Genomic DNA, 57,671 nt, shown 5'->3' on the forward strand with positions numbered 1-57,671 from the left:
AAAGCGCTGAAGCGGCGGACATTTAGCCGACGGATCCTTCCATGCCCATTTCAATGAGCTTGTTGAGTTCGAGGGCATACTCCATCGGGAGCTCCCGGGCGATCGGTTCGATGAATCCGCGAACGATCATGGCCATGGCTTCGTCTTCGGGCATGCCGCGACTCATCAGGTAGAACAACTGCTCTTCGCTGACTCGGGAGACGGTGGCCTCGTGGCCGAGCTGCACGTCATCCACACGAATGTCGATGGACGGGTAGGTGTCGGAGCGCGACTGGGTGTCGACCAGGAGAGCATCGCAACGAACGGTGTTGGCGGAATGGTGTGCGGAGGCATCCACGCGGACTTCGCCACGGTACCCGCTACGCCCGCCACCGCGAGCGATGGACTTGGACACGATCGACGACTGGGTGTACGGCGCCATGTGGATCATCTTGGCGCCGGCGTCCTGGTGTTGGCCGGGTCCAGCGAATGCCACCGAGAGGGTCTCGCCCTTGGCGTGCTCGCCCATCAGATAAATGGACGGGTACTTCATAGTGACCTTGGAACCGATGTTGCCGTCGATCCACTCCATCGTGGCACCTTCGCCGGCCGTGGCCCGCTTGGTGACGAGGTTGTAAACGTTGTTCGACCAGTTCTGGATGGTCGTGTAGCGAACGCGGGCGTTCTTCTTCACGACGATCTCAACCACAGCGGAGTGCAGCGAGTCGGACTTGTAGATCGGGGCGGTGCAGCCCTCGATGTAGTGCACGTAGCTGCCCTCGTCGGCGATGATGAGCGTTCGCTCGAACTGGCCCATGTTCTCCGTGTTGATGCGGAAGTAGGCCTGCAGGGGGATCTCCACGTGCACGCCGGGAGGCACGTAGACAAATGATCCTCCGGACCAGACGGCCGTGTTGAGCGCGGCGAACTTGTTGTCACCGGAGGGAATGATGGTGCCGAAGTACTCTTCGAAGAACTCCGGATGTTCTTTGAGCGCCGTGTCGGTGTCCATGAAGATGACGCCCTGGGCCTCAAGCTCTTCGTTGATCTGGTGGTAGACAACCTCGGACTCGTACTGCGCGGCGACACCGGAAACCAGGCGCTGACGTTCCGCTTCGGGGATGCCGAGCTTCTCGTAGGTGTTCTTGATGTCGTCGGGCAGGTCGTCCCAGGTCTGCGCCTGCTTCTCCGTGGAACGCACGAAGTACTTGATGTTGTCGAAGTCGATCTCGGAGAGGTCGGCGCCCCAGGTGGGCATGGGCTTGCGTTCGAACAACTGCAGGGCCTTGAGGCGTCGCTGCAGCATCCAATCCGGTTCGGACTTCAGGTTCGAGATGTCAGTGACGACCTCGGGAGAAATACCACGACGAGCGGATGCCCCGGCCTTGTCGGAGTCGGCCCACCCAAATTCGTAGGTGCCAATCCCCTCAAGGTCAGGACGGTCGAGCAGGACATCCGACATATTTACCTCTTCTCTACCCAGCACAACCCGGATATTAGTCCGGTCATTCCCGGGTGGCCCCGGTAGAGATGAACTCAATGGGGACCGCCGGGAACGGGTTGTGTGGACAGCTACGTTGCGTACTTAGAATATTCATGGAACCAAATAAATCAGAACCGATCAGTGCTTGGTGCGGCGCTGTTCGATTCGGATTGAAAACCGTGCAGTCACCATGACCACACGAAAGTTCTCCATGTAGACACCGATTCTACAGGTTGATCAGCGAGATACGCGTGCTTTGCTGGTCGATTCACATTTGCACAGGGCACGATCAGAAGACGCTCGACGAGAAGCTAGAAAATGGGAGCAGAACCGGTGAATCCGATATACCAATGGCTACCGAGCACTATCGATGCACGAATTCGGGTGGTCGCCTGGCTGTCGCTCGTGACGGAGATTGTGATTGTCGGAACTGGCGGCGCTGTTCGCCTCACGGGTTCCGGACTCGGCTGTCCGACCTGGCCGACCTGTGTCGCTGGCTCCCTGGTACCAACGCAGGAGATGGGGGTGCACGGAGTCATCGAATTCGGCAACCGGCTGATGACGGGGCTGATCGGCATCATTGCGATCGCGGCCGTCGTACTTCTCTGGCGTTTGCGTCGGGAGCGCAAGGACCTGTTTCTACTCGCCGTGATCCTCGGACTGGGCGTTCTCGCCCAGGCACTCGTCGGCGGCGTCACCGTGCTGACCGGCCTCAACCCGTTCATCGTCGGCTTTCACTTCACGGTGTCGCTCATAATGGTGTGCATCGCGACCGTGCTCGTGCACCGGGTCTACCTCGCGCCGGGGCCGCGCGCCCTGATTGTCCCGGTCGGTTTTGCCGGGCTGGCCCACGCCACGAGTTTCTTTGTGGCGCTGACCGTGCTGATGGGGGTACTGACCACTGCATCCGGTCCGCACTCGGGAGATGCTGCCGCCGGACGCACGGGTTTCAACGCCGAGTTGCTCGAGCACCTGCACGCCTGGCCGGGCTACGCGACGCTGATCTTGACGCTCGTGCTGCTCGTCGCATCCGTTCGCGGCAAGCTGCCCGTGCGCTCCTTCGTCGTGACGCTGCTGATGATCGAGCTCGTGCAGATTGTGGTCGGACTGCTGCAGGCAAACCTGGGGCTGCCGGCGGTGCTCGTCGGGCTGCACATGGTGCTCGCCTGCCTGCTCGCCGCAGCGATGACCGCCGTTGTGCTGAACCTCAAGGCACCGATCGGTGTCGTTGCCGGCGCCCCGGAATACGCCATCAGCAGGACCCACCGGAATTAGTCGGCGCGACTCTCCCCTGGCGGTGGCCGCCGGTGTACTCTCCAGACATGCATCGCGTTCGGGGAGCCACATCGAAGCCGCCAGACGATGCGGCGCGCCTGGCCCTGTTCGGTCCACCGGTGTTCGGCTTCGTGCCGCAACCGCGCATTCAGGAATTTGGTTGGAGCTGGTACGGCAGTCATGGCCGCACCCTGGAAGCGCAGGCACACTACTGGCTTTCCGACCCGTCGGGTAACTTCTGGTTCGAAGATTCACCGACCGGACCGGTCGGTATCGCCGAGCTGCGCGGATTCGTTTTCACCGACGTGCCGGGATCCACCAACCGCGGCGGCGATCCGATCCGGGACGCGCTCGACCAGCATCTGCAGTACATCGTGATGAACTACGCCAAGAACCCCTACGACTTCGGGTCGCAATTGTGGGCTGAGCGGCACACCCAGCAACAATCCGAGATCGAGCTGGCGCTGACCCACCGGTCGAACCTGATCGTCGACGACACGGCCATTCCAGCCATCACCGTCACGGCCTCAGACTTCACGGCGAACGCCATGGCCCTGGCCGGACGCGTAGTCACGGTCGTCATCCACTCGGCCGACGTCGGTAAGATCGACACCCGCCTCACCCGCCGCGTGTAGCTCCAACGCGGACTGGGCCGGCTGGCCTAGAACGGAAGCAGCGGGTCGACACCGACCGCCACGAACAGCAGCGTCAGGTAGGCGATCGATCCGTGGAAGACGCGCATGGGTGACACCCGCTCATGCCGAATGGCCAGGCTGTACAGGCGGTGCGTCTCATATATAAACCAACCGCCGGTAACGAGCGCGGTGAAGCTGTACAGGAGCCCCATGTCAGCGATCGGGATCAGCAGGAGCGAGCAGGCAACAGTGGCCCAGGCATAGAGAATGACCTGCAGTCCGACCTGGGCCCGACCACGCACAACGGCGAGCATCGGAACACCGGCGGCCTGATAGTCATTGCGGTACTTCATCGACAGCGGCCAGTAATGCGGTGGCGTCCACAGGAAGATGATCATGAAGAGAATGATCGGCGGCCAGGACAGGTCGCCGGTCACCGCCGCCCAGCCGATGAGCACGGGCATACACCCGGCGACGCCACCCCAGACGATGTTCTGCGGGGTGCGACGTTTGAGAATGATCGTATAAAACACGACGTAAAGAAGAATGGCGCCGAACGACAACGCCGCCGCAAGCCAGTTGGTCAGCAATCCCAGCCACACGATGGATGCTGCGCCCAACGCCCAGGCAAAGATTAGGGCTTCCCGGTCGCTGAGTTCCCCGGTGACCAGCGGGCGGTTCTTGGTGCGCTCCATGAGGCGGTCGATGTCGCGATCGAGGAAACAGTTGAACGCACCCGCGGATCCGGCACTGAGCGATCCGCCAACGAGCGTCGCCAGGATCAGCCACAAATTGGGGATGCCCCGCTCAGCCAGCAGCATCGTGGGCGCGGTCACCACGAGGAGCAACTCGACAACTCGCGGTTTCGTGAGGGAGATATACGCCTTGACGGTGCGCTTCAGCGTGCGCGGTCCGCTCCGGACCGGGGTCTTCAGGGCGACGTCCATTAATCCTCTAACACTAGGCAAGTCATCCCATTCTAGGACACGACCCGTCGCCCGCTCCACCCGAGCCGCATTGGGAATGCGTCTCCATGTAACGTCATTTCGAGCGTCCCGCCGCGTTCATTACGTATACTTAATAAGCTCCCCACAGTGAATCAGTAGTTCGGCGAGCCCCCGGGTGGGAGATGGCGGCGTGATGCAGGCCAACTCGCTGGGGGTGACACTTCGTGTGCAGTCCTGCGTGTGAAATGCGTGACAGGCCATGCGAACGGTTGCCGACAATTGCACAACTATCAAAGGATGGGTTGAGCTCAACCCGCCTTCGCTTCAATGAAGGGTTACGTGACGTGGCAGCTTTCCAATGGGACTCCATCGACAACCAAGCGGTCGACACCGCCCGCGTCCTGGCGGCTGACGCCGTTGAGAAGGTTGGGAATGGGCATCCGGGCACCGCGATGAGTCTCGCTCCCGCGGCGTACCTTCTGTTCCAGAAAATCATGCGCCGTGACCCGTCCGACAACGACTGGATCGGTCGCGACCGCTTCATTCTCTCGGTCGGCCACAGCTCGCTAACCCAGTACGTGCAGTTGTATCTCGGCGGCTACGGCCTCGAGCTCGAAGACCTCAAGGCCTTGCGTACCTGGGGATCCAGGACCCCCGGCCACCCGGAATACGGCCACACCGATGGCGTCGAGATCACCACCGGCCCGCTCGGCCAGGGGCTGGCATCCGCTGTCGGGTTCGCTTACGCGTCGCGCTTCGAGCGTGGCCTGTTCGACCCGGACGCCGTCACCGGCGCCAGCCCGTTCGACCACTTCGTCTACGTGATCGCCGGGGACGGCGACCTGCAGGAAGGGATCACGAGCGAGGCATCCTCTCTCGCTGGCCACCAGCAGCTTGGCAACCTGATCGCGATCTACGACAGCAACCAGATCTCGATCGAGGACGACACCAACATCGCCTTCACCGAGGACGTCGCGGCACGCTATGCCGCCTACGACTGGCACGTGCAGACGGTGGATTGGAAGAAGACCGGCTCGTACGTAGAAGACGTCGCCGAGCTGAATGCGGCCATCGAGGCTGCCCAAGAGGAAACCGGCAAGCCCAGCCTGATCATTCTTAAGACGATCATTGGCTGGCCGAGCCCGAAGAAGCAGAACACCGGCAAGATCCACGGTTCCGCCCTCGGTGCGGATGAACTCGCCGGAGTCAAGACCGTTCTCGGCTTCGACCCGGAGAAGACTTTCGATGTCGCTCCCGAGGTCATCGCTCACACGCGCCTTGCGCTGGAGCGCGGCGCGGCGCAGCACGCCGAGTGGGCAGTGCAGTTCGACGCCTGGGCGGCAGCCAACCCGGAACGCAAAATACTGCTGGACCGGGTGCTGTCCGGTGACCTGCCCGACGGCGTCGACGACGCCCTCCCGGTTTTTCCCGGCGGCACCGCAGTCTCGACCCGCGCAGCCTCCGGCAAGGTGCTCACCGCCCTCGGCGGCGTCATCCCCGAGCTCTGGGGCGGCTCGGCCGACCTCGCCGAATCGAACAACACCACCATCGGTGGTGCTGCCTCGTTCATTCCGAGCGAGCACTCCACCGGTGAATGGACCGGCAACCCGTACGGTCGCGTGCTGCACTTCGGCATTCGAGAGCACGCTATGGCCGCGATTCTCAACGGAATCGTGCTGCACGGCAATACCCGCCCGTTCGGCGGCACGTTCCTCATCTTCAGCGACTACATGCGCCCGGCCGTTCGCCTGGCGGCGCTCATGAAGGCGCCGTCGATCTTCGTCTGGACCCACGACTCCGTCGCGCTCGGCGAGGACGGCCCCACCCACCAGCCGGTTGAACAGCTCGCAACCCTGCGCGCCATTCCCGGTCTCGACGTGGTGCGCCCCAGCGACGCGAACGAAACCGCCTGGGCCTGGAAGACCATCCTGGAACGCCGGGGCGGCCCGGCCGGCATCGCCTTGACCCGCCAGAACATTCCCGTCTACGACCGTGGCGAGGGCGCGGCATCCGCTGAAATCTTCGCCTCGGCGAAGAACGTCGCTCGCGGCGCCTACGTACTGGTCGAAGCCGCCGGCGGAACCCCCGACGTCATCCTGATCGGTACCGGCTCCGAAGTGCAGCTGGCAGTGGATGCCCGCGCCCAGTTGGCCCGCGAAGGCATCAATGCTCGCGTGGTCAGCGCCCCGTGCCTGGAGTGGTTCGAAGAGCAGAGCAGCGAGTACCGCGAATCGGTACTGCCCGCCGCGATCACGGCACGAGTGTCGGTCGAGGCCGGCCTCGCGCTGACCTGGCGTCGCTACGTTGGCGATGCGGGACGTAGCATCTCGATCGAGCACTTCGGGGCATCCGCTGACTATCAGACGCTGTTCCGCGAATTTGGGATCACCACCGAAGCCGTTGCGGCCGCCGCCAGGGAATCAATCAACGCCTCCTGACGTTGCCCCGAGTACGGGGTCAGAGCCACTCCTCACAACATCACCCCACTTTTCCTCTCCACACATCGCATCAGCCAGCTGCCTGACAGCAGCACTACCAGGAGACTTTCACCATGACAAACCCCACGCCCCTCGCCGAGCTGTCCGCAGCCGGCGTCAGCATCTGGCTCGACGACCTCTCCCGTGAACGCATCAATTCCGGCGGACTGCAGGACCTGATCAAGAACAGCAACGTCGTCGGCGTAACGACCAACCCGACGATCTTCGCTGGCGCCCTCGCCAAGGGTGAGGCCTACACCGAGCAGGTCGCGACCCTGGCCGCCACCGGAACGAACGTGATCGATGCCGTCTTCGCCATCACGACCGACGACGTCGCCGCCGCCTGTGACATTTTTCGCCCGGTCTACGACTCGACCAACGGTCAGGACGGGCGCGTCTCGATCGAGGTCGAGCCGGGCTTGGCCCGCAATGCGGCCGGAACGGTTGCCGAAGCTCAGAAGCTTTGGACCAAGGTCAATCGTCCCAATGCCATGATCAAGATCCCCGCGACGGTCGAGGGCCTCGAAGCCATCACGGCGACCATCGCCCTCGGCATCAGCGTCAACGTCACTTTGATCTTTAGCCTGGAACGTCACCGTCAGGTCATCAACGCGTACCTTGCCGGACTCGAGAAGGCCAAGGCTGCCGGCATCGATCTCTCCACAATTCATTCGGTTGCCTCATTCTTCGTCTCGCGCGTCGACTCCGAGATCAACGCCCGCCTCGAAGCGATCGGCACCCCGGAAGCCCTCGCGCTCAAGAGCAAGGCCGGCGTCGCCAACGCGCAGCTCGCCTACCAGGTGTACGAGCAGGCGTTCAGCAGTGAGCGTGCGCTCGGCCTGATCAAAGCCGGCGCCACCAAGCAACGCCCGCTCTGGGCCTCGACCGGCGTCAAAGACGCCAGCCTGCCTGACACCCTCTACGTGACGGAACTGGTCGCTCCCGAGGTCGTCAACACGATGCCCGAGAAGACCATGCAGGCCGCCGCCGACCACGGCGTCATCCCGGCCGACTCGGTCACCGGATCCTACGCCGCGGCAAACGCGGTGCTCGACGCGTTGGCCGCCCAGGGTGTCTCGTATGACGACGTCACCCGTCTGCTCGAAGAAGAAGGCCTGTCGAAGTTTGCGGTGTCCTGGAACGAACTGCTCGACACCGTGCAGACGGCCCTCACGGCCGCGTCGACCACGTCGGCTGTCTGATGAGCTTCCGCATCTCGGTTAGCGGCGCCGCGGCCGACGCCGTTCGCGCTACCGTACCTACCCTGGTCGCGGACCTTGTCGCTTCCGGTATCACGGCCCAGAACCCCGCTCTGTGGGGGCCGGAGGTCGAAGCCGAAGCCGCGCTGCGCCTCGGCTGGACCGAATCCGTCTCCGTGTCTCGCCCGCTCGTGGCCGAAATCGTCGAGCTGCGAGCCACCCTGCAGGCCCGCGGTGTCACCCAGATCGCCCTAGCCGGAATGGGCGGATCGTCGCTGGCCCCCGAGGTCATCACCCGCACCGCCAACGTAAATCTCACGGTGCTTGACGCAACCGACCCCGGCCAGGTGCTCTCCGCCCTCAACGACAACCTGGCAGGTACGGCCCTCGTCGTCTCCTCCAAGAGCGGCTCCACCGTCGAGACCGACAGCCAGCGCCGTGTGTTCGAACGTGCGTTCCGAGCGATCGGTATTGATCCGGCCGAACGCATCATCGTCGTGACTGACCCGGGGTCACCGCTCGAGGCATCCGCACGAGAAGCCGGCTACCGCGTCTTCAACGCCGACCCCACCGTCGGCGGACGCTACTCAGCACTGACCGCGTTCGGGCTCGTTCCGTCGGGACTGGCCGGTGTGGATATCGGCGCACTGCTCGACGATGCCGACGCTCTCTCGCTGGCTCTAGCCGTGGACTCCCCCGAGAATCCTGGACTCGTACTGGGTGCGGCAATCGCCGCCACCAACCCCCGCCGCGACAAGCTCGCCATCGTCTCGGACGGCACCCATATTGTGGGCTTCGCGGACTGGGTCGAGCAACTCATCGCTGAATCTACCGGCAAGCTCGGCACCGGCATTCTGCCCGTGGTGCTGGAACTGGACGCGCCCGAACTGACGGAGGCGTTGCCGGACGTGCAGCTCGTGCGGGTTGTCGCCGACGCCGGGACGGACCTGTTCAGTGAAACGGGCGGCGAAATTCACGTGAGCGGAACCCTGGGCGCACAATTTTTGGTCTGGGAATACGCGACTGTCGTTGCCGGGCGTCTGCTCGGCATCAACCCGTTCGACCAGCCCGACGTGGAGTCCGCCAAGATCGCCACGCGCGGTCTGCTCGACGCCCGCCCGGCACCGGAGCCAGCCGCGTTCATCGCGGACGGCATCGAAGTGCGGGGCACCCCGCACGTCATCGGTGCAGCGAGCGACCTCGCCTCGGCAATCGATGCGTTGCTCGAGGAGCTCGGCGCCGATGGATACGTTGCCGTTCAGGCCTACGTGAACCGACTCGCGCTCCCGGAGCTGGCCGATATTCGCAATAAACTCGCCGCGCTGTCGAAGCGTCCCGTGACGTTCGGCTGGGGACCGCGCTTTCTGCACTCCACTGGGCAGTTCCACAAGGGCGGGCCGGCGAACGCTGTGTACCTACAGATTCTGGCTACCCCCGCGGAGGACCTTGAAATTCCCGAGCGCCCCTTTACCTTCGGCGAGCTCATTCAAGCGCAGGCCAGCGGCGATGCGAGCGTGCTCGCCGAGCACGGACGCCCCGTGCTGACGTTGACCCTGACACAGCCCAAGCAGAACATCACCGCCCTCTTCCAGGCCCTGGCTTAACCGCACGTAGTTCCTCGCGGGTGCTGCCCGCGAGGAACTGCTCAACTGGACGTACTTTTTCTCGCAGCATTCCCGTGTTGTGTCCCCCAATCTTTCTGTACAATCCCGTTGAAGGAGCTGCATGTCCCCGGTGGAAATTACTCCGGATTTTAATCCGCTCAGGTCGCCCTCCGACTACCGTCTGAATCGAATCGCCGGGCCCTCAAGTTTGGTCATCTTCGGCGTTACCGGTGACCTCGCGCGCAAGAAACTTATGCCCGCGGTCTATGACCTCGCCAACCGTGGGCTGTTGCCTCCGGGTTTCGCCCTCGTCGGCTTTGCCCGCCGAGACTGGGACGATGAAGACTTCATGCAGGTTGTGCATGACGCCGTGAAGGAACACGCCCGTACCGAGTTTCACGAAGACGTCTGGGCTCAGCTGGCCGAAGGAGTTCGTTTTGTTTCGGGCACCTTCGACGATGATGAGGCGTTTACGCGCCTCAGCGAGACCATCGACGAACTCGACCGTAAGCGGGGAACGATGGGCAACCATGCCTTCTACCTTGCCATTCCACCAAAAGCATTCCCTCAGGTCACCGAACAGCTGCGCCGTTCAGGCCTGGCCGAGCAGAAGAATGGTCAGTGGCGCCGCGTCGTCATTGAGAAGCCGTTCGGCAGCGACCTGAAAACGGCACGAGAGCTCAATAACGTCGTCGAGTCGGTCTTTCCACCGGACTCCGTCTTTCGGATCGACCACTATCTCGGTAAGGAGACGGTGCAGAATATTTTGGCGCTTCGTTTCGCCAACGAGATGTTCGAACCGCTGTGGAACGCCAATCACGTCGAACACGTACAGATAACCATGGCCGAAGACATCGGTGTGGGTGGCCGTGCCGGATACTACGACGGCATCGGCGCCGCGCGGGATGTGATTCAGAACCACCTACTGCAGCTGCTCGCTCTGACGGCGATGGAAGAACCTATCTCATTCGACGCCGCCGATCTGCGCGCTGAGAAAGAAAAGGTGCTCGCCTCGGTGCGGCTGCCGACCGATTTGGGCACCGGCACCGCGCGGGGCCAGTACGCCGGCGGGTGGCAGGGCGGCGAAAAAGTCGTTGGTTTTCTTGGCGAAGACGGCATGAACCCGGAATCGGTCACCGAGACTTACGCTGCCATGCGCTTGACAATCGACACGCGCCGCTGGGCGGGTGTGCCGTTCTACCTGCGCGCCGGTAAACGCCTCGGGCGTCGCGTCACCGAAATTGCCGTGGTCTTTAAACGCGCCCCACAGTACCTGTTCGCGCCCGGGCAGACAGCGGAACTCGGCCATAACGCACTGGTTATTCGAGTACAGCCCGACGAGGGCGTCACGATTCGGTTCGGATCGAAGGTGCCGGGAGTGGGTATGCAGGTTCGCGACGTCACCATGGACTTTGGTTACGGCCACGCCTTCACCGAGGCGAGTCCGGAAGCCTACGAAAGGCTCATCCTCGACGTGCTCCTGGGAGACCCTCCTCTTTTTCCCCGACACGAAGAGGTTGAACTGTCCTGGAAAATTCTTGACCCGATCGAAGAATACTGGGCCACGCAGGGGCAGCCAGAGCAGTACCGCCCCGGAACGTGGGGCCCCACATCCGCCGACGACCTACTGGCCCGCGACGGCCGCACCTGGAGGCGACCATGATCGTCGATCTGCCCAACACCACGACCGCGAAGATCTCGAAAGCACTTGTGCGCATTCGGGAGGAGGGCGGAGCTGTCGCTCTCGGTCGGGTTCTGACCCTGATCATCGCCTCAACCCTCGGACACGAGGAGGAGGCCATCGAGGCCGCTAACGATGCTTCGCGCGAGCATCCGATGCGCGTCATTGTCGTCTCAACCCAGGAAGGAACATCGTCTCAAGCGATTCCTGAAGCCCGCGTCGACGCAGAAATCAGGGTCGGTGGCGACGCCGGAGCAAGTGAGGTCATCGTTCTGCGTGTCTACGGCGACGCCGGGAACGATCCGGAAAGCCTGGTGACCGGGCTGCTGCTCTCAGATGCTCCCGTCGTAGCCTGGTGGCCAGGGACAGCCCCTGCCGTTCCGAGCGATTCTCCGCTCGGACGCATCGCCTATCGCCGGATCACTGATGCTTCCGCGCAGCCCGACCCGCAAGCGGCTCTGCACCACCTTTCCGGAAGCTATCAACCCGGTGACACCGACTTTGCATGGACCCGCTTGACCCTGTGGCGCGCTCAGCTTGCCGCAGTGCTAGACCAGCCGCCGTATGAGTCGATCACCGGGATCAAGGTCACCGGTGCTGCGGCATCTCCATCGACGACGCTGTTGGCTGCGTGGCTGCAAATGCAGCTCGGGGTGCCGGTGGAATGCGAGCTGACCGCTGGTCCGCAAACCAACGGTGTGCACGGTGTACACCTCACACGGACATCGGGTCTTATTTCCCTCGAACGCGAAGTACCCGACATCGCCACACTCAGCCAGCCGATGCAGCCAACACAGGATCTCACCCTGAAACGGCGCAGCCTGCGCGACTGCCTGGCCGACGAACTGCGTCATCTTGATCCCGATGAGCTGTATGGTGAAGTCATCACGCGCGGTCTGCCGCAACTTGTTGGCGTGGTGACCCAAGGGACCGGAGTATGACCGTGACGAATGAACGACGCGTGCTGGTGCATAAGAACAAGCAGGCACTGGCCGGGTCGGTCGCAGCACGCTTCCTGACCAATATGGTGGATGTTCTCCACGAGCAAGACGAAGCCCATGTCGTACTTACTGGTGGGTCGGTCGGAATCGCGGTGCTGAAGGCCATCAACGAGTCGGCTGCACGTGACACCATCGACTGGTCTCGGGTAAATTTCTGGTGGGGCGATGAGCGGTGGGTTCCGCGTGCTGACCGTGAACGCAATGAAGTGCAGGCACGTGAAGCGCTGCTCGACCACGTTGACGTTCCCCAGACGAACATTCACTCGTTCGGCGCGTCGGATGACCACGTCGATGCCGATATCGATACCGATGCGCTGGATGTTGCAGCCGCTCGTTACACTGCGGAGCTTCTCGCTCATGCCCCTCGAGGTGAGCAGTACCCGCGGTTTGACGTGACGTTTCTCGGGGTCGGACCGGACGGACATGTCGCGTCGCTCTTCCCGCACCGATCGGGTATTCGTGAGCGCGAGGCCAGCGTTGTCACCGTGCGCGATTCCCCCAAACCACCGGCCGATCGTTTGTCGCTGACTCGCCCCGTCCTCAACTCGTCTAACCGCGTGTGGCTGGTTCTTGCTGGATCGGATAAGGCGTCGGCACTCGGTCTTGCCCTCGCCGGCGCGAGCCGAGACGAGGTTCCTGCCGCGGGAATCAAAGGACGCTATCGCACGGTATTCTTCGTGGACAGCGACGCTGCCGCTCAGGTACCGGAAAGCCTTATCGCGCCGGCCTACTAGGCTCACCCCGCGCGGGCTGTAGCAACAAAAAAACACTGACTCTCGTATCGAGAGCCAGTGTTTTTGCTTTAACGCTTTAGTTCGTAGGAGACAGCTTGCCGCGACGAACGCGCAACTGATTGAGCGCTTCTTCAAGGAGCGACTCTGCTTCTTCTTCGGTACGACGCTCCTTGACGTACGCTAGGTGCGTCTTGTAGGGCTCAAGCTTCACCACGGACGGCGGATTCTCTTTATCGCGGCCGGCCGGAAGCCCGGACGACGGGCAATCGATGGTGATGGGGATCTCCTCGTCGGGGAGGCTCGCGGCGAAATACCGTACGGTCTCATTGCCGAGTGCGTCCCAGTAGGAGACCTTAATGCGGTCCGCGTGAAAACCGCGGTCCTGCTCGCCCATGGGACCCGCGCCTACACGCGAGCCACGAATTGCGCTGCCGCCTGATGCCATCTTGTTCCTCCGTTGACTCGTGCAGTTGTGTGCTGCAAGGTTCGAGCAATTGTTGGTGCTGCCGAATGCTGTGCGCTAAAAGTTCAGGGTAACTCTGAACCGGGCAGAAAGTTAAGCCCCCGTATCGAACTTGGTGATCAATCCGAGTACAACGATGCAGGAGATCCACAGCAGCCCCAGAATGACTGTGATGCGGTTGAGGTTGCGCTCGGCTACTCCCGACGCTCCGAGGTTGGACGTCACGCCGCCACCGAACATATCGGACAACCCTCCGCCCCGCCCCTTGTGCAACAGAATGAGCATGGTGAGCAGGAGACTCGTAATACCGACGAGCACCTGCATGACGACTTGGAGAATCTCCACACGAAACCTTTCAAAACACGGTGTGCGCAACTCTGGCGCCCAGACCATCGTAATTATACCCTCCACGCAGGGGTGAGATGGCTGCCCCAGGGGCGGCCACCTCACCACACAGTGTTAGGAGCGCGTCGCTTTAAAGGCCGACGTGCTTATGAAACCGAATAATGCTCGAGAACTCCGGAATATCCAGGCTGGCGCCGCCGACCAGGGCACCGTCAACGTTGGGCTCCCTCATGAAAGCGGCAATATTTCCGCTCTTGACCGAGCCACCGTAAAGGATACGAGTCTTGTCGGCAACGTCCTGCCCGAGGGTGTCGGCGAGCACTCCGCGTAACGCTGCGGCAACCTGCTCCGCCTGCTCCGGCGTGGCGGCCTGACCGGAACCAATCGCCCAGACCGGCTCATAGGCCACGACAATGTCGGCCGCGTTCGTGACACCGGCGAGGGCAGCACGGAGCTGGGCAACCGGAACCGCGCTCGGTCCATGTACGGCGAGGTCGTCGGCACTCTCCCCAACACAGATCAGAGGCACGAGGTTGTACTTCAATGCGGCGGTCACCTTGGCAGCGACCTGCTCATCGGTCTCAGCATGCAGGGTGCGACGTTCGGAGTGCCCGGTGATGACGTACTGACATTCCAGCTGGGCCAGGAAAGCACCCGAAATCTCGCCTGTGAAGGCACCCGAGTCTTGGGCCGACACGTCCTGCGCACCAAAAGCCAGCGGGAGTTTGTCGGCCGACACGAGCGTCTGCACGCTGCGCAGATCGGTGAAGGGCGGGAAAACCGCAACCTCTACCGCGGTGAAGTCGTGCCCGGCATCCTTGAGGTTCCATGCAAGCTTTTGGACGAAAGCGATGGCCTGGAGGTGGTCCAGATTCATCTTCCAGTTGCCCGCAATCAGCGGTGTGCGCCGAGGGTTAATGTTCACTGCCATCCGAGGACCTCCAGTCCTGGTAGACGCTTGCCCTCGAGGAATTCGAGGCTCGCGCCCCCACCGGTAGAAATATGACCGAATTGGTCGTCGTGGAAACCGAGGATGCGCACTGCCGCGGCGGAGTCGCCGCCACCGACCACGCTGAGGCCGGTGACCTCGGTGAGTGCGGCGGCGACTGTTCGTGTGCCTTCCGCAAACGGTGCCAGTTCAAAAACGCCCATCGGACCATTCCAGAACACGGTGTTCGACGCCCGGATTATGTCCGCGAACGCGGCCGCAGTATCGGGCCCGATGTCCAGGCCGAGTCCGGCAGCACCGAACGGGGTGTCCTCGATCCCATCCGCCGGGGTGGTCACGTGCTCAGCGTCGGCACCGAACTTCGACGCCACCACGACGTCGGTCGGAAGCACAATTTTCACGCCGAGACGTTGGGCTTCGGCCAGGTACCCGCGAACCGTTTCAATCTGGTCGCTCTCCAGCAGGCTGGCGCCCACCGTGTGCCCCTGGGCGGCTAGGAAGGTGAATAGCATGCCACCACCGATGAGCAGGGAATTCACCCGCGGCAGCAGGTGTCCGATGACACCGAGCTTATCGCTGACCTTGGAGCCGCCGAGGATGACCGTGTACGGAGCCTCAGGCTTCTCGGTCAGGCGATCGAGCACGTCGAGTTCCGCCGCGATGAGCAGCCCGGCCGCGCTCGGCAGGAGCGACGCGAGATCGTAGACGCTGGCCTGCTTGCGGTGCACGACCCCGAATCCGTCGGATACGAGCGCATCGCCGAGCCGGGCGAGCTGCTCGGCGAAGGCGAGGCGCTCGCCATCCGCTTTGCTGGTTTCACCGGCGTTGAAGCGCAGGTTCTCCAGGACGACGATGTCGCCGTCCTGCAGCTCCGCGACGGCCTGGACGGCAGAGTCGCCGACGGTATCGGTGGCAAAGGTCACCGGAAGATTGACCAGTTCGCTTAGGCGAGCAGCGACCGGCTTCAGGCTGTATTGGGGATCAACCGCCCCGTCGGGGCGCCCGAGGTGAGAGACGATCACCACGCGAGCCCCCTGTGCGACGAGGGCGTTGAGGGTGGGCAGTGACGCCCGCACTCGTCCGTCATCGGTGATCTGACCGTTCTTCAACGGTACATTCAGGTCGAAGCGGACAATAACCCGCTTGCCGCGCAGCGGTCCGAGCGAGTCAATCGTGCGTAACGTCACCGCGCGGCCGTCAGAGTCGTTCGGCGACGAACTCGGTGAGGTCGACGAGCCGATTGGAATAGCCCCACTCGTTGTCGTACCAGGACGCAACCTTGACCTGGTCACCGATCACCTTGGTGAGGCCGGCGTCGAAGATCGAGGAGTGCGGGTCGCCGACGATGTCGCTCGAGACGATCGGGTCTTCGGTGTAGCTGAGGATACCCTTGAGGGGTCCCTCTGCTGCGGCCTTGTAGGCGGCGTTCACTTCTTCGACCGTGACCGCACGGGAAGCCGTGAGGGTGAGGTCGGTGATCGAGCCGGTCGGGACCGGAACGCGCAGGGCGTAGCCATCGAGCTTGCCGATACTCTCGGGAATGACGAGGCCGAGGGCCTTGGCTGCGCCGGTCGAGGTGGGGATTATGTTGAGGGCGGCAGCGCGGGCACGACGCAGGTCGCCATGTGGTCCGTCCTGCAGGTTCTGGTCTGCGGTGTAAGCGTGGATAGTCGTCATGAGGCCACGTTCGATGCCGAAGTTGTCGAGGAAAACCTTGACGAGCGGCGCGAGGCAATTCGTGGTGCAGGACGCGTTCGAGATGATGTCGTGGATGGCGGCGTCGTAGGTGTTCTCGTTCACACCGAGCACGAGCGTCGCGACATCGGCACCCGTTGCGGGGGCAGAGACGATGACCTTCTTGGCACCGGCCTCGATGTGCTTCCGGGCATCGACGGCCTTGGTGAAGCGACCGGTGGACTCGATGACGATTTCCACGCCAAGCGCACCCCAGGGCAGGTTGGCCGGGTCGCGCTCGGCCAACACCTTGATGGGTTTGCCGTTGACGACGATGTTGTCCCCGTCGACCTCGACCGTGGCGTTCAGGCGGCCGCCGACGGAGTCGTACTTGAGCAGGTGGGCGAGCGAAGCGGGGTCGCTGAGGTCGTTGACGGCGACAATTTCAATGTCACTGCCCTTGGCGAGGGCTGCGCGGAAGTAGTTACGACCAATACGGCCGAATCCGTTGATGCCGATCTTTACGGACACAAATAACTCCTGTTGTTGTTTAGGGGGCGCCCGGAGGCGCGATGACAAAGGTACGGGGACGATACGGCGGCGCCCCGTATCGTCCGGGGCACCAGCAGGCTACGAGAGTAGCAGCAGGCCGTTCGTCTTTTCGCGCGCGACGGTGAAACGCTCCTGCACGTTAGCCCAATTCGCGATGTTCCAGAACGCCTTGACGTAGTCCGCGCGCACGTTGCGGTAGTCGAGGTAGTAGGCGTGCTCCCAGACATCGAGCATGAGAACCGGAACGGTTCCGGCCGCGAAGTTGGACTGCTGATCGAAGAACTGCTCAATGATGAGACGCTCACCGATGGAGTCCCACGCGAGGACGGCCCAGCCGGAACCCTGTACGCCAAGTGCGGCGGCGGTGAAATGAGCCTGGAACTTGTCGAAGGAGCCGAAATTGTCATCAATTGCCGCGGCGAGCTCGCCGACCGGCTTGTCGCCGCCGTTCGGGGACAGGTTCGTCCAGAAGATGGAGTGGTTGACGTGCCCGCCGAGGTTGAAAGCGAGGTCCTTCTGCAGCTTGTTCACGTTGGCGAGACTTCCGCTGTCGCGTGCCTCCGCGAGCTGGGCCAGTGCCGTGTTGGCGCCGGTGACATACGCCTGGTGGTGCTTGCCATGGTGGAGTTCCATGATGGTGCCGCTGATGCTGGGCTCGAGAGCCGCGTAGTCGTAGTCAAGGGTGGGCAGGGTGTATTCAGCCATTACTTATCTCCTTGTGAGTTGTGCCACCGCACCGGGTGCGGTGGCGTTGTAAGCGACGGTTTTAGTCTACCCGTGGGTGCTGCGCGCCACAGAATTAGTGACATCGCGCGTCTGAGCGGTGTGGGTCACTGGGATGCCATGTCATCGGGATGCACCGGATAACCGACGTCGGTTCCTTCAACGCCAAGTTCAACGGCTTTCTTGTCGGCCATGGCGAGCAGCCGTCGAATGCGGCCGGCGACAGCGTCTTTGGTCATCGGCGGGTCGGCATGGTGGCCAAGCTCGTCGAGGCTGGAGTCGCGAAAGTTGAGGCGCAGGTCGCCCGCGTAGCGAAGATGCTTGGGAATGTCCTCACCGAGGATGTCCATGGCCCGCTGCACCCGGGCGCACGCGGCGACAGCCGCCTCGGCCGAACGACGCAGGTTCGCGTCGTCAAAGTTGACCAGGCGATTCGCCGTGGCCCGCACTTCACGGCGTTGGCGCAGGCTTTCCCAGTTGAGAACGGTGTTCGTGGCGCCCATGTGCACGAGCATCGCTCCGATGGCGTCGCCGTCGCGAATGACGACGCGGTGCACCCCGCGAACTTCGCGCGCTTTTGCCGCCACGCCGAGGCGTCCGGCTGCTCCCACGAGCGCCATGGCGGCCTCGTTTCCGGGGCAGATGATCTCGAGGGCCGCCGAGCGGCCTGGATCGGTCAGGCTGCCGTGGGCGAGGAAGGCTCCGCGCCAGACGGCCGCGATTTCTTCCTTTGAGCCCGTGGTCAGTCGATTCGGCAGACCGCGAATCGGTCGTCGACGGGCATCCAGCAGACCGGTCTGGCGTGCCAGGGTTTCGCCGCCCTCGATCACCTGCACGAGATAGTGGCTGGACTGACGGATGCCGGTGGCGGCGATGACCTGCAGGGCGCTGCGCACCCCGTAGAGTTCGGCTAGGTCTTTGCGCACCCTGCGGGCGAGGATGGCCGTGTCGAGTTCGGATTCGATCGCGATGCGGCTGCTGATCATGTGCAATCCGCCGGAGAACCGGAGGATCGTTGCCAGTTCGGCCGCGCGCACCGTGGTCCTGGAGACCTCCACGCGCGAAAGTTCGTCTTTAACGTCGGCGGTGAGTGCCAATCGCTTTTCCATTCTGTTAATCAGTTGCGTTAGGTCTGAGGTGGTTGGCCCGGTGGAGCAGCGGGTGCTGCGCCAGGCCCCGCTTATTCGCGTCCGAGGTCGCGGTGTTTGATATTGACCGCGACACCGGGAAGTTTTTCCAGCCGCGATGCCAGTTCCCTGGCCATCGCGACGGAGCGGTGCTTGCCTCCGGTGCACCCGATGCCGATAGTGGCATGGCGTTTGTTTTCCCGCTGGTAGCCGGCCAGGACGGGTGCCATGGCGGCGGCGTAGTGGTCAATAAAATCGAGGGCACCTGTTTGGGCAAGTACAAAGTCTCTCACCTCCGGGTCGACGCCGGTGTGCGCGCGCAGCTCGGGGATCCAGAACGGGTTGGGCAAGAAGCGTGCATCGACGACCAGATCGACGTCGGTCGGCAAACCGTATTTGAAGCCGAAGCTCATGATGGTCAGCTGCACACCTGCGCGGCCCTCAGCGGCGAACCGCTCGGTGATCGTCGTCGCGAGCTGGTGCACGTTGAGGTCTGAGGTGTCAATGACGAGGTCACTGGATTCCCGCACGGCGAGCAGTCGCGATCGTTCTGCCGCAATACCGTCGAGCAGTGTGCCGTCTCCCTGCAGCGGATGTGGGCGGCGCACGGATTCAAAGCGACGCACGAGCGCGTCATCCCGGGCTTCAAGAAAAATGACCTGCACCTGGGTGCCGCTGCGCAGCTGCTGCACGGTCTCGAGGAAGTCACCGAACAAGTCGCGGCCCCGAATATCGACGACCGCCGCGATCCTGGGCAGGTTAGTCCCGGCCCGTTCGACCAGTTCGACCAGCGGCCGCAGCATTTGCGGCGGTAGATTATCGACGACGTACCAGTCGAGGTCCTCCAACGCGTTGGCGACGGTGGAGCGTCCCGCACCGGACATTCCCGTAACGATCAGCACTTCCTGCTTGTCGGGGTCCGTAGTCATCCTGGGAAATCGCCTTAATGAGAAGTGGGTGGGTTACCAAGCCTACCCAGCGCCGGACGCTTTCGGTTTCGTGCAGCCGACCAGGTGGATGCGGATCGAACGCGAGGGTCCACCCAGCACCGGACACGTCACCCGCGCAGGTGGGCGTAGATCGACTCGGCCAGCACAGGACCAATGCCGCGGACATCCGCTATTTCCGCCGCCGAGGCTACCTTGAGCCGCGCTACCGACCCGAAATGTTGCAACAGTACTTTCACCCGGGCCGGCCCCAACCCGGCGATCTCACCCAGGATTGAGGAGATGTCCTTCTTGCGTCGGATGCGCTGATGCGTGATCGCGAACCGGTGTGCTTCATCGCGGATGCGCTGGATCAGGAATAGTGCATCACTGTTGCGGGGCAGGATCACCGGATACTCGGAGTCGGGAAGCCAGATTTCCTCGAGCCGTTTGGCGATCCCGCACAGTTGGATGCCGGTCACGCCGGATTCGGCGAGGGCGCGTTTGGCGGCGGCCACCTGCGGTTGGCCGCCATCGACGATGAGCAGGTTCGGCTGGTACGTGAATTTGGCGCGCTTTTGTTCGAGCTCGGCCGCGTCGCTCGCCCCGCTATCGGCAGCAGGGCCGGCTGTCGGCTGCGCGGCATCCGCCGGACTGGAATCGGGTTTCAGATAGGCGAGCCGTCGCGTCAGAATCTGGTATATCGAATCGGTGTCATCCGTCGATTCGGGAATGTTGAAGCGTCGGTACTCGTCTTTGCGGGGCAGCCCGTCTTCGAAGACGACCATGGACGCGACGATATTGGTGCCGCTCAGATGCGACACGTCATAGCACTCCATGCGGAGGGGGGCGGCCGGCATCTCGAGGGCGTCTTGAATGTCTTCTAAGGCCTTGGACCGCGCCACGAAGTCCGAGCTGCGTCTCGTCTTGTAGAGCATGAGTGCCTGCTTGGCGTTGTTGCCCGCGGTGATGAGCAGGGCGGCCTTCTCGCCGCGCTGGGCGGCGACAAGACGCACCTTGCGTCCGGCCCGCTCGGCGAGCCAGGATTCGAGGGCCTCGGCATCGTCGGGCAGCTCGGGGAGCACGATTTCGCGTGGCGGCAACGCGTCGGCGTTATAGGCGGTGCGCATCATGGAGTCGATGAGTTCACTCGTGGTGACATCGAGTTCCTTGTCGACCATCCAGCCGCGCACACCGCGGATTCGCCCGCCACGCACGATGAACAGCTGCACGGCGGCCGCGAGTTCGTCCTGCTCGATGGCGAACAGGTCGATGTCGACGTTGTCCCGCAGCACGACCGCGCTCTTCTCGAGCACGGCGTTGAGCGCGCGCACCTGGTCGCGCCGTTTGCCAGCGATCTCGTACTGTTGGGCCGCTGCCGCGTCTTTCATCTCCTGGGTCAGTTCGTTGATGAGCTTCTTGTCGTGGCTGCGCATGAAACTGACAAAGTCATTGACGATCCTGCGGTGTTCCTCCATCGAAACAAGACCAGAGCATGGGCCGAAACAGCGCCCGATCTGCCCGGCGAAACACGGCTTGCCGCTTTGCATCGCTCGTTTGTAGTTGGCGTTGTTGCAAGTGCGGATGGGAAAAGCCTTGAGCATGAGCTCGATGGTTTCGTGCACCGCCCAGACCTTGGGGTAGGGACCGAAGTAGCGGGCACCCTTGATGCCCTCGGTGCGGGTAACGAGCGCGCGCGGCGCCTCGTCGGCGAGGGTGACAGCGAGGTAAGGGTAGGACTTGTCGTCTTTGAACTGCACATTGAACGGTGGATCGAACTCGTTGATCCACATCCACTCGAGCTGCAGGGCCTCGACCTCGGTGCCGACGACCGTCCACTCAACGCCCGTCGCTGTGGTGACCATACGCCGAGTGCGTTCGTGCAGGCTGTGCAGCGGGGCGAAGTAGTTGCTCAGCCGCGCCCGCAGGTTCTTCGCCTTGCCGACATAGAGGATGCGCCCCGTCGCGTCGCGAAAGCGGTAGACCCCGGGGGTCGTGGGAATCTCGCCCGTTTTCGGGCGATAGCTCAGGGCATCCGACATGACCGATTGCCGCCTAGCCGGCAGCCAGAACCTCCTTGAGGAAGGAACCGGTGAAGCTCTTCTTGACCGTAGCGAGGTGCTCGGGCGTGCCGGTGGCGAGCACCTTGCCGCCGCCGGAACCGCCCTCTGGACCGAGGTCGATCACCCAGTCGGCGGACTTGATGACGTCGAGGTTGTGCTCGATCACGATGACGGTGTTGCCCTTGTCGACGAGGCTGTTGAGCACGAGCAGCAGTTTGCGAACGTCTTCGAAGTGCAGGCCAGTGGTGGGCTCGTCGAGCACGTACACGCTGCGACCGTTGGAGCGGCGCTGCAGCTCGGTGGCGAGCTTCACCCGCTGGGCTTCGCCGCCGGATAGGGTCGTGGCGCTCTGACCGAGGCGGACGTAGCCGAGGCCGACCTCGACGAGCGTCTTCAAAAAGCGGTGGATTGATGAGATCGGTTCGAAAAAGTCGGCCGCTTCGCTGATCGGCATGTCGAGCACCTCGGCAATGTTCTTGCCCTTGTAGTGCACGGTCAGTGTGTCGCGGTTGTAGCGGTCTCCCCCGCATACCTCGCAGGCCACGTACACGTCGGGGAGAAAGTTCATCTCGATCTTGATGGTCCCGTCGCCCGAGCAGGCTTCGCAGCGGCCACCCTTGACGTTGAAACTGAAGCGGCCGGGCAGGTAACCGCGGGTCTTCGATTCGATGGTTTCGGAAAACAGTGTGCGGATCTTGTCGAACACCCCGGTGTAGGTGGCCGGGTTGGAGCGCGGGGTGCGCCCAATGGGTGCCTGGTCGACGTGGATGACCTTGTCCAGTTGTTCCAGACCGGTGACCCGGGTGTGTTTGCCGGGTAGTTTGCGGGCACCGTTGAGCCGGTTCGCAAGCACCCGATAGAGAATATCGTTGACCAACGACGATTTGCCGGAGCCGCTGACCCCGGTGACGGCGGTGAAGGTGCCAAGCGGAAAAGTCACCGACACCTTCTGCAGGTTGTTCGCCTCAGCACCGGTCACGCCGATTAGACGTTCTGGGTCGATCGGGCGCCGTGTCGTGGGAGTAGCAATGGACTTGCGCCCGGCCAGATAGTCACCGGTGAGGGACTTCGTATTGGCAAGCAGGTCTGCATAGGAGCCGGAGTGCACAACGTGCCCGCCGTTGATGCCGGCGCCCGGGCCGATGTCAACAATCCAATCGGCGGTCTTGATGGTGTCTTCGTCGTGTTCGACCACGATCAGGGTATTGCCGAGGTCGCGCAGGGTGACGAGCGTCTCGATCAGGCGCCGATTGTCGCGCTGGTGCAGGCCGATGCTTGGTTCGTCAAGCACGTAAAGCACCCCAGTGAGGCCGGAACCGATTTGGGTGGCCAAACGGATGCGCTGAGCCTCACCTCCCGAGAGCGTCGCCGCTGCGCGGGACAGGTTCAGGTAGTTCAGCCCAACCCGGATGAGAAAGTCGAGGCGTGCGCGAATCTCGCGCAGAACCTGGGCTGCGATAGCCGCCTCCCGGTCGGTCAGGGTGAGCTCGTCCATGAACTCGCGGGCGTCGCTCAAGCTGAGCGCGCAGACATCCGCAATGCTCACGTCGTGCACGAGCACGGCGAGTACCTCGGGCTTGAGCCGCGTGCCACCGCACACGTGACAGTCAACCTCGCGCAGGTATTCGGACCAGCGCTGACGCTGGGTGTCGCTCTCAGCCTGCAGGTACTGGCGTTCGATATAGGGCACAACCCCCTCGAAACCGGACGTGTAGCTCATCTCGCGGCCGTAGCGGTTCTTCCACTTGACGCGCACCTCGAAGTTGTCGCCGCGCATGACGGCGTTCTGCACCTCGCTGGTCAGGTTGCCCCACGGCGTGTCGAGCGAGAAGTCCAGGTCGCGGGCAAGGCCGTCGAGCAGTTTCTCGTAGTACTGGAACAGCCCCTTACCCTGCGTGGTCCAGGGCAGTACGACGCCCTCGGCGATGCTCAGGTCGGGGTCACCGAGCAGCAGGTCTTCGTCGACGGACATGCGGGTGCCGAGGCCGGAGCACTCCGGGCAGGCGCCGAACGGGGCGTTGAACGAGAAGGTGCGCGGTTCGATTTCGGTCAGCTGCACCGGGTGGTTGTTCGGGCAGGACAGCTTCTCGGAGTAGTTTTGCCAGGCCTTGTCGCCCTCTTCATCAAGAAAGTTGATCTGTACCAGGCCATCGGTGAGTTTGAGAGCCGTTTCGAGCGAGTCGGTGAGGCGACTGAGCAGCTCAGGGCCGGCGACCAGGCGGTCAACAATTACGGCGATGTCGTGCTTCTGCTGCTTCTTGAGCGTGGGTGGTTCGCTCAGCTGAATCTGCGTGCCGTCGACGATCGCGCGAGAATATCCCCCGCCGGCAAGTTCCTGGAACAGGTCGACGAACTCGCCCTTCTTCTGCGAGACGACCGGACTGACCACCTGGTAGCGGGTGCCCGCCTTCAGCTCCATCAGCTGGTCGGCGATTTGCTGCACGGTCTGGGACCGGATGACCTCACCACAGATAGCGCAGTGCGGCACCCCGATACGGGCCCAGAGCAGGCGCATGTAGTCATAAATCTCGGTGATGGTGCCGACCGTGGACCGCGGGTTGCGGTTGGTTGACTTCTGGTCGATTGAGACGGCCGGGCTCAGGCCCTCGATGAAGTCGACGTCGGGGCGATCGACCTGGCCGAGGAACTGCCGGGCGTAAGCCGAGAGCGACTCGACATAGCGGCGCTGCCCCTCGGCGAAGATCGTGTCGAAGGCCAGCGATGACTTGCCCGAACCCGAAAGTCCGGTGAAAACCACGAGCGAATCGCGGGGAATCTCCAGATCAACGTTGTGGAGGTTGTGTACGCGGGCTCCGCGCACACTGAGTTTCGGACCTGCTGCTACCTGCGTAATCGACACTTAATAAGTCTATGCAACGCCACCGACACCGCCGGACAACGACCGCCGCCGAGAGCGAACACGCGGCTGCCCACATGTTGTTACGGTGTATGTATATACACGGTAATTATTAGCCGTCTGAATTACCGGAGGTTGTATGTCTGTTCGCCAGAGCCTGCTCGCCATCCTGAACCAGGGGCCGTGCTACGGCTACCAGTTGCGGGCCGAGTTCGACCGTCGCACCGGGTCGACCTGGCCGCTCAACGTAGGCCAAATCTACAACACCCTCGACCGGCTCGAGCGGGACGGCCTGGTGCAAAAGGCTGATATCGACGCCGACGGACAGAACTACGTCGAGATCACGACGGCCGGGCGCGCGGAGGTCGCCGACTGGCTCAACTCCCCCGTGGTGCGCACCATGGCCACCCGGGACGAGCTGGCCATCAAACTCGCGATCGCCGTGACGCTGCCGGGCGTCGACATCGCCCAGGTGATTCAGGTACAGCGCACCGCAACAAGGCGCACCCTGCAGGAGTTAACTCGCACCAAAAACGCTACCGCCGACCCGGAATCCTCCGAACAGTTGGCCTGGCTGCTCGTGATCGACTCTCTCATCTTCGCCGCCGAGGCCGAGGCCCGCTGGCTCGACCACTCGGAGAACCAGCTCGCCCGAGCGCGAACCGCCGGCCTGGCCGCTCCCCTGCCGCTGAACACCGACGTGCCCAAGCGCGGTCGCCCGGCCAAGGTGCACGTCGGCGCATGACCGGCTCCGATCTTCTGCTCCAGCTCGACGACGTGTCGATGCGGTACGGTCGCGGCGAGACCCTGATCTCGGCGCTTGCGGGTGTTGACCTGTCGGTGAGTAACGGCTAGCTCGTGGCGGTGATGGGGCGTCCGGTTCGGCAAAAATCGACCCAGCGCACCATAGCCGGCGAGCTGACCCCGCCGACGGGCGGCGAGGTCATCGTTGAGGGACCCTGGCGTAGCCAGCTTTTGACCAGAAGACTCGCGACACCGCGACGACGCAGCCTCAGCTTCGTGTTTCAGGATTTCAACCTGTCGATGTGAGCACCACCCTCGACGCGGTACCATCCCAGACAGAGCCCGTCCACGCGCAGGGCGCACTCCCCGCCGTGTCGACGGATATAAACCTGCAGATCGGGTCGGGGCCGGAGCTTTATGGTGCGACGAGGAGCTGGCCACTGCTCGGACTCACGGCCGTCATTGACCTCGTGACCGTCTCGTTCACAATCGGACTCGCCCGCGCCGACGGGCCCCGTGACAATGCGGTGCTTACCTCGCTTGGGGCATCGCCGCGAGTACGTCAGACCTTCGGATTCTGTGGCAGGCCGTGGTGATGGTGGGCCTCGGCAGCGTCATCGTGGTGCTGCTCGGGCTGGTGCCGTCGCTCGCGCTCTCGCTGACCCGCGCGTTCGGGGCCAGCTCTGTTGCCATTCGCCCGGCCGTGGCTGCAGTTTTCCTTCATCGTGCTGGTGGCGCTGCCGGCGCTCGTTGCCGCCGGCGGCGCCCGCACGGCCGGCGGCAACCGCACCCGCTTCAACAATCGGGCGGTCTTTGGCTGAATCGGCTGGCACGACTGCTGGGCGGGCGGGGCTGGGCTGGGCGGGGCTGGGCCGGGCTGGGCTGGGCTGGGCTGGGCCGGCAGCATCCGCTCTCCCGACGAGTGCCGCAACGTGAGGGTTCGAACAGTACTCGACCGCGTGAGCCGACACCGGCTCGCGACGTTCTCCAGCGCGGCTACTGCAGGTGGCCGGCCTTCTCCATCTGTCTCAACTCGCGCTTGAGCTCGGAAAGCTCATCGCGCAGGCGGGCGGCAAGCTCGAACTTGAGTTCCCCGGCAGCCTCGAGCATCTGCGAGTTGAGATCGGCGATAATCGACTCGAGGTCGTTGGCGCCGTTCGCGGCCAGGCCGACCCGCCGGTTGGGCGTTGGACTCTTACGGCGGGCATCACGGCCGGCGAGCAATTCGGCAGTGTCGGCCTCCTCGCGGGCGAGGGCCTCGGTGATGTCGCCGATACGTTTGCGCAGCGGGGTCGGGTCGATCCCGTGCAGGGTGTTGTAGGCGACCTGCTTCTCACGGCGACGGTCGGTCTCATCGATCGCCTTCTCCATCGACGCGGTGAGACGGTCGGCGTACATGTGCACCTCGCCAGACACATTTCGGGCAGCACGCCCGATCGTCTGGATGAGCGAGGTCGCGGAGCGCAGAAAACCTTCCTTGTCGGCGTCGAGGATGGCGACGAGGGACACCTCGGGCAGGTCGAGCCCCTCGCGCAGCAGATTGATGCCAACCAGAACGTCGTAGATGCCAGCGCGCAGCTCGGTGAGCAGCTCGACCCGGCGCAGGGTGTCGACATCGGAGTGCAGGTAGCGCACCCGCACGCCGGCCTCGGTGAGAAAGTCGGTGAGGTTCTCGGCCATCTTCTTGGTGAGGGTCGTGACGAGCACGCGTTCGTTGCGTTCCGTGCGCTTCTTGATCTCTTCGAGCAGGTCGTCGATCTGCCCGGCGCTCGGCTTGACGATGATCTGCGGGTCGATCAGGCCGGTCGGGCGAATGATCTGTTCGACTATGCCATCCGCTATGCCCATCTCGTACTTGCCCGGCGTCGCCGACAGGTAGACGGTCTGGCCGACCCGATTCTTAAATTCGTTGAACTTGAGCGGTCGGTTGTCGAGCGCGCTCGGCAGCCGGAAGCCGTGGTCGACCAGGGTGCGCTTGCGCGAGGAGTCGCCCTCGTACATGGCGCCGATCTGCGGAACGGTCACGTGCGACTCGTCGATGACCATGAGAAAGTCGTCGGGAAAATAGTCGAGTAGGCAGTGCGGGGCCTCTCCCGGTTCGCGCGCGTCGATGTGCCGCGAGTAGTTCTCGATACCGGAGCAGAACCCGATCTGCTCCATCATTTCGAGGTCGAAGGTGGTGCGCATGCGCAGTCGCTGTGCTTCGAGCAGCTTTCCCTCGCGTTCCAGCACTTCGAGCCGATCGGCAAGTTCGATCTCGATGGTGCCGATCGCCCGGCGCATGACATCGTCACTCGCGACGTAGTGCGAGCCGGGGAAGACCGAGACCGCGTCGAGTTTCTTGACGATGTCGCCGGTAAGCGGATGCAGGCTGTACAGGCCTTCAATTTCGTCGCCAAACATCTCGATGCGAATAGCAAGCTCTTCGTACACGGGGATGATCTCGATCGTGTCGCCGCGAACCCGAAAATTGCCCCTCGAGAAGTCGACATCGTTGCGCTTGTATTGCATTGCGACGAATTTGCGAACCAGCCAGTCTCGGCTGACTTTCTGGCCGACCTGCAGCGCAATCATGGCGTCGAGGTACCCTTGCGGTGTACCGAGCCCATAGATGCAGGATACGGTCGAGACCACGATGACGTCGCGGCGACTCAGCAGCGAATTGGTGGTGGAGTGCCGCAGCCGTTCGACCTCCTCATTGATCGAGGAGTCCTTCTCAATGAAGGTGTCGGTCTGCGGAACGTAGGCCTCCGGCTGGTAGTAGTCGTAGTACGAGACGAAGTATTCGACCGCGTTGTTCGGCATGAGGTCGCGAAATTCGTTGACCAGCTGCGCGGCCAGAGTCTTGTTGTGGGCCAGAACCAGCGTTGGCCGCTGCACCTGCTCGATCAGCCAGGCCGTCGTCGCGGACTTACCGGTTCCGGTGGCGCCAAGCAGCACGATGTCGGTTTCGCCCGCATTGATACGGGCCGTCAGGTCGGCGATCGCCGTGGGCTGGTCGCCGCTCGGCGTGTACTCACTGACCACTTCGAACGGGTTCACAGAGCGCGTGGGTTCCATGTCTCCATTGTACAAAAAGGGTCTGACACTCAGCTTTGTCCGGCCGATCGCGATCAGCGGAGGGGTTTCTCACGGCAGTCGCGCGGCCTCGGCGGTTCGCACCCGCTCCCAGAGGGCGTCGACCTGGGCCTGGATCGCGTCGACGCTGTCCGAGTTGTCGATCACAACGTCGGCCAGGGCGAGGCGCTCTTCGTCGCTCGCCTGGGCGGCGATGCGGTGCATAGCTTCCTCTCGAGTCAGGCCGCGCAACTCTTCCATACGCCGAATGCGGGTCTCGGCGTCTGCGTGCACGACGACGATCAGATCGAATGCAAGCAGGCCCCCGGCAATGGCCTCGGCGAGGAGGGGTACGTCGTAGACGACGATGGCGTGCGGGTTGGCGGCGGTCGCTTGGGCGACCCGGTTGCGGGTGAGTTCACGCACCGCCGGATGGGTGATCGCATTGAGACGCTCGCGCCGAACCGGATCTCTGAAGATGATCGCGCCAAGCGCCGGTCGATTCAGGCTGCCATCCGGCAGGAGCACAGCGCTCCCGAACTCCGCACTGATCGCTGCCAGCACGGCCGTGCCGGGTTCGACGACGTCGCGGGCCAATTGATCGGCGTCGATGACCACGGCACCCCAGAAGGCCAGCCGCTTCGCCACGGTGCTCTTGCCCGATGCAATCCCGCCGGTCAGACCAATCAGATACATTCCGCCATGCTATCCGCTGGCCTGTGCCGCGCACACATGCGGCAAGCGGATGCGCCTCGCCGGCGAAGACACGGAGTCACGCCGGTGCCGGCTGGATCTAGTCCGCCGGACTACTCCAGGATCTTCCAGAAAAAATCCTCTCGACTGATCTTGCCGTCTTGGTCGAACTCGACCTCACCCATGCAAGCCACGGTATCCGCTTAGTCGAGAGCAGGTTCGATATCAGCGAGCAACACCTCACGGTTGAGGTCGCGCGTGTTCATGGCGACGACGGGTTGTTCTGGATCGCTGTCGATGGTGTCTTGTTCCTCATTTGTGAGCTGCTCCGACGACGTGACGAGAACCGGAATATGCTGCGTCGTCACATGCTCCTGAAGTGTTCCCACGATTTTGAAGCCACCCAGTTCTTCCATCGGGAGATCGATCAGGATCAGGTCAGGCATGAGTGGGAGGGCGTCGGTGATCGCCGCATCCACGATCTCTGCGGACTCGACGTGGTCAGCCGATTTCTCCAAATACGAGGTCACCTGCTCGATGGTTTCCTGGTCTTCGTCGTCGACGAGGATGTAGCGGGCGTGGGAACGGTCCGGAAGAAGCCCCAGCAGGGACAGGGAATCCTGCAATTTCGCTCGCTTGAGCGGTTTCTCCAACACGGCCGCTGCGCCACGACTCAACGCCACACTCATGTCCGTATCGCCGGCGATGACCACGACAGGGATCGCCGCCATTTCTGGCGAATCGTGCAGCCTAAGCAGAAACTTCCACCCGTTGATACCCGGTAATTTCACGTCGAGGGTGATGAGACTCAGCGGAACTCGGCGGGCAAGATCGAGTGCCTCCTCGCCTGTGGAAGCTACAACCACCTCGAAGCCCTCGGCCTCGAGGAGCAGACGAACGAGCTTCGCCGACTTGTGGTCGTCCTCTACGACGAGGGCAGTGGATCTTCCACCCGGCGCAGGCGGGACCGCAACGCCGTCGCCGAGACCTGACAAACCCAATTTGGACTCGTAGTCAGACTCCGCGATCAACTCTTGCAAAAAAGGTTCCTCGATTGCATCGCCAGTTTCGTCTTTGGGGTTCAAAGATCGCTGCGGTCCGGAGCCGGAGGATGCTTTCACCGATGCACCGGGGTTGGGCGGTGACGCCGTATCGGCAAATGCTGCGCCCTCGGTACCGGCGGTCGCCCAGAGAGCACGGCACGGCAGGCCTTTGACTGACCATGACAGAACTCCGTTGACTGGTGTGCCCTCGTTGCCCTTGATCCCCGCGATTGAGAATTGTCCTCGACCCGGGTGTTGGCGTAGTCAACGGGACAAAAACTATTCATGAAACTCTCCGATGGGGCGGTAAACCGTTGTGCACTGTGCCATTCCAGCCAGAAAGCGGTTGCAACTGGGGATAGCCGCATCCGCTCGGCAATTTCGTGAGTACCGGGACACAATCAAATAGAGGACATTTCCTCACTCGTATGTATACCACGATCAGCCACGTGCCTCATGACAGCTGCCTAGCGCAGGCAGATGCCCTCGTGCGGGCGTTCCGCCGACATCCGCTTCGGCTGCCCGGTTACGCAAAGCGGGCCGCACCCCGAAGGATGCGGCCCGCTGACGGGGTGAAGCTGCGGTGCTAGTTGCCGCCGGAGAGCTTCTCGCGGAGGGCCGCGAGTGCTTCGTCGTCGGCGAGCGTGCCGGCGCCAGCCGACTCGCTCGAGAAGGCCGATCCGGCCGGTGCGACGTCGCTGGGGGCAGCGATCTCGTCGTTCGCGGTCGAAACCTGCTTCTTGTGGGCTTCCCAACGCGCCTGGGCGGCAGCGTAGTCCTGCTCCCACTTTTCGCGCTGCTCGTCAAAGCCTTCGCGCCACTCGTTGGTCTCGGAGTCGAAGCCTTCGGGGTACTTGTACTGGCCCTTGTCGTCGTACTCGGTGAGCATTCCGTAGAGGGCCGGGTCGAACTCGGTGCCGTCGGGGTCGACGCCATCGTTGGCCTGCTTGAGGCTTAACGAGATGCGGCGACGCTCGAGGTCGATGTCAATGACCTTCACGAAGACCTCGTCGCCGACCGAGACAACCTGCTCGGCAAGCTCGACGTGCTTGCCGGAGAGCTCGCTGATGTGCACGAGGCCCTCGATGCCCTCGGCAACGCGAACGAACGCACCGAACGGAACAAGCTTGGTGACCTTACCCGGTGCAACCTGGCCGATGGCGTGGGTGCGGGCGAAGACCTGCCACGGGTCTTCCTGCGTGGCCTTGAGTGACAGGGAGACGCGCTCGCGGTCGAGGTCGACTTCGAGAATCTCGACGGTGACTTCCTGGCCAACTTCAACGACCTCGCTGGCGTGCTCGATGTGCTTCCAGCTGAGCTCAGAAACGTGCACCAGACCATCGACGCCGCCGAGGTCGACGAACGCACCAAAGTTGACGATCGAGGAGACGACACCCTTGCGGACCTGTCCCTTTTGGAGGTTGTTGAGGAACGTGGTGCGGCTTTCGCTCTGCGTCTGCTCGAGCAGGGCGCGACGCGAGAGCACAACGTTGTTGCGGTTCTTGTCGAGCTCGAGGATCTTCGCTTCGATCTCCTGGCCCAGGTACGGAGTCAGGTCGCGGACGCGGCGAAGCTCGATGAGCGATGCCGGCAGGAAGCCGCGCAGGCCGATGTCGACGATGAGTCCACCCTTGACGACCTCGATGACCGAACCGGTGACAACACCATCGGACTCCTTGATCTTTTCAACATCGCCCCATGCACGCTCGTACTGAGCGCGCTTCTTGGAGAGGATGAGGCGGCCTTCTTTGTCTTCCTTCTGAAGAACGAGGGCCTCGACCAGGTCTCCGACCTTGACAACCTCGGAGGGGTCAACGTCGTGCTTGATGGAAAGTTCGCGGGAGGGAATGACACCCTCGGTCTTGTAGCCGACGTCGAGGAGAACCTCGTCGCGGTCGATCTTCACAACGGTGCCCTCGATGAGGTCTCCGTCGTTGAAGAATTTCAGAGTCTTTTCGACCGCGGCAAGAAAGTCTTCAGCAGATCCAATGTCGTTGATGGCGACCTGCTTGGGTGCCCGTTCGGTCGTTGCGATTGTCATGTAGTAGTTGCTCCAGGATGGACATAATAGGGCCATACGCGAAAGTCGTTCAGGTTTACGTGGATGTTCCTCGGTGCAGAAAGACCGCGGAACGTTCGCGCATGGCAGCGGGTAGCGCCACAAATGTGACACTCTATCCTAGCTACCAGACTCCCTCGCAGGCAACTTGGCCGCGTTGCCGGAGCGACTGCCCAAACGGATGCGCTATTTCATCAGCGCAGACCGCAACGTGTCTAGCCCTACGCCACCCAGGTCGAGGGCCGAGCGGTGGAATTCCTTGATCGAGAAGGCGCCGCCCAGGCGTTTCTGCGCGGCGTCGCGCAGTTGTTCCCAGATACGCTGGCCAACCTTGTAGGACGGAGCCTGGCCCGGCCAGCCGAGGTAACGGTTGACCTCGAACTTCACGAAACTCTCGTTCATGTTCACATTCTGCCCAAGAAATTCAAAGGCGTAGTCCGAGGTCCACGGGCCGGTGCCGTCTGGCAGGGTCTTGCCGAGGTGCACGCCGATATCCAGGACGACGCGAGCGGCGCGCATCCGCTGCCCGTCGAGCATGCCGAGACGGTCAGCCGGGTCGTCGAGATAGCCGAGCTGTTCCATGAGGCGTTCCGCATAGAGCGCCCAACCCTCGGCGTGGCCGGAGGTGCCGGCGAGCTGACGGCGCCAGGTGTTGAGCCTGGCCCGGTTGAAGACGGCCTGGCCGATCTGCAGGTGGTGGCCGGGGACGCCCTCGTGATAGACGGTGGTGAGTTCGCGCCAGGTGTCGAATTCGGTCACCCCGACTGGCACGGACCACCACATGCGGCCCGGCCGGGAGAAGTCGTCGGTCGGTCCGGTGTAGTAGATGCCGCCCTCCTGGGTGGGGGCGATCATGCACTCGATGGTTTTGATCTCGTCGGGGATGTCGAACTGGGTGGCGGCCAAGTCCGCCACAGCCTTGTCGCTGGTCTTCTGCATCCACTCTTGCAATGCCCGGGTGCCGTGCAGTTTGCGGCTCGGGTCGGTATCAAGGAAGGCGATGGCCTCGAGCACACTCGCCCCGGGTTTGATCTGGTGCGCGACCCTTTCCTGCTCTTCGACCATGCGGGCGAGTTCTTCGATGCCCCATTCGTAGGTTTCGTCCAAGTCGATAGCGGCGCCGAGAAATCGGCGGGAGGCGAGGGTGTACAATTCGCGGCCAATCGCGTCGTCTGCGGTCGCTTTGCCTTCGAGCTCGGTGCTGAAGAAGGTCGCCAATTTGCTGTAGGCGGTGGCAGAGCGACGTGCGCCGAGGCCGACGTCCTTCGCGAGCGAGGCGGGCAGGGTGCCGTCGTCCAGGGCGGCGTTGGCAGCGAAGTCGGCGAAGAATCCGTCGTTGGCGGCGTGGCGCTGAGCCTGGACGAGCACCTCGCGCACCTGGCGCCGGGCCGGCGTCACGCCGCGTTCGATGCCGAGCCGGAGGGTCTCGATGTACCCATCGATAGCGGCGGGCAGATTGCCCAATCGCGAGGCGATGTTCGCCCAGTCGTCGACGGTCTTCGTGGGCATGAGGTCGAAGATCTCGCGGATCTCCTGCGCGGGTGAGGCGATGACGTTGAGGTCGCGCAGCTGCAGCTGGGCGTCGGAACTTTCCACGCTAAGCGACAGCTCGCTGCGCAGGTCGGTTTGCGTGACTTCGTCAACGCTGTCGACCGGCGAAGCGGCGTCCAGTTGGGCAATCGTCCTTTTCGCCTCAGCGACGAAGCGCTCATGGCCGGCCGGGGAGTAATCCCCGTAGCGGCCATCACCCTCGGTCCGGCCGATGTACGTGCCCACCGTCGGGTCGAGGTCGACCAGGGTGTCCACCCACTGTTCAGCGATCTGATCAATGGCCGTTGGAGTGCGCTGGCTGTCGTTTGTCATGCTCAGAGCCTAGAACACGACCGCGAGATCTGAACCCCCCAATTGGGGAAACTGGCCGGTCAACGGCCAAAGACTCAGCCCCGTGATCAGTGAGCGGCGGCGTCCCAGTTGGCACCGCGACCGACCTGAACCGTCAGCGGAACGAGCAGGTCGGCGGCGGATTCCATGTTGTGGGTGACGACCTGGCTTAGAGCGTCCCACTCCCCCGGTGCGACGTCGAAGATCAATTCGTCGTGCACCTGCAGCAGCATGCGAGACTCCATCGAGGCATCCGTCAGGTCGGCGGCGATACCGTTCATGGCGATCTTCATGATGTCAGCGGCGGAACCTTGGATCGGAGCGTTGAGGGCCGCACGTTCGGCGTTGTCCCGCAGCACTCGTTTGGGGCTGGCCAGGTCGGGGAACGGGCGGCGGCGACCGAAGATGGTCTCGGTGTAGCCGTCGACCTTGGCCTGCTCGACGACGTTCCGTAGGTAGTCGCGCACCGCACCGAACCGCTCGAAATAGTCCGTCATGAGCTGCTTGGCCTCTTTGGTGTCGATGCGTAGCTGCTTGGACAGCCCGAAGGCACTCAGGCCGTAGGCGAGCCCGTAGCTCATGGCCTTGACCTTGCTGCGCATCTCGGAGGAAACGTCGCCGGGGTCGACGCCGAAAATGCGTGAACCGACGAATCGGTGCAGGTCTTCGCCAGCGTTGAACGCTTCGATGAGCCCGGCGTCTTCGGAGAGATGCGCCATGATGCGCATCTCGATTTGCGAGTAGTCGGCGGTGAGCAGGCTCTCGCTGCCCGTGCCAGCCTGGAACGCGGCGCGGATGCGTCGGCCCTCCTCGGTGCGGACGGGGATATTCTGCAGGTTGGGGTCGTTGGAAGAAATGCGTCCGGTCGTGGTGCCGATCTGTACATAGGTTGTGTGGATGCGACCGGTCGTGTCAATGGCTTTGTCCAGCGTTTCCACGATCTGGCGCAGCTTGGTGGCGTCGCGGTGTTTGAGCAGCAGATCAAGGAACGGATGCGGGTTGCTGGCCTGCAGGTCGGCGAGAGCACCGGCATCCGTTGAGAAACCGGTCTTGTTGGCGCGGGTCTTTGGCATCTCGAGCTGCTCGAACAGCACGTCCTGCAACTGCTTCGGTGAGCCGAGGTTCACTTCGCGGCCGATCTCGGCGTAGGCGGCGGCGGCGAGGCTTGCTGTGCTGGCACCGAGCTCGGCTGACAGTTCCGCGAGCTGCGAGTGGGAGACGCTCACGCCGGCCAGTTCCATGTCGGCCAGTGCGAGCAGTGTCGGCAGCTCAATGTCGAGCAGCAGTTTGAGGGAGCCGGGGTCGAGCGCTATCTCGACAGCGGCGAATACCCGCAGGGTATACCAGGCCTGCGCGGGGGCGCCGGACTGCTGGGTCTCATCCGGCACGAGCTGATTGGGGTCGGCGACGGGCAGGCTTTCGTCAAGGTAGCGCGACACGAGGTCGGCCAGGGTCTTGTCGGGACCGCCGGGACGGACGAGCCAGGCACCAACCAGCGTGTCGAAGGCCAGGCCCGTAAACGGCAGGCCACTGCGACGCAGTGCCTTCACCTGGTGCTTAGCGTCGTTCATGATCTTCGGGGCGTCGCTCGCGAGCCAGGATTCCAGCGGGGCGTAGTCGTCGCGACCCTGCTGCCACGGCAGATTGATGGTCTCCGTCGGGCTTGCCAGGCCGAAACCGATGGCCCTGCCGTCCTGCACCTCCACGGTAAGGCCGATTCCGCCAGGGTGGGCGGCCGTGGCTCGGTCGAGCCAGGCCTGGAGTTCTTCGTCGAGCAAGTCCTGCGCGACGGGCGCCTGCAGGGCGGGAACTTCGTCGATGACGGCGATGAGAGCGGATACCTCGGACGCCGGATCTGCGCCGGCGAGCTTGAGCACCCGGTCGAGGAGGGTCTTGAACTCGAGGCGGGTGAAGATGTCGCGCACGGCATCGGTGTTCATGGCGCCGCGTTCGAGGGCGGCGACCGTCATGGGCAGCTCCAGGTCGGTGACCAGGCGGTTGAGTCGGCGGTTGCGGATCGCGTTCTCTTTCTGCTCGCGCAGGTTGTTGCCGACAACGCCCTTGATCTCGTCAGCGTGTTCGAGGATGCCGTCGAGGCTGCCGTAGAGACCGAGCCATTTCACGGCGGTCTTCTCACCGACCTTGCTGATGCCAATGAGGTTGTCGCTGGTCTCACCGACGAGAGCGGCCACGTCGGGGTACTGCTCCGGTTCGATGCCGTAGCGTTCGCGCACCCGGGCCGGGTCGTAGCGGGTCAGGGCAGACACGCCCTGGCTGGCTGGGTAGAGCAGGGTGACGGTCTCGTTGACCAGCTGGATGGCGTCGCGGTCGCCGGAGACCACGAGCACGTTGTAGCCGGCGGCGGTGCCCTCGACCGAGAGGGTCGCGAGGATGTCGTCGGCCTCGAAGTCTTCCTTGGTGATGGTCGTGATGTTCATCGCGGCGAGGGCTTCCTGCAGGAGCGGAATCTGCCCGAGGAACTCCGGCGGAGTCGCATTGCGGGTGCCCTTGTACTCGGGGTATTCCCGGGTACGGAAGGAGGCGCGCGAAATATCGAAGGCGACCGCGAGGTGCGTCGGTTTCTCGTTACGCAGCAGGCTGAGCAGCATCGATAGAAAGCCGTGGATGGCGTTCGTATGCTGCCCGGCGTGGGTCTGGAAGCTGTCCACCGGCAGGGCAAAAAATGCCCGGAATGCCAGGGAATGGCCGTCGATGATCATCAGGGTAGGCTTTTCGGAGTCCAACACTCCCCCAGCCTACAAGTGTCTTCGTGCGTGGGCTCTCCCGACCAAAGGTGATCATGTTCGATTCGACTGACGACGCACTTGCCTGGGTTCAGCAGCGCGGCGGCGACCTGGCCGACAAGATGGGGCTGGAGTTCACCGAATTCACGATTGACCGGGCCGTGGCACGGATGCCCGTTGCTGGCAACACGCAACCCGCCATGCTCATGCACGGCGGCGCCTACGTCGTGCTCGGCGAGTCGCTCGGCTCGATGGCCGCGAACCTGCACGCCGGACCTGGAAAACTCGCCGTCGGCATTGAGATCAACGCCTCGCACAACCGTTCAGCCACCGCGGGGTACGTCACCGGAGTCTGCACCCCGATTCACCTGGGGCGTACCCTCACCACCCACGAGATCGTGGTCACCGACGATGACGGCCGGCGTTGCTCGACGATTCGCATCACAAATATCATCAAGGACCTGCCGCCGCAGGGCTAGATGTCTGCGGGGTCCGGCTCGACCAGGCTGATGAGCGCGCTGAGTTCGGCGACGCCGGCCGGCGTCACCGGCAGATACTCGGTCAGCGCGGGCGAGTAGACGAGGTAGGCGGCCCATTTCGCCCGCGAGATGGCCACGTTCAGGCGATTTCTCATGATGAGGAACGCCATGCCGCGCGGCACGTCATCGGCCGAACTGGCCGCGAGGGTGACGATGGCGACGGCCGCCTCCTGGCCTTGGAATTTGTCGACGGTGCCCACGCGAACGTTCGGGTATCCGGCACCGGCCAGGGTCTCACGCACCAGTACCAGCTGCGCGTTGTAAGGGGTCACGACAATGACATCGGCTTCGGTCAGGGGGTCGTCGACCCGATCGCTGGTCGGGTCGGTCCAGCGGCGGCCGATGATGGCCTGCAGGATGGACACGACGGCATTCGCTTCTTCGGGTGAGGAGATGGCGTTGCCGGTGTGCACGATCGGTACCGAGTGCAGCCCGGGCGCGATGCCGACCAGCGAGCGGGTCGCGGTGCTGGGGTCTGCGTGCAGCAGACCGCCATAGGACAGGCGGGAGACGGGGGCGGTGACAGCCGGATGCATGCGACGACTCTGGGGGAGAAAGTAGCCTCGGTCTACGGGCAGCACGTCGTGTCCCGCGGCGACCCAGCCGAGCGCTGACTGATCGATCGGCTCGGGGTGGGTACCCTGGCTCACCTGCGGCAGCTGTTGCGGGTCGCCGAGCAACAGCAGGTTGCTGGCAGCGGCGCTCGCCGCGATGGTCGACGCGAGCGAGAACTGCCCGGCTTCGTCGATGACGAGCAGGTCGAGGCTGTGGCGCGGCACGCGAGCCGGATTGCTGAAGTCCCAGGCGGTCCCACCGATGACGAAACCGGTGGCCGCATGGTCGAGGCCGAAGAGCAGCTGGCCGTCTTTCAGCAGTAGCGTAAAAGCGGATTCCTCCGGTGCGGCACCGGTCTTGGGCGCCTTTCCGACGAGGTCGGCGTCGAGCCCTGCCGCGACGACGGCACGCAGCAGGTTCTCGACGACCGCGTGCGACTGGGCCACGACACCGATCTTCCAGCCGTACTGCTGCACGAGCGCCGCGATGACGTGGGCGCCGAGGTAGGTCTTGCCGGTGCCGGGAGGGCCCTGGATCGCCAGATAGGAATGGTCGAGGTCGCGCAGGGTCGCGATGACGGCATCGATCGTTGTGCCAGCAGCCGCGACGGCCGTCAGGCGCCCCGTACGGGTGCGCGGCGGAGTATGGCGCAGAATATCGACCATCGGGTCGAGCGGCCAGCCCGGCTGGGCGTCAACTATTGCGGCGGCCCACTCATCGATCGCGGGTTTCTGCTGCATCGGCCGGGGCGGCGCAGCCGGTGCAAGGGCGCTCGGCCGGTGGTCGTACCGGGGCACGTCTTTCTGCAGCGTCTCCTCGATCAGGATGCCACCGTCGTCGGTCACCGCGAGCACCTTCACGGTGCGGTGGGTACGGGCACCCTCCGAGGTATCGGTGTTGGTGAACGGCCCGGGGTATTCGTAGAGCAGGTACGGTCCGGCCTGGTCGCCCGGTTTGATGCTGCTACCCGGGGCGAGCCGTCCGCGCAGCCACAGCTGGCGGCGGTCGACCCGCTGCTGCCCCTCACGGAACCAGTCGCGTTCCACGTCGACACTCTCCACGACGAGCACGTCCCTGGTGTCCTGCCACTCGTCGAGCGGATACTCGAGCCGATAGTAGTGCCCCCACCAGAAACTCTTCTGCTCCCGGCGGTGGTAGTCGATCGCCGCGGCGGCGAAGGCGGCCGCGGTCTGGTCGGCGGTGCGCGGGGTGTGGCTGGCCGGGACCGCGACGGCCAGCAGGGCGTCGCGCACCGGCGACGGCTCGGGCGGGTCGGCATCCGCTTTGAGGTGCGTGCCGGCCGAGCGGATGCCGGCCCCGCGGGCGAGCGCGAGCAGCCAGTCGCGCAGACGCAGGGTTGACACGCAGTCGTAGCGGTTATAGTCCGCGATGGAGTTGAGCATGCGCTGGGATTTTGCTGCATCGCCGTGCTCGTGCAGGTGGCGGGCGGCGGCGTATTCGTTGATGGAATCCGCTGCGTTGGTAACCTCGCCGCCGCGCAACTCGGTGCCCATGTAGAGCGGTTCGAGCTTCTTGATCGAGTAGGAGCGCGAACCGACCCGCATGCTTTTGCGCACCAGCGGATAGAGGTCGACCAGCAGGTTTTCGCGCAATAGCTGGTCGATCTGGTCTTCTCCGATGCCGTGCCGGGCCGCGAGGCTGAGCAGGTGGGTGCGCTCGTAGGCGGCGTAGTGGTAGACGTGCATGCCCGGGTACCTGACGCGGCGCTCGGCGAGATAGGCGAGAAACTCGGTGAGCGCCTGCTTTTCGTCGGCCCAGGTGTGTGCCCAGAAGGCACGAAAGGTTTCGTCGACCTCGACGAGGCCGAAGAGATAGTCGAGGCCCCAGTGCGTGGGAGCGCCGGGGGTCGCGTCTGATTCGGTCGAGCCTCCTTCCGAATAGAGCGGGTCGCCCTCGAAGTCGAAGAAGATATCGCCGGGACTTGGCTCCGGCAGCACGACGAGCGCGCCGGGGTTGTGCAGGTCGACCGGCGGGGCCGTGCCCGCCACGGCCTGCAGTTGCAGCCGGGATTGCGTGCGCAGCGCGGCGAGCGTCGAGTCGGCTATGCCCTCGATTCCCCCCGTGGAAGCCGCCAGCGCCTCGATGGTGCGGATGCCGCCGGCTGCCAGCCGCGCTCGCTGCGAGAGCCGGAGCCCGGCAACCAGCAGCGGGTCGCGGTGCTCCTGCACCTCGCTCTCACAGGCGGCACAGCGACCGCAGACGGTATAGCGCGAATCTCCCCAGGCGACGGCTGCGCTGTCGACGAGGCGCTCCGTGATGATCTGCACCAGGCGCTGCTTGCGTTTGCGGTAGACCGGGCGGATATCGGCAAGCCGATGCACGCTCACGGAGCCGTCGCCGAGCAGGAGTTCGACGGTCTCGGCCGTTGCCACCCCGATGCGTTCGAGTTGCTCGGCGTAGGCGGCGAGCTGCAGCAGCGCGGTGACCCTGGCGTGCCGGGCCAGTTTGGTGTCTTGCAGCAGCCAGGCACCGTCGTGCTGCCGAACGATGAAGTCGGCAAAACCGAGGAAGGCGATGTCGGCGGTGGGCTGACCGAAGTGTGATTCGCCAAATTCCGGGTCAAGGAACGTGGCCTGGAAAACAACTTCGACACCCGCGGTGAAGGCAAGCCGGGTCTCGGCGGCTGCTGCCTCGAGACCGGCTCTGGACATCCCGTCCGGGCGGGCGATCAGGGCCACGGAATGACCGTGCCGGTAGCGTTCGAGCACCCGGTGCTCGTGCTCGTCGCCGAGCCGTGACGTGCGTTCGAGCATGCCGTCGATCGGGTCTTGCACGCTGTCGATGCGGCCAAGCTTCGCATCGATGCGGCGCAGAAACGCGAATTCGCAAACGGATGCCGCACTCAGGTCACTCGCGCTCGTCACCACGCCGCCGTCCAGTAGGAACATTCGCCCGCCCTTCGTCCTTTCGAGCGTAGCGGGCACCCCCCGACACACCGTCCGAATAATGCCACGCCGGCACCGCGGCTGTAACGCAGAACGGCCCGGCAGAAGCTGCCGGGCCGTTCTGTAAGAAAAGGTGAAGCTACTTTTTTGCGCTGAGCTGTTCGATGATCGCCTGCGACACGTCGTGCATGGTGAGGCGACGGTCCATCGAGGCTTTCTGAATCCAGCGGAAGGCCTCCGGCTCGGTCAAGCCCATTTTCTCGTTGAGCAGGCCCTTGGCCCGATCGACGAGCTTGCGGGTCTCGAACCGTTCCACCAGGTCGGCGACCTCGGCCTCGAGGGTGATGATCTGGCTGTAACGCGAGAGGGCGATCTCGATCGCGGGCAGCAGGTCGTTCGGGGTGAACGGCTTGACGACGTAGGCGAGGGCGCCGGCTTCGGTGGCGCGCTCGACCAGCTCTTTCTGGCTGAATGCCGTCAGCAGCACGACCGGAGCAATGTGCTCCTTGGACAGGCGTTCGGCCGCACTGATGCCGTCAAGCTGGGGCATCTTGACGTCCATGATGACCAGGTCGGGGCGAAGCTCCCGTGCCAGGGCGACCGCAGTTTCTCCGTCACCGGCTTCACCGACGACTTCAAAGCCGTTGTCGCGCAGAATCTCGACAATGTCGAGGCGGATGAGGGATTCATCCTCAGCGACGACAACGCGGCGCGGAGGGGTGGGGGTGCTGTCTTGGTCGGTCACGAGGAAAGCCTACGGTATTCTGAATCGAGTGGTTGCAAGCCGGTGTGGCGGAATGGCAGACGCGGAGCACTCAAAATGCTTTGTTCGCAAGGACGTGTGGGTTCGAGTCCCACCACCGGTACCAAGTATCAAGACCAGTCCACCTGAGGCCTGCACGTGTGTGCAGGCCTCAGTTCTCTCATGAATGACCAAAAGCCCCGCCCGAAACGATCGGGCGGGGCTTTTGGTTTGAGCGCTAATTCTTGACGTACGCCGGTGCGACCTCGTTGTGGGCGTCGCCCACGCGGTGCACGCGAATGTCGTTTGTCGAGCCCACGATTCCGGGAGGGGAACCGGAGATGACGACGACCTTGTCACCGATCTCGGCGAGGCCCTGACCGATGAGGATGTCGTCGACCTGGCCGAACATGGAATCGGTGTGGGTCACCGGCTCCACCAGGAAGGTCTGCACGCCCCACGTGAGGGCGAGACGACGACGGATACCCGGCTCCGGTGTGAAGGCCAGCATCGGAATCTTCGACCGCAGGCGCGACATGCGCCTCGCCGAGTCGCCGGACTCAGTGAAGATGCAGAGGAACTTGGCATCGACGAACTCGGCGACCTCGATAGCGGCGAGGGTAATCGCGCCGCCCTGGGTGCGCGGGCGGTTGGTCAGCTTGCCGATGCGCTCGAGCCCGTGCACCTCGGTGGATTCGACGATGCGGGCCATGGTCTGCACCGTGACGACGGGGTATTCGCCGACGCTGGTCTCACCGCTGAGCATTACGGCATCCGCACCGTCGAGGACGGCGTTGGCGACGTCGCTGGTCTCGGCGCGGGTGGGCACCGGGCTCAGAATCATGGATTCGAGCATCTGCGTGGCGACGATGACCGGCTTGGCCATGCGGCGGGCGATCTCCACGGCCTGCTTCTGCACGATCGGCACGGCCTCGAGCGGAAGCTCAACGCCGAGGTCACCGCGAGCGACCATGATGGCGTCGAAGGCGTCGACGATCTCTTCGAGGTTGTCGACGGCCTGCGGCTTCTCGATCTTGGCGATCACCGGAACGCGCCGGCCTTCCTCGGCCATGATCTCGTGCACACGAGTGATGTCTTCGGCGCTGCGCACGAAAGAGAGGGCGATGAGGTCGGCTCCGAGGCGAAGGCCCCAGCGCAAGTCGGCTTCATCTTTCTCGGACAGGGCCGGCACGTTGACGGCCACGCCGGGCAGGTTGATTCCCTTGTTGTTGGACACGGGGCCGGCGACGATAACACGGGTGGTGACGACGACGCCATCCGTTTCGACGACCTGCACCTTCACCTTGCCATCGTCGATGAGCAGGAAGTCACCGGGGTGCACGTCGTGCGGCAGCCCCTTGAAGGTTGTTCCGGAGAGTTCTTTCGTACCGAGCACATCTTCGGTGGTGATCTTGAAAATGTCACCGACGGCCAGCTCGTACGGGCCGCCTTCGAACTTGCCAAGGCGAATCTTGGGACCCTGCAGGTCGACCATGACGGCAACGGCACGCCCGGAGTCGTTCGCGGCCTTACGCACGTTGGCGTAGACGCTTTCGTGCACCTGGTAGTTGCCGTGGCTGAGGTTCATGCGGCAGACGTCAACGCCCGCGTCGATGAGCGCTCTGATCTGTGCGTAACTGGCAGCTGCCGGCCCAAGGGTTGCGACGATTTTTGCGCGTCTCATTCTGGTGAATCTCCGATTTCCGCGCTTTTCGGGCGCATTACGACGTGGTGCGGGAAGGCTAATGGATTAGAGGGCAAAGGAGCGGTCCGTTGGCTTAACGGGAGATGGCAGCTGCGTCTGGCCTTCCAGAAACTGATCGACGGCAGCCGCGGCGGCGCGGCCTTCGGCGATGGCCCAGACGATGAGCGACTGGCCGCGACCGGCGTCGCCGGCGACGAAGACACCCTCATGGCTGGTCTGGTAGCTGCCGTCGCGTTCCACGTTGCCGCGGCCATCGAACGGCAACTTCAGCTGGTGGCTGAGGTCGTCTGGTTCCGGGCCGGTGAAGCCCATCGCGAGCAGCACGAGGTCGGCCGGAATTTCACGTTCGGTGCCGGCCTTGGGGACGCGTCGTCCGTCGAGGTATTCTGTCTCAGCAATGCGGATCGCCCGCACCTCACCGAAATCGTTCGCCAGAAACTCAACCGTCGACGCGAGATACTGACGGGTGCCGCCCTCTTCGTGGGCGCTCGAGACCTCGAACAGGGTCGGCGCCAACGGCCAGGGCTGGCTCTCCGGGCGGGTGGTGCCCGGCTGCTTGCCGATCGCAAGGTTGGTGACGGATGCTGCCAGCTGGCGGTGTGCGGTGCCGATGCAGTCGGCTCCGGTGTCCCCACCGCCGAGCACCACGACGTGCTTGCCCTCGGCGGTGATCTGCGCTTCAATGCTTCCGCCGGCGCCGATCTTGTTCTGCTGCACCAGATATTCCATGGCGAAGTGCACGCCGGGCAGATCGCGGCCGGGAATGGGAAGGTCGCGGGGCACCATCGCGCCGGTAGCCACCACGACGGCATCGTAGCGGGCGCGCAGGTCGTCCCAGGTGATGTCCGCACCGATGTTGACGTTGGCGCGGAACCGCGTACCCTCAGCCGTCATCTGTGCGAGCCGCAGTTCGAGATGCTTCTTCTCCATTTTGAAGTCGGGAATGCCGTAGCGCAGCAGTCCGCCGATGCGGTCGTCACGTTCAAAAACGGCGACGGTGTGCCCGGCGCGGGTGAGCTGCTGGGCGGCGGCCAGTCCGGCGGGGCCGGACCCGACGACCGCGACGGTCTTGCCGGTCAGACGCCCGGGCGGCTGCGGTTGAACCCAGCCTTTGGCGAAGGCTTGGTCGATGATTGACACCTCGACCTGCTTGATGGTGACGGCCGGCTGGTTGATACCGAGCACGCAAGACGATTCACACGGGGCTGGGCAGAGCCGACCGGTGAACTCGGGAAAGTTGTTCGTCGCGTGCAGGCGTTCGATGGCCGCTCGACCTTCGTCGCGCCAGACCAGGTCGTTCCACTCTGGAATCAGGTTGCCGAGCGGGCAACCCTGGTGACAAAACGGCACACCGCAGTCCATGCAGCGGCCCGCCTGCCGTTTAAGCATGGCGGCGTCACCCTGCTCGTAGACCTCCTTCCAGTCCATCAAGCGGATGGCCACCGGCCGGCGAGCGGGAAGCTCACGGTCCGTGGTTTTCAGGAATCCCTTCGGATCAGCCATTGGTTACCTCCAGGATTCGATTCCAAACAACGAGGCCGTCGGGATCGAGCCCCTCATCGACGGCCGTCTGCCGGGTCTCCAGTACGGCCGCGTAGTCGCGCGGCAGCACCTTGACAAATGCGTTCATGGTTTCTTCCAGGTGCTCCAGCATGCGCGCGGCCAGTGCGGAGTCAGTCTGGTATCGGTGTTGTTCGAGCAGGTCGCGCACAATCTCACGGTCGACACTGTCGAGGGCGAGAAGTCGCAACTCCCCCGAGGTCAGAGCGTCACGGTTGACCCGTTCGGCAGTGAGTCCGCACACATAGGCGGTGCCGCCACTCATGCCGGCGCCGAGGTTGCGTCCGGTCTCGCCGAGGATGACGGCGAGTCCGCCGGTCATGTACTCCAGGGCGTGGTCGCCCACACCCTCCACGACAGCGATCGCACCGGAGTTGCGCACCAGGAATCGTTCGCCGACGATACCGCGAATGAACATGCTGCCCTGGGTGGCACCGTAGCCGATGACGTTACCGGCGATGACGTTGTCTTCGGCCGGAAATTGGCTAGCCCGATCGGGGCGCACGATGATCTGCCCGCCCGAGAGACCCTTGCCGACGTAGTCGTTGGAATCGCCTTCGAGCCGCAGGGTGATGCCGCTTGGCAGGAACGCCCCGAAGGACTGCCCCGCCGACCCGGTGAGGGTGACCTCGATCGACCCGGCCGGCAGGCCGTTTTCGCCGTGCCGCAGGGTGACCTGGTTGCCGAGCATCGTGCCGACGGCGCGTTCCGTGTTGCGGATCGGCAGGTCGATACTGACCTTGCCGCCGTGTTCGAGCACGCTCTGGCTGCGACGAATCAGTTCGTTGTCGAAGTGTTTGTCGAGTTCGTGTTCCTGGGCGCGCGCCCACTTGCGCGGTTCGGACTCGGAGAAGTCCGGGCCGCTCAGAATTGGCGAGAGGTCGAGCCCCTGTGCCTTCCAATGGGTGAGGGCACGGTTCACGTTGAGCACCTCTCGGTGGCCGATAGCTTCATCGAGGCTTGAGAATCCGAGCTCGGCGAGGTACTCCCGCACCTCCTGCGCGATGAATTCAAAGAAGTTCACCACGTGATCGGCCTGACCGGCATAGCGCTTGCGCAACTCCGGGTTCTGGGTGGCGACACCGACCGGGCAGGTATCAAGGTGGCAGACGCGCATCATGATGCAGCCCGAGACGACGAGCGGCGCGGTGGCGAAACCGAATTCTTCGGCGCCGAGCAGGGCACCGACGATCACGTCACGTCCAGTCTTCAGCTGGCCGTCGACCTGCACGACCACACGGTCGCGCATGCCGTTGAGCATGAGCGTCTGCTGGGTCTCGGCGAGGCCGAGTTCCCACGGGGTGCCGGCGTGCTTGAGGGAGTTGACCGGGCTGGCGCCCGTTCCACCGTCATGACCGCTGATCAGGATCACGTCGGAGAGTGCCTTGGCGACACCGGCCGCGACGGCACCGATACCGGACTGGCTGACCAGCTTGGTGTGTATGCGCGCCTTCGGGTTGGCCCGTTTCAGGTCGAAGATGAGCTGCTTGAGGTCTTCGATCGAGTAGATGTCGTGGTGCGGCGGCGGCGAGATGAGACCAACGCCGGCCGTGGCGTGCCGGGTGCGGGCAATCCACGGGTAAACCTTGGTGGGCGGCAGCTGACCACCCTCGCCGGGCTTGGCGCCCTGGGCCAGTTTGATCTGGATGTCGTCGGCGTGGGTGAGGTACATGCTCGTCACGCCGAATCGGCCGGATGCAACCTGCTTGACCGCGCTGCGTCTGGTCGGGTCGAGCAGGCGGTCGACGTCTTCGCCGCCCTCACCGGTGTTCGACTTGCCACCGAGACGGTTCATGGCGATCGCGAGGGTTTCGTGCGCTTCCTGGGAGATCGAGCCGTAGCTCATCGCGCCGGTCGAGAAACGTTTGACGATCTGCGACACCGACTCGACCTCGTCCAGCGGCACGGGCGGCCGCTGACCGGGGCTGAGCGTGAACATGCCCCGGAGGGTCATCAACGATTCGGCCTGGTCGTCGACCATTTTCGTGTATTCGCGAAAAATGTCGTAGCGGCGGGTGCGGGTCGCGTGCTGCAGCCGGAAGATGGTCTCCGGGTTGAACAGGTGCGGGGCGCCGTCCCGACGCCACTGGTATTCGCCGCCGGTCGCGAGGCGTTCGTGGGCCGTCACGGCGGCATCCATCGGATAGGCGGATGCGTGCCGCGCCAGGTTTTCGACACCGATCACGTCGATGCCGACACCGCCAAGCTTGCTCGTGGTGCCGGTGAAGTACTGGTCCACGAACGACTGGGCGAGGCCGACCGCTTCGAAGGCCTGGGCACCGGCGTAGGACGACACGGTGGAGATACCCATCTTGGACATGATTTTGAGTACCCCCTTGCCGAGCGCCTTGATCACGTTGCGCACCGCTTTCTCGGGCGTGACGTTGGTGATGATGCCGCTGCGCACGAGGTCTTCGCAGGTCTCCATGGCCAGATACGGGTTCACGGCCGACGCACCGTATCCGATCAGCAGGGCCACGTGGTGCACCTCGCGCACGTCGCCGGCCTCGACGACGATGCCGACCTTCATGCGGTTTTGGGTGCGAATCAAGTGGTGGTGCACTGCGGCGATCATGAGCAGAGACGGGATCGGTGCGAGGTCCCGAGTGGAATCGCGGTCGCTCAGCACGATGAACAGCGCGCCGGACACGATTGCCTCGTCCACCTCCACGCAGATCGCCGCGAGCCGCTTCGCCAGGGCGTCCGGCCCCTCCTCGAAGCGGTACAGACCACGAATGGTCGTTGTGGTGCGGCTGCCAATGACGGGGTCGATGTGCTGGATCTTCGCCAGTTCGTCGTTATCGATGACCGGGAAATCCAAAATGACCTGGCGGGCGTGCTCCGGACCGGCGGACAGCAGGTTGCGTTCCGGCCCGAGAGCGAGCTTGAGGCTCGTGACGACTTCTTCGCGAATCGAGTCGAGCGGGGGGTTGGTGACCTGCGCGAACTGCTGGGTGAAGTAGTCGAACATGAGGCGGGGGCGGTCGCTCAATACGGCGATGGGGGTGTCGCTACCCATGGCGCCAAGCGGTTCGGCGCCGGTGCGGGCCATCGGGGCGAGCAGAATGCGCACCTCTTCTTCGGTGTATCCGAAGGTGCGTTGACGACGCACTACGGATGCCGGCGGGTGCACGATGTGTTCCCTCTCCGGGAGGTCCTTGAGATTGATGCGCCCGTTCTCGAGCCAGTCACCCCACGGTTCGCTCGCGGAAAGTTCTGCTTTGATCTCCCGGTCGTCGATGATGCGGCCGGCCTTGGTGTCGACCAGGAACATCTGGCCGGGGCGCAAGCGGCCCTTGCGCACGACGCGGGCCGGGTCGATGCCGAGCACGCCGATCTCGCTAGCGAGCACGACGAGGCCGTCGTCGGTGACGAGGTAGCGTCCGGGGCGCAAGCCGTTGCGGTCGAGCGTTGCCCCCACCAGGGAACCGTCGGTGAAAACGATCGCGGCTGGGCCGTCCCACGGCTCCATGAGCATGGAATGGTATTCGTAGAAGTCGCGGCGTTCGTCGTCGAGGTCGGTCTGGTTCTCCCACGCCTCCGGCACCATCATCATGATGGCGTGCGGCAGCGACCGACCGGACAGGCTGAGCAGTTCGACAACCTCATCGAAGGACGCCGAGTCGCTCGCGCCCGGGGTGACGATCGGCAGCAGCGGTGCGACGTCGCCGAGCAGCTCGGACTCGAGCTGGGACTGGCGCGCGCGCATCCAATTGCGGTTGCCCTGCACGGTGTTGATCTCGCCATTGTGAGCGATCATGCGGAACGGCTGGGCGAGCGGCCAGGACGGAAAAGTGTTGGTGGAGTAGCGGGAGTGCACGAGGGCGAGCGTCGAGACGAAGCGTTCGTCGGACAGGTCGGGGTAGAACGGTTCGAGCTGCAGGGTCGTGACCATGCCCTTGTAGACCAGGGTGCGGCAGGACAGCGAGACAAAGTAGACCTCCAGCTCGCGTTCAGCCCGCTTGCGCAGCCGAAAGGTCTGACGATCCAGGGCGATGTCCGACAGCGGATCACCCGATTCGGTGGTGCGGGTGCTCTGCACGAACAACTGCTGAATGGCGGGCATGTTCGCGCGGGCCTGGCTGCCGAGGTCTTCCGGGTGCAGTGGGACCTCTCGCCAGCCGAGGATGGTGAGGCTTTCCTCGACGGCGATGAGGCTGATGGCCCGTTTGATCCCCGTGCGAGCGGTGGGGTCGGTCGGCAGGAAGACGTTGCCGACGGCGTACTGGCCCATTGGGGGAAGCGCGAAATCGGTCACGGCGCGCAGGAAGGCATCCGGTATCTGGGTGATGATGCCGGCGCCGTCACCGGTGCCGGCATCGGAGCCGACCGCCCCGCGGTGTTCTAGGTTGCGCAGCGCGTCGAGGGCCTGGATGATGATGTCGTGCCCGGCGGTACCACGCAGGGTCGCCACCATGGCCAGGCCGCACGCGTCGCGTTCGGCCGACGGGTCGTACAAACCCGATGCCTCTGGCATGCTGCTGAAGCGGGAATAGAGAGGTTTCTGCGCCATTGAGACCGTCCTCACGAGATGACTGGAAGTAGGGGACGACGCTGGCCCGAAGGAGAAGTGTGCAGGGAACTGTAGCGGGAGCCCTGTTCGGGTTCAGCCCTGTTCGAGTTGGCCCTGGCCGGATAGCGCTACGGGTGTGTCAGCTGGGATTCAGCGAACGACGTCTAGAGACGCGAAGGACTTGTGCTTGTGGCTGGAGCCTCGGGTGATTCGGTGTGGTCATCGGCACCATCGCCCTGAACCGCGATGTTGTGATCTTCAGGCTCCGAATCGCTGTCCTCGAATTCTACCCCAGCGTCTGGCGCGATCCATTCCCGACCGGGCACATAGGGGCTGGGCTCAATGCCGGGGTGGCGGTGGCGCTGCACCAGGATGATGATCAGGCCGAGCGCAATGGCTGCGAGGGCCGCCCACACATTTGTGCGGATTCCGAAGTAAATTTCGCTCGGATCGATGCGAATCGACTCAAAGACGCTGCGACCCAGTCCATACCAGATGAGGTAGGCGCCCAGGGTCTGGCCGAAGCGCAGGCGGAATTCGCGTTCAAGATAGAGGATGACAGCAACGCCGAGCAGGTTCCAGATGATTTCGTAGAGAAAAGTCGGGTGGAACAGTGTGTCGGTCGGCAGCCCGACCGGAAAGGCGAGATTGCTCGGCTCGATTTCGAGGCCCCAGGGCAGGGTCGTCGGCACACCAAACAGTTCCTGGTTGAACCAGTTGCCGAGGCGCCCCGTGGCCTGCGCAACGAGCAGGGCGGGTGCGACAGCGTCGGCGAAGGTCCAAAAGCGGATGCCGGCCAGACGGCAGCCGATGTAGGCGCCCGCGGCGCCACCGATCAGCGATCCGAAGATGGCGTTGCCGCCCTCCCAGATGTAGAGGGTGCGGAGCAGGTCAGCTCCCTCAAAGAAGTAGTCACCCGGGTGGGTGAGCACGTGGTAGACGCGCGCCCCGACGATGCCGAGCGGCACGGCCCAGAGGATAATGTCGAGCACGACTCCCGGCTCAGCACCACGCCTGGTCAGTCGACGGGAAGTAATGATGGTCGCGAGGATGATTCCGGCGAGGATGCACAGCGCGTAGGCGTGGATGCGGAACGGGCCGAGGTCGAAGAAACTCCAGTCGGGACTCGGGATACTCGTGCTCAGAAGACTCAAAGACACCTGGGTGCTACCTTTCATCGTGACTCACGTCACTTGGGGCGAATCGATCGACCGCCTCGAACTGTTAGTGTACGGGCGCCCGGATTTTTTAGTGCTGAATTTGCTCGGGGGACGATGCCGGGCGAATATCGTTCGCGCCAGCGGCGAGTTCGAGGGCCAGGCGGGCGACAGCTGGTACTCCCCCGTCGGTGAGAGCTTTGACGAGCGCGGAACCGACGATGGCGCCGTCGGCGTAGCCGAGAATTTCGCGCACCTGCTCGGGCGTGGAAATGCCCAGGCCGACGCACGCGCTCGTGCAGCCGACCGCGCGCAAGCGCTCCACCAGGATGCGGGCGGCCGCGTCCACGCCGGCGCGGGCGCCGGTCGTACCCATCGTCGAGACGGTGTACACGAATCCGCGGCTCGCCTCGATCGCCTGCACCAGGCGGGCGTCTGACGAAGACGGAGCGGCCAGGAAGACGCGGTCGAGGTCGGCGCGAACGCTCGCCGCCATCCAGTCGGCGGCTTCGTCGGGAATGAGGTCGGGCGTGATCAGTCCGGCACCGCCAGCGGCGCGCAGGTCGTCGGCGAATCGTTCAACGCCGTACTGCACGACCGGGTTCCAGTAGGTCATGATCAGAACGGGTGCATCGACCTGTGCGGTGATGGCCCTGATCGCCTCGAACCCGTGGCGCAGCTTGAACCCGTTGGCCAGTGCCTGCTGGGTGGCCGCCTGAATGACGGGACCGTCCATCACCGGATCGGAATACGGCAGGCCGAGTTCGATAATGTCGACGCCGTTGGCGACGAGCGCCACCGCAGCGTCGATGCTGTCGTTCAGCGTGGGGAAACCAACCGGAAGGTAACCGATGAGGGCTCCCCCACCCTCGGAGCGTCGGCGGGCGATGGTTTGTTCAACCGTGCTCACAGCGCCGCTCGTGATCGGGGTCGTCATGACTGTTCCGCGCCTTCGTCGAGCAGGTCGAAGTACCGACCGGCTGTTTCCATGTCTTTGTCACCGCGACCGCTGAGGTTGACCAGAATGGTCGCCTCCGGGCCGAGTGCGCGACCAAGCTCAAGGGTGCCGGCAAGGGCATGGGATGACTCGATCGCCGGGATGATGCCCTCGGTGCGGCTCAGGAGTCGGAGGGCGCTCATCGCCTCGTCGTCGGTGATCGGCAGATAGGTAGCGCGGCCGATGCTGGCAAGCCAGGCGTGCTCCGGCCCGACCCCCGGGTAGTCGAGGCCCGCCGAAATGGAGTGCGAATCAACGGTTTGACCGTCTTCGTCCTGCAGCAGCATGCTGCGGGCGCCGTGCAGCACTCCGGGCCGGCCCTTCGTGATGGTCGCCGCGTGTCTGGCCGTTTCGACGCCGTCGCCAGCTGCTTCATAGCCGAACAGGGCAACATCGGGGTCGTCGAGGAAGGCGTCGAAGATCCCCATGGCGTTCGAGCCGCCGCCGACACAGGCGGTGACGGCGTCCGGCAGGCTGCCGGTCAAATCAAGGACCTGCTTGCGGGCCTCTTCCCCGATGATTTTTTGAAAGTCGCGCACCATGGCCGGGAACGGATGCGGTCCGGCCACGGTCCCGAAGATGTAGTTGGTGGTTTCAACGTTGCTGACCCAATCGCGCATGGCGTCGTTGATGGCGTCCTTCAGGGTGCGCGAGCCGGTTTTCACCGGAACGACCTCGGCGCCGAGCAGGCGCATTCGGGCGACGTTGAGGGCTTGACGTTCAGTGTCGACCTCGCCCATATAAACGACGCACTCCAGCCCGAACAGGGCCGCGACGGTGGCCGTGGCCACGCCGTGCTGGCCGGCCCCGGTTTCAGCGATCACGCGGGTCTTGCCAATGCGCTGGGTGAGCAGGGCCTGGCCGAGGGCATTGTTGATCTTGTGCGAACCGGTGTGGTTGAGGTCTTCACGTTTGAGGATGATGCGGGCACCACCGGCATACTCGGCAAAGCGCGGCACCTCGGTAATGATGGAGGGACGACCGGTGTAGTTGACGTGCAACTTCATCAGCGCCGCAGCGAAAGCCGGATCGTTCCTGGCGAGTTTGTATTCCGCCGTGAGTTCATCGAGAGCCGCCACGAGGGATTCGGGCACGAACCTGCCGCCGAAGTCACCGAAATAGGGGCCGGGCTGTGTACGTAGGGACATTTAGACCGCCAAAAACTCAGAGAGGGTTCGGATGGGATCGCTCGTGACGAGCGCTTCGCCGACCAGGACGACATCGGCGCCGGCGCCACGATAGTGCGCGACGTCGGCGGCAGTCTTGACGGCGGATTCGGCGACACGGATGACGCCGGACGGAATCTTGTCGGCAAGAGTGCCGAAGAGGTTTGGATCGAGTTCAAAGGTGGACAGGTCGCGCGCGTTGACCCCGACCAGGCTCGCTCCGATGTCGAGCGCGCGACTGACTTCGTCGCCGCTGTGCGTTTCGACCAGGGCGGTCATGCCGAGCTCGTGGATGAGTTCGTGCAGCGAGAGCAGTGTGGCTTGATCGAGGGCGGCGACGATGAGCAACACCAGATCGGCGCCCGCCGCACGGGCTTCGAACACTTGGTAAGGCGTGCCGATGAAGTCCTTGCGCAGAACGGGGATGTTCACCGCGGCTCGCACCTGCTCAAGGTCGGTCATCGAGCCGTGAAAACGGCGACCCTCGGTGAGCACGCTGATCGCGCTCGCCCCGCCGGTCTCATATGAGACCGCCAGTGCCGCCGGGTCGGTGATGGCCGCCAAGGCACCGCGGCTCGGGCTGGCCCGCTTGATTTCCGCAAGAATTTTTACCCGATCGGCCGGGGCCAGGGCCGCCAGCGCGTCGAGTGCCGGCGCGTGAGCGCGCGCCGCAGCCTCCACGCTCGCAAAGGGGCGAGCGAGGAGGCGTTGTTCAGCGTCTAAAACCGCGCCGGCGAGAAGTTCTTGGAGCACCAGGTCTCAACGCCGCCGATTAGTGGCCGTGCGGGGCGGGCAAGGCGCCGACTCCGTAGCCGACCTTGCTCAGCACGTAGCCCACGATGACACCGGCGACAAGTAGCCCGAAAGAGGCCCAGACGAGCCAGACCAGCTCGAAGAAGAAGGCCGTGGTGCCGATGGCGAACGCGGCCAGCATGATGGTGACAGCGGTCCAGGCCGCCGCGGAGTGGCCGTGTCCGGGATCAGACGGATCGATGCTCATTGTTCTCCTCTAAATACGTTGACTAGCGAGTCAAGTCTAGCGGAGCAGCGGCCCGCAGTTCAGCGAGCGGTGGGGTCATCGCCGCGACTGAGGTCGTCCCAGTCCCCGACGGGGTCGCGCGGTGCCGGCTCGGTCGAACCGGCCGGCGCGCCGCCACTCTGGGTTGAAGTCTTCAGGGAACCGTCCGGCGCGGCTACCGGTTCAAACCGCACAGCCTGATACTTGCGGGTCTGTCCTGGCCAGCGGGCACTCGTCAGGACGACGGCCACGCCCGTGGCGGCCATGATCACGGCAGCACCCATCGCGACAAAGGGCCACGGAGTGACAATCGTGCCAAGCACGCTCAGCGCAATGGACTCGTGTCCGGCGATTCCGGTCGCCGCGGTCACCGCAGCGGCACTGGCCTGAGACGGGTCTCTGACCGCGAGGAACGCTGCGAGAAAGACCGAAAACCCGAGGAGCACTTCGAGCGCTCCGAGTACGATTCGAATGAGCCGGCCCGCGATGGTCAGGGCGCCGGCCAGCGCAAAGCCGGAGAGGGCGAGTGCCGTGAGCGCCGGCGCGGCGATCGCTCCATCGATCTGCAACACCTGGGTGCCAGCATCGGGGAGCCCGACTTCAGCGTGCACCCAGACCTGCGTCCAGGCCAGCATTGCCAGGGCGCTCGCGCCCAAAATGGTGAGAATGAGCACGAGTTTGAGACGACGCGGAGACAACCGCTTGGCTGATTCTGTGGCCACTAGAACACCCGCCTCATCGCGTTGGCCACGGCCACCGCACGCAGGGGTGCTGCCGCCTTGTTCTGCGACTCCTGGTACTCGGAAGCCGGGTCGGAGTCAGTGACGACGCCGCCGCCGGCCTGCACCCGGGCGATGCCGTCCTTGATGGTGGCGGTACGGATGGCGATGGCCAGGTCGGCGTCGCCAGCGAAGCCGAAGTAGCCGACCACTCCCCCGTACACGCCACGTTGGGCGGGTTCGAGGGCATCGATGATCTCCAGTGCCCGCGGTTTCGGAGCGCCCGAAAGGGTTCCGGCCGGAAAGGTGGCGCGGAAGACATCGATGGCGGTCTTGCCGGGCACGAGGTTGCCCTCGACCGACGAGACCAGATGCATGATGTGACTGAACCGTTCGATGCGCATGAACTCGGTCACCTCGACGGATCCGGCCATGCAGACCTTGAGCAGGTCGTTGCGGGCAAGGTCGACGAGCATGAGGTGTTCTGCGCGTTCCTTGGGGTCGTCGGCGAGCTCGAGGGCGTAGTCGGCATCGGCATCAGGTGTGCTGCCGCGGGGTTTGGATCCAGCGATTGGGTGGGTGAAGACCCGTTGGTCCTGCACCTTGACGAGCGCTTCGGGTGAGGAACCGACGATCCAGTATGGGTCGCCACCCGGCGTTTCGAGGCTGAGCAGGTACATATAGGGACTCGGGTTGAGGCTGCGCAAGACCCGGTACACGTCGATCGGGTCTGCGGTGCACACCTGGTCGAAGCGCTGCGAGATGACGACCTGAAACACGTCACCTTCGACGATGTGCTGCTTACCGACGTTGACGGCGGCGAGAAAATCATCCCTGGTGGTGCGATTGCTCGGCGCGCTCGGCGCCTCAAGGTCGACCTCGGCCAGCCAGGCCTCCCCGGGCGCAGCGAGACGCTTTTGCAGGGAATCCAGGCGTGCCGTCGCATCCGCCCACAGTTGGTCGGGCGTGTCCGCTCCGTCATTGAGCACGTTGGCGATCAGTTGCACCGTGCCGTATTTGTGGTCGAGTACGACCAGGTCGGCGACAAAGCTGAACGACTGGCCCGGTACGTCGTAGTCGGCCGGCGGCCGGTGGGGCAGCCGTTCAATCTGGCGAATCGCCTCCCAGCCGATAAAGCCGACCAGCCCGCCGGTCAGCGGCGGGTGCTCCGGTAACCGCGGTGTCTGCCAGCGGTCGAAGAGGTAGGCCAGGGCAGCGAGCGGGCCGAGGGCAACGGCAGAGCCGAGGGCGCGGTCGGCGGAGAGTCCGTAGTCGATCCAGCGGGTGTCGTCGCCCTCCTGCGACAGCACGCCGAACGACGAGACACCGACAAAAGAGAACCGTGACCAGATGCCGCCCTGTTCGGCGGATTCGAGCAAAAAACTGCCCGGCAGGCCGTTGGCGAGTTTGCGGTAGATCCCGACCGGGGTTTCCCCGTCGGCGAACAGTTCCCGAATGACCGGGATGACACGGTGCGCGTCGATAAGCCCGTCAAACTGGCCGCGCGTGGTCGAACCGGCGGTTCTCGATCCTGGGGTGCTGCGTTCAGTTGCGCCCGGGGTGCTGTCGATCATTCGGCGGGCCTTTCCATGATCACCGAACCGAGATCGCGCCCCTCGAAGCAGGTTCGCGTGCCGGTGTGGCACGCCGCTCCGACCTGATCGACCTGCACGAGCAGCGTGTCATTGTCGCAGTCGAAGGCGGCGGAGTGCACGTACTGGGCGTGCCCGGAAGTGTCGCCCTTGCGCCAGAATTCCTGGCGGCTGCGCGACCAGAAGGTGACGCGCCCCTCGGTGAGGGTACGACGCAGCGCTTCCCGGTTCATCCAGCCGAGCATGAGCACCTCGTGGGTATCCCACTGCTGGATGACGGCGGGCAGCAGCCCGTCGTCACTGAATACAGCGGCGTCCAGCTGATCGGTAAGTTTGTTGGTCATCAGCGCACCAGCATTCCGGCGTCGGTGAGCTCGCGCTTGACGTCGCCTATGGTCAATAATTCGTTGTGAAAAACGGATGCCGCGAGAACGGCATCCGCGCCGGCTCGGATGGCAGGGGGAAAGTCCTCGACGCGCCCCGCGCCACCGGACGCGATCACCGGAACCCGGCTATTGCTGCGCATAAGCGCGATGAGCTCGGTGTCGAAGCCGGCCCTGGTGCCGTCGGCATCGATGGAATTGACCAGCAGTTCCCCCGCACCCAGCTCGATCGCTTGCCGCGCCCAGGCCACGGCATCCAGGTCGGTCTCCGTGCGTCCGCCGTGGGTCGTGACGACGAAGCCGCTCTCGGTGCGGTCGGATCGTTTCACATCGAGGCTCAACACGAGCACCTGGGCGCCGAACCGGTTGGCGATTTCGGCGATCAGGGCCGGGCGGGCGATGGCCGCACTGTTGACGCCCACCTTGTCTGCGCCACTCGCCTGCAGTCGCGAGACGTCTTCAACGCTGCGAATGCCGCCGCCGACCGTCAGCGGTATGAATACCTGCTCGGCGGTGGCGCGAACCACGTCGTACGTCGTCGAACGGTTGTCCACCGTGGCCGTGACATCGAGAAAGGTGAGCTCGTCGGCGCCCTGCTCGTAGTAGCGCCGCGCGAGTTCGACCGGGTCACCGGCGTCGCGCAGATTCTGAAAATTGACGCCCTTGACGACGCGACCATTGGCCACGTCGAGGCACGGAATGACGCGCACACTCAAACTCATGTGGTTGATCCTCTCGCGGGGTTATTAGAGGCGGGCGTTGTGAATGGTCGTGACGAGAATGGCCCGGGCGCCGAGGGCGTAGAGGGCGTCCATCACGTTGTTCATGTCGAGGCGGGCGATCATGACACGCACGGCGGCCCACTCCGGATCGTGCAACGAGGAGACGGTCGGCGATTCGATGCCCGGTGCCAGCGTGGCGGCCGCGTCGAGCAGCGCGACCGGGATGTCGTAGTCGAGCAGCACGTACTGGCGGGCCACCAGAACCCCCTGCAGGCGACGCAGCAGGGTGTCGATTCCGGCCTTGTCGTTGGTGGAGCTGATCAGTACGGCGGTGGATTCGAGGATGACCGGTCCGAAGATTTCGAGGCCGGCCTTGCGCAGGGTGGTGCCGGTGGAGACGACGTCGGCGACGGCATCCGCTACGCCGAGCTGCACGGCCGATTCGACGGCGCCGTCGAGTTCGACCAGGTCGACGGTCACCG

46 protein-coding genes and 1 tRNA gene (2 of these 47 cut by a window edge) are annotated in these 57,671 nt (G+C 64.0%); 13 read left to right on the forward strand and 34 right to left on the reverse strand.

The annotated features are described in order from the left end of the window. Together sufD and sufB are read right to left on the reverse strand one after the other, a co-directional pair. Positions 1 to 22: the beginning of a Fe-S cluster assembly protein SufD gene (sufD, locus tag E3T47_RS04570; RefSeq protein WP_134554683.1), read on the reverse strand. 1,226 nt of this gene lie to the left of the window's left edge; the window shows 22 of its 1,248 coding nt (coding positions 1-22); the start codon lies at positions 20 to 22; the stop codon falls past the left edge of the window. Beyond that, positions 23 to 1,441, reverse strand: a complete 1,419-nt coding sequence (gene sufB / locus E3T47_RS04575; RefSeq protein WP_134552418.1) for a Fe-S cluster assembly protein SufB — start codon at positions 1,439 to 1,441, stop codon at positions 23 to 25. Between the two features lie 354 nt (positions 1,442 to 1,795). On the opposite strand from sufB, the gene E3T47_RS04580 reads away from it, so the two are divergent. Both E3T47_RS04580 and E3T47_RS04585 read left to right on the forward strand, forming a co-directional pair. Next, a complete protein-coding gene (locus E3T47_RS04580; RefSeq protein WP_241981941.1) occupies positions 1,796 to 2,737 on the forward strand; it encodes a COX15/CtaA family protein in 942 nt (313 codons plus the stop codon). A 47-nt stretch (positions 2,738 to 2,784) separates the two neighbouring features. Continuing rightward, entirely contained in the window at positions 2,785 to 3,372 is a 588-nt protein-coding gene (locus tag E3T47_RS04585) for a hypothetical protein (protein ID WP_134554686.1), read from the forward strand. Positions 3,373 to 3,398: 26 nt separating this feature from the next. On the opposite strand, the gene E3T47_RS04590 is transcribed toward E3T47_RS04585, so the two are convergent. Then, positions 3,399 to 4,319 (reverse strand): heme o synthase, encoded by a 921-nt coding sequence (locus tag E3T47_RS04590; protein WP_134554688.1) that lies wholly within the window; start codon positions 4,317 to 4,319, stop codon positions 3,399 to 3,401. A 344-nt stretch (positions 4,320 to 4,663) separates the two neighbouring features. Here E3T47_RS04590 and tkt point away from each other — a divergent pair, with 344 nt between their 5' ends. The 6 genes from tkt (at position 4,664) to pgl (ending at position 13,015) form a co-directional block, all read left to right on the forward strand. Then, positions 4,664 to 6,757 (forward strand): transketolase, encoded by a 2,094-nt coding sequence (gene tkt / locus E3T47_RS04595; RefSeq protein WP_134554690.1) that lies wholly within the window; start codon positions 4,664 to 4,666, stop codon positions 6,755 to 6,757. 113 nt (positions 6,758 to 6,870) lie between these two features. After that, entirely contained in the window at positions 6,871 to 7,998 is a 1,128-nt protein-coding gene (gene tal / locus E3T47_RS04600; RefSeq protein WP_134554692.1) for a transaldolase, read from the forward strand. Continuing rightward, complete coding sequence (locus E3T47_RS04605) at positions 7,998 to 9,599, forward strand: glucose-6-phosphate isomerase (protein WP_134554694.1); 1,602 nt, start codon at positions 7,998 to 8,000, stop codon at positions 9,597 to 9,599. Before tal ends, E3T47_RS04605 begins: the two co-directional genes overlap by 1 nt. A gap of 121 nt (positions 9,600 to 9,720) precedes the next feature. Continuing rightward, on the forward strand, positions 9,721 to 11,262 hold the full coding sequence (gene zwf, locus E3T47_RS04610) for a glucose-6-phosphate dehydrogenase (protein ID WP_134554696.1): 1,542 nt from the start codon (positions 9,721 to 9,723) through the stop codon (positions 11,260 to 11,262). Next, positions 11,259 to 12,221 carry a glucose-6-phosphate dehydrogenase assembly protein OpcA gene (locus E3T47_RS04615; RefSeq protein ID WP_134554698.1) on the forward strand — a complete coding sequence of 321 codons (963 nt, stop codon included), beginning with the start codon at positions 11,259 to 11,261 and terminating at the stop codon, positions 12,219 to 12,221. The genes zwf and E3T47_RS04615 overlap by 4 nt, the downstream gene beginning before the upstream one ends. A 2-nt stretch (positions 12,222 to 12,223) precedes the next feature. Then, entirely contained in the window at positions 12,224 to 13,015 is a 792-nt protein-coding gene (pgl, locus tag E3T47_RS04620) for a 6-phosphogluconolactonase (RefSeq protein ID WP_134555100.1), read from the forward strand. A gap of 76 nt (positions 13,016 to 13,091) precedes the next feature. On the opposite strand, the gene E3T47_RS04625 is transcribed toward pgl, so the two are convergent. The 10 genes from E3T47_RS04625 to uvrA all read right to left on the reverse strand — a co-directional run bounded on the left by E3T47_RS04625 (position 13,092) and on the right by uvrA (position 24,697). After that, complete coding sequence (locus tag E3T47_RS04625; RefSeq protein ID WP_134554700.1) at positions 13,092 to 13,460, reverse strand: RNA polymerase-binding protein RbpA; 369 nt, start codon at positions 13,458 to 13,460, stop codon at positions 13,092 to 13,094. A gap of 111 nt (positions 13,461 to 13,571) precedes the next feature. Beyond that, the gene (secG, locus tag E3T47_RS04630; RefSeq protein ID WP_092340102.1) at positions 13,572 to 13,823 is read right to left on the reverse strand and encodes a preprotein translocase subunit SecG; all 252 of its coding nucleotides are present in this window, start codon (positions 13,821 to 13,823) and stop codon (positions 13,572 to 13,574) included. Positions 13,824 to 13,953: 130 nt separating this feature from the next. Next, positions 13,954 to 14,754 (reverse strand): triose-phosphate isomerase, encoded by an 801-nt coding sequence (gene tpiA, locus E3T47_RS04635; RefSeq protein ID WP_174844635.1) that lies wholly within the window; start codon positions 14,752 to 14,754, stop codon positions 13,954 to 13,956. Continuing rightward, positions 14,745 to 15,959, reverse strand: coding sequence for a phosphoglycerate kinase (locus E3T47_RS04640; protein ID WP_134554702.1), 1,215 nt, complete (start codon positions 15,957 to 15,959; stop codon positions 14,745 to 14,747). The genes tpiA and E3T47_RS04640 overlap by 10 nt, the downstream gene beginning before the upstream one ends. Positions 15,960 to 15,969: 10 nt before the next feature. Then, positions 15,970 to 16,977, reverse strand: coding sequence for a type I glyceraldehyde-3-phosphate dehydrogenase (gene gap / locus E3T47_RS04645; protein ID WP_134554704.1), 1,008 nt, complete (start codon positions 16,975 to 16,977; stop codon positions 15,970 to 15,972). 99 nt (positions 16,978 to 17,076) lie between these two features. Continuing rightward, a complete protein-coding gene (locus tag E3T47_RS04650; protein WP_134554706.1) occupies positions 17,077 to 17,703 on the reverse strand; it encodes a superoxide dismutase in 627 nt (208 codons plus the stop codon). A 125-nt stretch (positions 17,704 to 17,828) separates the two neighbouring features. Continuing rightward, positions 17,829 to 18,818, reverse strand: coding sequence for a DNA-binding protein WhiA (gene whiA / locus E3T47_RS04655; RefSeq protein WP_134555104.1), 990 nt, complete (start codon positions 18,816 to 18,818; stop codon positions 17,829 to 17,831). A gap of 83 nt (positions 18,819 to 18,901) precedes the next feature. Beyond that, on the reverse strand, positions 18,902 to 19,777 hold the full coding sequence (gene rapZ, locus E3T47_RS04660) for an RNase adapter RapZ (protein WP_134554708.1): 876 nt from the start codon (positions 19,775 to 19,777) through the stop codon (positions 18,902 to 18,904). A 128-nt stretch (positions 19,778 to 19,905) separates the two neighbouring features. Then, positions 19,906 to 21,816, reverse strand: coding sequence for an excinuclease ABC subunit UvrC (gene uvrC / locus E3T47_RS04665; protein ID WP_134554710.1), 1,911 nt, complete (start codon positions 21,814 to 21,816; stop codon positions 19,906 to 19,908). A 13-nt stretch (positions 21,817 to 21,829) separates the two neighbouring features. Next, entirely contained in the window at positions 21,830 to 24,697 is a 2,868-nt protein-coding gene (gene uvrA / locus E3T47_RS04670) for an excinuclease ABC subunit UvrA (RefSeq protein ID WP_134554712.1), read from the reverse strand. Positions 24,698 to 24,833: 136 nt separating this feature from the next. Between uvrA and E3T47_RS04675 the strand changes: the two genes are divergently transcribed. The 3 genes from E3T47_RS04675 to E3T47_RS16520 all read left to right on the forward strand — a co-directional run bounded on the left by E3T47_RS04675 (position 24,834) and on the right by E3T47_RS16520 (position 26,259). Beyond that, complete coding sequence (locus E3T47_RS04675) at positions 24,834 to 25,439, forward strand: PadR family transcriptional regulator (RefSeq protein ID WP_134554714.1); 606 nt, start codon at positions 24,834 to 24,836, stop codon at positions 25,437 to 25,439. Between the two features lie 301 nt (positions 25,440 to 25,740). After that, complete coding sequence (locus E3T47_RS04680) at positions 25,741 to 26,034, forward strand: hypothetical protein (RefSeq protein ID WP_134554716.1); 294 nt, start codon at positions 25,741 to 25,743, stop codon at positions 26,032 to 26,034. Between the two features lie 90 nt (positions 26,035 to 26,124). Continuing rightward, a complete protein-coding gene (locus E3T47_RS16520; RefSeq protein WP_277871801.1) occupies positions 26,125 to 26,259 on the forward strand; it encodes a hypothetical protein in 135 nt (44 codons plus the stop codon). Positions 26,260 to 26,434: 175 nt separating this feature from the next. Here the strand turns inward: E3T47_RS16520 and uvrB are convergent, their stop codons facing one another. From uvrB to polA, 6 genes are all read right to left on the reverse strand, one after another. Then, a complete protein-coding gene (gene uvrB, locus E3T47_RS04685; RefSeq protein WP_134554718.1) occupies positions 26,435 to 28,498 on the reverse strand; it encodes an excinuclease ABC subunit UvrB in 2,064 nt (687 codons plus the stop codon). 69 nt (positions 28,499 to 28,567) lie between these two features. Then, positions 28,568 to 29,191, reverse strand: a complete 624-nt coding sequence (coaE, locus tag E3T47_RS04690; RefSeq protein WP_134554720.1) for a dephospho-CoA kinase — start codon at positions 29,189 to 29,191, stop codon at positions 28,568 to 28,570. A 200-nt stretch (positions 29,192 to 29,391) separates the two neighbouring features. Next, complete coding sequence (locus tag E3T47_RS04695) at positions 29,392 to 30,309, reverse strand: response regulator (RefSeq protein ID WP_134554722.1); 918 nt, start codon at positions 30,307 to 30,309, stop codon at positions 29,392 to 29,394. Between the two features lie 508 nt (positions 30,310 to 30,817). Beyond that, positions 30,818 to 32,272: a 30S ribosomal protein S1 gene (gene rpsA, locus E3T47_RS04700; protein WP_092107815.1), complete on the reverse strand. Its 1,455-nt coding sequence runs from the start codon at positions 32,270 to 32,272 to the stop codon at positions 30,818 to 30,820. Positions 32,273 to 32,476: 204 nt separating this feature from the next. Further along, positions 32,477 to 34,153, reverse strand: a complete 1,677-nt coding sequence (locus E3T47_RS04705) for a DUF885 domain-containing protein (RefSeq protein WP_134554724.1) — start codon at positions 34,151 to 34,153, stop codon at positions 32,477 to 32,479. An 86-nt stretch (positions 34,154 to 34,239) separates the two neighbouring features. Then, positions 34,240 to 36,918, reverse strand: a complete 2,679-nt coding sequence (polA, locus tag E3T47_RS04710; protein WP_134554726.1) for a DNA polymerase I — start codon at positions 36,916 to 36,918, stop codon at positions 34,240 to 34,242. Between the two features lie 53 nt (positions 36,919 to 36,971). On the opposite strand from polA, the gene E3T47_RS04715 reads away from it, so the two are divergent. Then, on the forward strand, positions 36,972 to 37,394 hold the full coding sequence (locus E3T47_RS04715; protein WP_134554728.1) for a hotdog fold thioesterase: 423 nt from the start codon (positions 36,972 to 36,974) through the stop codon (positions 37,392 to 37,394). Here the strand turns inward: E3T47_RS04715 and E3T47_RS04720 are convergent. Both E3T47_RS04720 and E3T47_RS04725 read right to left on the reverse strand, forming a co-directional pair. Further along, complete coding sequence (locus E3T47_RS04720; protein WP_134554730.1) at positions 37,391 to 40,918, reverse strand: TM0106 family RecB-like putative nuclease; 3,528 nt, start codon at positions 40,916 to 40,918, stop codon at positions 37,391 to 37,393. The two genes, E3T47_RS04715 and E3T47_RS04720, sit on opposite strands and share 4 nt — an antisense overlap. 136 nt (positions 40,919 to 41,054) lie before the next feature. Then, positions 41,055 to 41,660 carry an ANTAR domain-containing response regulator gene (locus E3T47_RS04725; RefSeq protein WP_035879545.1) on the reverse strand — a complete coding sequence of 202 codons (606 nt, stop codon included), beginning with the start codon at positions 41,658 to 41,660 and terminating at the stop codon, positions 41,055 to 41,057. 38 nt (positions 41,661 to 41,698) lie between these two features. Here E3T47_RS04725 and E3T47_RS04730 point away from each other — a divergent pair. Next, positions 41,699 to 41,784, forward strand: a tRNA-Leu gene (locus E3T47_RS04730). Positions 41,785 to 41,895: 111 nt separating this feature from the next. Here E3T47_RS04730 and pyk read toward each other — a convergent pair. From pyk to hisG, 13 genes are all read right to left on the reverse strand, one after another. Next, the gene (gene pyk / locus E3T47_RS04735) at positions 41,896 to 43,341 is read right to left on the reverse strand and encodes a pyruvate kinase (RefSeq protein ID WP_134554732.1); all 1,446 of its coding nucleotides are present in this window, start codon (positions 43,339 to 43,341) and stop codon (positions 41,896 to 41,898) included. Between the two features lie 66 nt (positions 43,342 to 43,407). Continuing rightward, entirely contained in the window at positions 43,408 to 44,865 is a 1,458-nt protein-coding gene (locus E3T47_RS04740; RefSeq protein WP_134554734.1) for a glutamate synthase subunit beta, read from the reverse strand. Beyond that, positions 44,858 to 49,435, reverse strand: a complete 4,578-nt coding sequence (gene gltB / locus E3T47_RS04745) for a glutamate synthase large subunit (RefSeq protein ID WP_134554736.1) — start codon at positions 49,433 to 49,435, stop codon at positions 44,858 to 44,860. The genes E3T47_RS04740 and gltB overlap by 8 nt, the downstream gene beginning before the upstream one ends. Positions 49,436 to 49,599: 164 nt before the next feature. Continuing rightward, positions 49,600 to 50,613 carry a prolipoprotein diacylglyceryl transferase gene (gene lgt / locus E3T47_RS04750; protein ID WP_134554738.1) on the reverse strand — a complete coding sequence of 338 codons (1,014 nt, stop codon included), beginning with the start codon at positions 50,611 to 50,613 and terminating at the stop codon, positions 49,600 to 49,602. 70 nt (positions 50,614 to 50,683) lie between these two features. Then, positions 50,684 to 51,529, reverse strand: coding sequence for a tryptophan synthase subunit alpha (trpA, locus tag E3T47_RS04755; RefSeq protein WP_134554739.1), 846 nt, complete (start codon positions 51,527 to 51,529; stop codon positions 50,684 to 50,686). Beyond that, positions 51,526 to 52,737 carry a tryptophan synthase subunit beta gene (trpB, locus tag E3T47_RS04760; RefSeq protein WP_134554741.1) on the reverse strand — a complete coding sequence of 404 codons (1,212 nt, stop codon included), beginning with the start codon at positions 52,735 to 52,737 and terminating at the stop codon, positions 51,526 to 51,528. Before trpB ends, trpA begins: the two co-directional genes overlap by 4 nt. Next, positions 52,738 to 53,508: an indole-3-glycerol phosphate synthase TrpC gene (gene trpC / locus E3T47_RS04765; protein WP_134554743.1), complete on the reverse strand. Its 771-nt coding sequence runs from the start codon at positions 53,506 to 53,508 to the stop codon at positions 52,738 to 52,740. It abuts the gene before it with no gap. 19 nt (positions 53,509 to 53,527) lie between these two features. Beyond that, complete coding sequence (locus E3T47_RS04770; RefSeq protein WP_134554745.1) at positions 53,528 to 53,755, reverse strand: DUF6704 family protein; 228 nt, start codon at positions 53,753 to 53,755, stop codon at positions 53,528 to 53,530. A gap of 59 nt (positions 53,756 to 53,814) precedes the next feature. Continuing rightward, the gene (locus tag E3T47_RS04775) at positions 53,815 to 54,495 is read right to left on the reverse strand and encodes a Trp biosynthesis-associated membrane protein (protein WP_134554746.1); all 681 of its coding nucleotides are present in this window, start codon (positions 54,493 to 54,495) and stop codon (positions 53,815 to 53,817) included. Next, the gene (locus E3T47_RS04780) at positions 54,495 to 56,066 is read right to left on the reverse strand and encodes an anthranilate synthase component I (protein WP_134554748.1); all 1,572 of its coding nucleotides are present in this window, start codon (positions 56,064 to 56,066) and stop codon (positions 54,495 to 54,497) included. The genes E3T47_RS04775 and E3T47_RS04780 overlap by 1 nt, the downstream gene beginning before the upstream one ends. Beyond that, entirely contained in the window at positions 56,063 to 56,428 is a 366-nt protein-coding gene (gene hisI / locus E3T47_RS04785) for a phosphoribosyl-AMP cyclohydrolase (RefSeq protein WP_134554750.1), read from the reverse strand. Before hisI ends, E3T47_RS04780 begins: the two co-directional genes overlap by 4 nt. Next, positions 56,428 to 57,189 (reverse strand): imidazole glycerol phosphate synthase subunit HisF, encoded by a 762-nt coding sequence (gene hisF / locus E3T47_RS04790; RefSeq protein ID WP_134554752.1) that lies wholly within the window; start codon positions 57,187 to 57,189, stop codon positions 56,428 to 56,430. The genes hisI and hisF overlap by 1 nt, the downstream gene beginning before the upstream one ends. A gap of 24 nt (positions 57,190 to 57,213) precedes the next feature. Beyond that, positions 57,214 to 57,671, reverse strand: the 3' portion of a protein-coding gene (hisG, locus tag E3T47_RS04795; protein ID WP_134554754.1) for an ATP phosphoribosyltransferase. It continues 382 nt past the right edge of the window; 458 of the gene's 840 nt are visible here — the last part of the coding sequence; its start codon lies off the right edge, out of view; it ends in the stop codon at positions 57,214 to 57,216.

This window comes from Cryobacterium ruanii (assembly GCF_004404055.1).
GTDB lineage: Bacteria > Actinomycetota > Actinomycetes > Actinomycetales > Microbacteriaceae > Cryobacterium > Cryobacterium ruanii.

Coding starts and splice junctions, on each gene's coding strand:
- sufB (WP_134552418.1), bottom strand. CDS start 1,441: ATGTCGGATGTCCTGCTCGACCGTCCTGACCTTGAGGGGATTGGCACC.
- E3T47_RS04585 (WP_134554686.1), top strand. CDS start 2,785: ATGCATCGCGTTCGGGGAGCCACATCGAAGCCGCCAGACGATGCGGCG.
- E3T47_RS04590 (WP_134554688.1), bottom strand. CDS start 4,319: ATGGACGTCGCCCTGAAGACCCCGGTCCGGAGCGGACCGCGCACGCTG.
- tal (WP_134554692.1), top strand. CDS start 6,871: ATGACAAACCCCACGCCCCTCGCCGAGCTGTCCGCAGCCGGCGTCAGC.
- E3T47_RS04605 (WP_134554694.1), top strand. CDS start 7,998: ATGAGCTTCCGCATCTCGGTTAGCGGCGCCGCGGCCGACGCCGTTCGC.
- zwf (WP_134554696.1), top strand. CDS start 9,721: ATGTCCCCGGTGGAAATTACTCCGGATTTTAATCCGCTCAGGTCGCCC.
- E3T47_RS04615 (WP_134554698.1), top strand. CDS start 11,259: ATGATCGTCGATCTGCCCAACACCACGACCGCGAAGATCTCGAAAGCA.
- E3T47_RS04625 (WP_134554700.1), bottom strand. CDS start 13,460: ATGGCATCAGGCGGCAGCGCAATTCGTGGCTCGCGTGTAGGCGCGGGT.
- tpiA (WP_174844635.1), bottom strand. CDS start 14,754: ATGGCAGTGAACATTAACCCTCGGCGCACACCGCTGATTGCGGGCAAC.
- E3T47_RS04650 (WP_134554706.1), bottom strand. CDS start 17,703: ATGGCTGAATACACCCTGCCCACCCTTGACTACGACTACGCGGCTCTC.
- rapZ (WP_134554708.1), bottom strand. CDS start 19,777: ATGACTACGGACCCCGACAAGCAGGAAGTGCTGATCGTTACGGGAATG.
- uvrC (WP_134554710.1), bottom strand. CDS start 21,816: ATGTCGGATGCCCTGAGCTATCGCCCGAAAACGGGCGAGATTCCCACG.
- E3T47_RS04675 (WP_134554714.1), top strand. CDS start 24,834: ATGTCTGTTCGCCAGAGCCTGCTCGCCATCCTGAACCAGGGGCCGTGC.
- uvrB (WP_134554718.1), bottom strand. CDS start 28,498: ATGGAACCCACGCGCTCTGTGAACCCGTTCGAAGTGGTCAGTGAGTAC.
- coaE (WP_134554720.1), bottom strand. CDS start 29,191: ATGTATCTGATTGGTCTGACCGGCGGGATTGCATCGGGCAAGAGCACC.
- rpsA (WP_092107815.1), bottom strand. CDS start 32,272: ATGACAATCGCAACGACCGAACGGGCACCCAAGCAGGTCGCCATCAAC.
- E3T47_RS04705 (WP_134554724.1), bottom strand. CDS start 34,153: ATGACAAACGACAGCCAGCGCACTCCAACGGCCATTGATCAGATCGCT.
- E3T47_RS04715 (WP_134554728.1), top strand. CDS start 36,972: ATGTTCGATTCGACTGACGACGCACTTGCCTGGGTTCAGCAGCGCGGC.
- E3T47_RS04720 (WP_134554730.1), bottom strand. CDS start 40,918: ATGTTCCTACTGGACGGCGGCGTGGTGACGAGCGCGAGTGACCTGAGT.
- pyk (WP_134554732.1), bottom strand. CDS start 43,341: ATGAGACGCGCAAAAATCGTCGCAACCCTTGGGCCGGCAGCTGCCAGT.
- E3T47_RS04740 (WP_134554734.1), bottom strand. CDS start 44,865: ATGGCTGATCCGAAGGGATTCCTGAAAACCACGGACCGTGAGCTTCCC.
- gltB (WP_134554736.1), bottom strand. CDS start 49,435: ATGGCGCAGAAACCTCTCTATTCCCGCTTCAGCAGCATGCCAGAGGCA.
- lgt (WP_134554738.1), bottom strand. CDS start 50,613: ATGAAAGGTAGCACCCAGGTGTCTTTGAGTCTTCTGAGCACGAGTATC.
- trpA (WP_134554739.1), bottom strand. CDS start 51,529: ATGACGACCCCGATCACGAGCGGCGCTGTGAGCACGGTTGAACAAACC.
- trpB (WP_134554741.1), bottom strand. CDS start 52,737: ATGTCCCTACGTACACAGCCCGGCCCCTATTTCGGTGACTTCGGCGGC.
- E3T47_RS04770 (WP_134554745.1), bottom strand. CDS start 53,755: ATGAGCATCGATCCGTCTGATCCCGGACACGGCCACTCCGCGGCGGCC.
- E3T47_RS04780 (WP_134554748.1), bottom strand. CDS start 56,066: ATGATCGACAGCACCCCGGGCGCAACTGAACGCAGCACCCCAGGATCG.
- hisI (WP_134554750.1), bottom strand. CDS start 56,428: ATGACCAACAAACTTACCGATCAGCTGGACGCCGCTGTATTCAGTGAC.
- hisF (WP_134554752.1), bottom strand. CDS start 57,189: ATGAGTTTGAGTGTGCGCGTCATTCCGTGCCTCGACGTGGCCAATGGT.